The organism is Dorea sp. 210702-DFI.3.125, assembly GCF_020560945.1.
Lineage (GTDB): Bacteria > Bacillota > Clostridia > Lachnospirales > Lachnospiraceae > Dorea > Dorea formicigenerans.
Window position 1 is genome coordinate 173,015 of the sequence record NZ_JAJCNF010000002.1, and the last position, 43,147, is coordinate 216,161.

The 43,147-nt window shown below is 40.1% G+C and carries 35 protein-coding genes, 1 pseudogene and 1 riboswitch (1 of these 37 only partly in view); all 36 genes and pseudogenes read left to right on the forward strand.

The window, feature by feature from the left end:
* A protein-coding gene (locus tag LI164_RS01905; RefSeq protein ID WP_040015683.1) for an ABC transporter ATP-binding protein crosses the window boundary here: on the forward strand, window positions 1-181 show its 3' portion. It extends 503 nt beyond the left edge of the window; 181 of the gene's 684 nt are visible here — the last part of the coding sequence; the start codon falls outside the window, past its left edge; it ends in the stop codon at window positions 179-181.
* 11 nt (window positions 182-192) lie between these two features.
* Window positions 193-3,045, forward strand: coding sequence for an ABC transporter permease (locus LI164_RS01910; protein WP_227086670.1), 2,853 nt, complete (start codon window positions 193-195; stop codon window positions 3,043-3,045).
* On the forward strand, window positions 2,975-3,742 hold the full coding sequence (locus LI164_RS01915; protein ID WP_040015583.1) for a zinc ribbon domain-containing protein: 768 nt from the start codon (window positions 2,975-2,977) through the stop codon (window positions 3,740-3,742). The genes LI164_RS01910 and LI164_RS01915 overlap by 71 nt, the downstream gene beginning before the upstream one ends.
* A 72-nt stretch (window positions 3,743-3,814) precedes the next feature.
* Complete coding sequence (locus tag LI164_RS16475) at window positions 3,815-3,946, forward strand: TetR family transcriptional regulator (RefSeq protein WP_005334325.1); 132 nt, start codon at window positions 3,815-3,817, stop codon at window positions 3,944-3,946.
* Window positions 3,943-4,293 (forward strand): GNAT family N-acetyltransferase, encoded by a 351-nt coding sequence (locus tag LI164_RS01925; protein ID WP_005334324.1) that lies wholly within the window; start codon window positions 3,943-3,945, stop codon window positions 4,291-4,293. Before LI164_RS16475 ends, LI164_RS01925 begins: the two co-directional genes overlap by 4 nt.
* Before the next feature lie 1,059 nt (window positions 4,294-5,352).
* The gene (gene mgtA, locus LI164_RS01930; protein ID WP_227086671.1) at window positions 5,353-8,016 is read left to right on the forward strand and encodes a magnesium-translocating P-type ATPase; all 2,664 of its coding nucleotides are present in this window, start codon (window positions 5,353-5,355) and stop codon (window positions 8,014-8,016) included.
* Between the two features lie 16 nt (window positions 8,017-8,032).
* Complete coding sequence (locus LI164_RS01935; protein ID WP_021651622.1) at window positions 8,033-8,536, forward strand: winged helix-turn-helix domain-containing protein; 504 nt, start codon at window positions 8,033-8,035, stop codon at window positions 8,534-8,536.
* A 228-nt stretch (window positions 8,537-8,764) separates the two neighbouring features.
* On the forward strand, window positions 8,765-9,442 hold the full coding sequence (locus LI164_RS01940; RefSeq protein WP_021651623.1) for an MgtC/SapB family protein: 678 nt from the start codon (window positions 8,765-8,767) through the stop codon (window positions 9,440-9,442).
* 242 nt (window positions 9,443-9,684) lie between these two features.
* Window positions 9,685-9,996 carry a DUF3784 domain-containing protein gene (locus LI164_RS01945; RefSeq protein WP_021651625.1) on the forward strand — a complete coding sequence of 104 codons (312 nt, stop codon included), beginning with the start codon at window positions 9,685-9,687 and terminating at the stop codon, window positions 9,994-9,996.
* A gap of 25 nt (window positions 9,997-10,021) precedes the next feature.
* On the forward strand, window positions 10,022-12,787 hold the full coding sequence (gene mgtA, locus LI164_RS01950) for a magnesium-translocating P-type ATPase (protein WP_055059342.1): 2,766 nt from the start codon (window positions 10,022-10,024) through the stop codon (window positions 12,785-12,787).
* Window positions 12,788-12,799: 12 nt separating this feature from the next.
* Entirely contained in the window at window positions 12,800-12,952 is a 153-nt protein-coding gene (locus tag LI164_RS01955) for a hypothetical protein (protein WP_021651627.1), read from the forward strand.
* A 615-nt stretch (window positions 12,953-13,567) separates the two neighbouring features.
* Window positions 13,568-14,095 (forward strand): replication initiator protein A, encoded by a 528-nt coding sequence (locus LI164_RS01960; protein ID WP_021651629.1) that lies wholly within the window; start codon window positions 13,568-13,570, stop codon window positions 14,093-14,095.
* Window positions 14,095-14,910 (forward strand): ATP-binding protein, encoded by an 816-nt coding sequence (locus tag LI164_RS01965; RefSeq protein ID WP_021651630.1) that lies wholly within the window; start codon window positions 14,095-14,097, stop codon window positions 14,908-14,910. The genes LI164_RS01960 and LI164_RS01965 overlap by 1 nt, the downstream gene beginning before the upstream one ends.
* Window positions 14,911-14,951: 41 nt before the next feature.
* Window positions 14,952-15,152: an excisionase gene (locus LI164_RS01970; protein ID WP_004844455.1), complete on the forward strand. Its 201-nt coding sequence runs from the start codon at window positions 14,952-14,954 to the stop codon at window positions 15,150-15,152.
* A gap of 103 nt (window positions 15,153-15,255) precedes the next feature.
* Window positions 15,256-16,386 carry a site-specific integrase gene (locus tag LI164_RS01975; protein ID WP_227086672.1) on the forward strand — a complete coding sequence of 377 codons (1,131 nt, stop codon included), beginning with the start codon at window positions 15,256-15,258 and terminating at the stop codon, window positions 16,384-16,386.
* 83 nt (window positions 16,387-16,469) lie between these two features.
* Complete coding sequence (ychF, locus tag LI164_RS01980) at window positions 16,470-17,570, forward strand: redox-regulated ATPase YchF (protein ID WP_005334323.1); 1,101 nt, start codon at window positions 16,470-16,472, stop codon at window positions 17,568-17,570.
* Window positions 17,571-17,596: 26 nt separating this feature from the next.
* Complete coding sequence (gene lgt, locus LI164_RS01985; RefSeq protein ID WP_005334322.1) at window positions 17,597-18,463, forward strand: prolipoprotein diacylglyceryl transferase; 867 nt, start codon at window positions 17,597-17,599, stop codon at window positions 18,461-18,463.
* Between the two features lie 171 nt (window positions 18,464-18,634).
* Entirely contained in the window at window positions 18,635-22,174 is a 3,540-nt protein-coding gene (gene nifJ, locus LI164_RS01990) for a pyruvate:ferredoxin (flavodoxin) oxidoreductase (protein WP_005334321.1), read from the forward strand.
* A gap of 399 nt (window positions 22,175-22,573) precedes the next feature.
* Complete coding sequence (locus tag LI164_RS01995; RefSeq protein ID WP_022279181.1) at window positions 22,574-23,581, forward strand: LacI family DNA-binding transcriptional regulator; 1,008 nt, start codon at window positions 22,574-22,576, stop codon at window positions 23,579-23,581.
* A 143-nt stretch (window positions 23,582-23,724) separates the two neighbouring features.
* Entirely contained in the window at window positions 23,725-24,183 is a 459-nt protein-coding gene (locus LI164_RS02000; RefSeq protein ID WP_005334319.1) for a PTS sugar transporter subunit IIB, read from the forward strand.
* 56 nt (window positions 24,184-24,239) lie between these two features.
* Window positions 24,240-25,040: a PTS sugar transporter subunit IIC gene (locus LI164_RS02005; RefSeq protein WP_005334318.1), complete on the forward strand. Its 801-nt coding sequence runs from the start codon at window positions 24,240-24,242 to the stop codon at window positions 25,038-25,040.
* Entirely contained in the window at window positions 25,024-25,899 is an 876-nt protein-coding gene (locus LI164_RS02010; protein WP_181975419.1) for a PTS system mannose/fructose/sorbose family transporter subunit IID, read from the forward strand. Before LI164_RS02005 ends, LI164_RS02010 begins: the two co-directional genes overlap by 17 nt.
* 81 nt (window positions 25,900-25,980) lie before the next feature.
* Complete coding sequence (locus LI164_RS02015; protein ID WP_005334315.1) at window positions 25,981-26,397, forward strand: PTS sugar transporter subunit IIA; 417 nt, start codon at window positions 25,981-25,983, stop codon at window positions 26,395-26,397.
* Window positions 26,390-28,069, forward strand: a complete 1,680-nt coding sequence (locus LI164_RS02020; RefSeq protein WP_040015582.1) for an alpha-glucosidase — start codon at window positions 26,390-26,392, stop codon at window positions 28,067-28,069. Before LI164_RS02015 ends, LI164_RS02020 begins: the two co-directional genes overlap by 8 nt.
* A gap of 90 nt (window positions 28,070-28,159) precedes the next feature.
* The gene (locus LI164_RS02025) at window positions 28,160-29,017 is read left to right on the forward strand and encodes a Cof-type HAD-IIB family hydrolase (RefSeq protein ID WP_005334311.1); all 858 of its coding nucleotides are present in this window, start codon (window positions 28,160-28,162) and stop codon (window positions 29,015-29,017) included.
* 311 nt (window positions 29,018-29,328) lie between these two features.
* Window positions 29,329-30,111, forward strand: coding sequence for a Uma2 family endonuclease (locus LI164_RS02030; protein WP_005334309.1), 783 nt, complete (start codon window positions 29,329-29,331; stop codon window positions 30,109-30,111).
* Window positions 30,112-30,287: 176 nt separating this feature from the next.
* A complete protein-coding gene (locus LI164_RS02035; RefSeq protein WP_227086673.1) occupies window positions 30,288-31,793 on the forward strand; it encodes a hypothetical protein in 1,506 nt (501 codons plus the stop codon).
* On the forward strand, window positions 31,790-32,053 hold the full coding sequence (locus LI164_RS02040) for a hypothetical protein (RefSeq protein WP_117649314.1): 264 nt from the start codon (window positions 31,790-31,792) through the stop codon (window positions 32,051-32,053). The genes LI164_RS02035 and LI164_RS02040 overlap by 4 nt, the downstream gene beginning before the upstream one ends.
* Window positions 32,031-32,594 carry a signal peptidase I gene (lepB, locus tag LI164_RS02045; protein ID WP_117649312.1) on the forward strand — a complete coding sequence of 188 codons (564 nt, stop codon included), beginning with the start codon at window positions 32,031-32,033 and terminating at the stop codon, window positions 32,592-32,594. The genes LI164_RS02040 and lepB overlap by 23 nt, the downstream gene beginning before the upstream one ends.
* A gap of 51 nt (window positions 32,595-32,645) precedes the next feature.
* On the forward strand, window positions 32,646-33,719 hold the full coding sequence (locus LI164_RS02050) for a DUF5979 domain-containing protein (RefSeq protein WP_227086674.1): 1,074 nt from the start codon (window positions 32,646-32,648) through the stop codon (window positions 33,717-33,719).
* Window positions 33,720-33,721: 2 nt separating this feature from the next.
* Window positions 33,722-34,522, forward strand: a complete 801-nt coding sequence (gene srtB, locus LI164_RS02055) for a class B sortase (protein WP_227086675.1) — start codon at window positions 33,722-33,724, stop codon at window positions 34,520-34,522.
* Window positions 34,515-35,219 (forward strand): FctA domain-containing protein, encoded by a 705-nt coding sequence (locus tag LI164_RS02060; protein WP_227086676.1) that lies wholly within the window; start codon window positions 34,515-34,517, stop codon window positions 35,217-35,219. Before srtB ends, LI164_RS02060 begins: the two co-directional genes overlap by 8 nt.
* Window positions 35,220-35,427: 208 nt before the next feature.
* Window positions 35,428-37,521 (forward strand): molybdopterin-dependent oxidoreductase, encoded by a 2,094-nt coding sequence (locus tag LI164_RS02065; protein ID WP_227086677.1) that lies wholly within the window; start codon window positions 35,428-35,430, stop codon window positions 37,519-37,521.
* Between the two features lie 106 nt (window positions 37,522-37,627).
* Window positions 37,628-37,795, forward strand: a riboswitch (Lysine riboswitch).
* A gap of 227 nt (window positions 37,796-38,022) precedes the next feature.
* On the forward strand, window positions 38,023-39,639 hold the full coding sequence (locus LI164_RS02070) for a Na+/H+ antiporter NhaC family protein (protein WP_117612933.1): 1,617 nt from the start codon (window positions 38,023-38,025) through the stop codon (window positions 39,637-39,639).
* Window positions 39,640-39,843: 204 nt separating this feature from the next.
* Window positions 39,844-42,765, forward strand: coding sequence for an insulinase family protein (locus LI164_RS02075; RefSeq protein ID WP_227086678.1), 2,922 nt, complete (start codon window positions 39,844-39,846; stop codon window positions 42,763-42,765).
* Window positions 42,766-42,849: 84 nt separating this feature from the next.
* Window positions 42,850-43,147, forward strand: a pseudogene (locus LI164_RS02080) (IS607 family transposase); the annotation flags it as partial.

Below are 43,147 nucleotides of genomic sequence, written 5' to 3' on the forward strand. Positions count from 1 at the left end.
GACCGGAAATCTGGATTCTGTTACAAGTATGGAAGTTGTGGGATTACTAAAATCCTGTGCCGCAAGATTCCATCAGACGACATTGATCGTAACTCATCAAGAGGAAGTAGCACAGATGGCAGACAGAGTAATACGTATGTCCGATGGGAAAATCTATACAAGAGATTGTAACGATTGTTAGGAGGGATTACTATGTTTCATAAGAACATTCCAAATAACAATAAAGACATAATCCGATTTCTGGCTAAAAATTTTTCAGGCACAAAAAAGGTGAGAAATACGATTTTATTTTGCTCGGTAGTAATCGGAATTGTTGCGATTACCATGGTATTCGGAATCTCTTTTGGAAAAATACAGGCAGAAGAAATAAAATTAATCAGAGAAAATGGAGCTGCTTCTTCGGGCAGAATAGAAGATGGAACAGAAGAACAATATGCAAAATTAAAACAACTGGATTATATAAAACAAGTTGGGAAAAGTATTTTTGTAGGTGAAGCTACAGATATTTCTAAGAATAATGAAAAAACGATATGCAACGTAGTTTGGGCTGATTCAGAAAGTTGGAACAATTTTTTGAGGCCGGCATATACCAATGTGATTGGGAATTATCCGCAGAAAAAGGAAGAAATTCTATTATCTGAGCGGGCATTGAAAAAACTTGGTATCTCTGAACCGGAACAAGGAATGGAAATAAACTTAGATGTATACAAAGGTGTGTTCGAACATTCGAAAGAAAAATTCGAATTGTGTGGCTGGTATACAGACTCTGGAAATGAATTAGCAATCGGATATATTTCACATGACAAAATTAAAGAGTTGAAACTGGAAAAGGGTCCTTATACTTTACTTTTCAGTCAGAGTGATCATTTAAACAGGAGTAAAACAGAGGAAAAATTATATCAGACATTGCCGATGAAGAGTGCAGATCAGAAGATATACGTTTCTGATACAGCACAATATACTGCTGTTTCTAAATTCGCAGGTGGATATGAGATGGTGATATTAGGAACAATAGGAATTTTGTGTGGAATATATTTCCTTGTACGCAATGTCCTTTGGATATCCATGAGCGAAGATGTTCAAAATCTCGGACTGCTCCACACGATCGGAGCCACAGAAAGACAGATTACAAAAATATACCGGAAACAAATGAGGTTACTCATGTTAAAAGGTTCTGTCTTGGGAAGTTTGATCTCAGCAGTGATTTTAGTTTTAATAATACCGGAACTATTAGGCTTCCATTTTTATCAGGAAATGGGAGGGAATACAATACTTTCCTTTTTCAGGCCGTGGATTCTTTTGATTTCTGTTCTATTTGTAAATGGAATTCTGTGGATAGCATCGGAAGGTGTTATTAGAAAAATAACGACTCTGTCTTGCGTTGAGAGTGCCACTTATGATGGAAATAAGCTTAACAGAAAAATAAAACATCCTGTGGAAATGGTGTTGAAACGTTCTGAAATAGGAGAAATGTTTTATATTGCATGGGGAAATATAACACGACATAAAGCACGATTTATCATTACAAGTATTTCCATATTTTTAGGAGTCCTGTCTTTTATTCTAATGAATGTACTTACAAATGGATGCGATTATAAGCATCTTCTTGAAAAACGTCCTGATTTTTTGCTGGCAGGAGAGTTTAGCGAATTCGGGAAAAGCCAGGGATGTGGGGAAGAATATAAAACCAGAGAAATCGATGTTGATCCTTTACTGACACAGGGAGACGGTGTGGAACTGTTGTATGATAATGATTATGATGAATTTTCACCAATCTCTCAAGAGTTGGAGAAAAAACTACACAAGATAGATGGTATTGATTGGGAAAATTCAAATCTGATTGAAGGAGCTTATGTAACTACGGTTATGTCTAAGAAAGGAATTCGTCCTTATGACGAGGGGCTTTCAGATCTTACAAATGACAATATGGTGGAAGGATTCAGTTGGGATACGGTGCAGATTTTAAATGAAAATCAAATCTTGTCGCTTAAGAAATACGTTCAGGATAATCAACTCAATATTGATTTGAAATCTTTGGAAGAAGGAAATGGTGTGCTGATCATACATGATCATATGCTGACCCCGGAACAGCAAAAACTTGCAGATGAAGCAATTGGCGAACCGGTATACTTTAAAACTTTGCTTTCAAGAGAAGATGCGATTCGTAGAAAAGAACAAAGTAATTCTGAGAATAAAGAGAAACAACAGGAAGACGAATTCCCTCAAAAAGAATCTGAAACATTTCCTCTATGTGGTTATTTAGACAGGCAAAGTGATGATTTCCCGGAAATACATCAATCCTGGCATGGTAGAGAAGGCAGCTTATATTATTTTATCAGTGAGAAAGGCTTTCAAAAGATACCAACTGAGAAAAAGATATTAGCAATGGAATTAACTGCTGATCCGGAAAAAGAACCTTATGTGAAAACACAGATCAGCGAGCTGATATCCGAGGAAAATAAGAAACGATCCGAAATGACAGAAGTATCGATGGATGAAGGAACCGGCGAAGCAGGAGTTTTTGTTATCTGTAAATCAGACCTGATGCAACAAAAAGAAACATATATGAGAGGAAATCGAATTCTCCTAGGTGCTATAAGCATCATATTATTCATTGCGGGATTGACCAATTATTGTAACGTCGTATTTACCGGGATGTACGCTCGGAGAAAAGAATTTGATATTATGAAAAGTATCGGGATGACGGATAAGCAGATGAAATTAATGCTCTTTGGCGAAGGCAGTTATTATTTTATGTGTGTGATGGGATTGTTGTTTACTGCGGGAGTGGTAGTCTTGGTTGGTGTGAAAATTTATATGGAAAATAAATTGTCATATTTTACATTTCATTGGCCGATTCAGATTGCAGTGTGTGTAATGTTATCATTTGCAGCTGTTAATATTTATGGCAACAGCAGGTTGCTTTTCAGACTGCAGATTTATCGATATGATAAAGATAACGGAGGTGATGATTATGGAAATAAAAAATATTATTTTGAAACTTCGCACAGAAAGAGGAATGTCACAAGACGAGCTGGCAGATAAAATCATGGTTACAAGGCAGGCAGTATCACGTTGGGAAAATGGAGCTACAGTTCCAAATACGGATACACTTAAGCTCTTATCGAAAGAATTTGATGTTTCCATCAATACGCTTTTGGGAGAACCCAGAAAGCTGATCTGTCAGTGCTGCGGGATGCCAATTGATGATGATTCCATATTGGGACGTGATAAGGATGGCACATTAAATGAGGAGTATTGTAAATGGTGCTATGCAGATGGAACATACACATATAATGATATGGATGAATTGATTGATGTATGTGTAAAGAATATGGTAAATGAAAATTTTACTGAAGAACAGGCACGCTTTTATCTGAAAGAAATGCTTCCAAAGTTAGATTACTGGAAAAGGTATGATGAACTTAGTGACAATGGGCAGTTTGAAGAGTTTAAAAAGCAATTGATAAATGAAATTAATGATCTGCATATAGACGGACTTCCAAGGGTAGACAAACTAAATGCACTTGTGGGGAAATATGTGAATCTGGAATATACTCTGCCGAATGGACAAAAAGTGAAATTCCTTGATGATGAGAAAACCTACTTGGGTAATCAATTGGAGTCCGAATTCGGAGGAGACAGGTGTTTCGGTATCCTGGCAAGTATGGATTTTATTCTGATATGTACATATGAGAAGGATGGTGAAAATCCGGAGCTTCTGATTTATAAAAAGAGATAATATTAATTGTGGCACTGCATTTGTTCGCCAGAGATGGTTACGAGGCTGTCTCAGTCAGCCAGATAGCAGGATATGACAAAAGGGGCATTGTACCGTCATTACAAAAGCAAAAGAGATATTTTTGATTGTATTGTGGGGCGTATGGAGCAGCAGGATGGTGAACAGGCAACAGAATATGATATGCCACAAGTATTTCCATTATGACGATGGGACCAATCTGTATCAAGAACGAATATAAACGGAAAGGATATGGTAAAAGTCTGCTTGATTATTCGTTGGAGAAAGCTGCAGAGCTAGGCTGCGGTGCATTATGCTTGGAAGGAAATATTGATTTTTATGGGAAGAGTGGATTCAAACCGGCAAGCGAGTATGGTATCCGATATCATGGATTGCCGGAGGGAGAGGATGCATCATTTTTCCTATGTAAGGAACTGATTCCGGGTTATCTTGATGGGATTACTGGAGAGTATGCCACACCAGAAGGCTATCTTGTAGATGAGCAGGAAGCAGAAGAGTTTGATAAGCAGTTCCCATATAAAGAGAAAAAGTGAGGATGACGATTTAGTAATTGTTAAACCGGATTACGATGAAGATTGTTATGGGTTGATTCAGAAAGTAAGTATGCTTGAACATAACAGAGAAGCGGTATGGCACGAGTTCTCTGATGTATAAGTTTATTTGGAAGGCTGAGAGCCTTCCTTTTTTCTTATGTCCGCAAATTTTATATCCTTATAATGCCTAAAATGAATATTCACAAAGATAAGATGCTATGGTATAATACAAGATACTGTATTAGGGTTTCTATGAGAGAAGCTGAAATATAGGAAAAGATTTAAAAGGCAAAGAACTTGGCAAGGGAATATCCTAGGAAAGTACGGGATTATACTCGGCCAGATTTGCAGATTGATTTGGAAAGAAAAAACAATGGCCCACTAAATGGCACACTTGCAAAAATAAGTATGCTGAAATCAAAGGATTTATAGGAGGAAATACAAAAATGAAATTAGGAATCGTTATTACGAGACAGGTTTCATAAATGTCCATATAAGTTGTTAAATGCCTTTAAATGCTGATAGCTAGAGCATTTAGCGGATTTTCGACTTGGATAAAACTCTATATAAATTCATGTAATTTTTTGAAAAATGGCCCACTTTGTGGCCCACTAACTTTTGGTCGAAGTCCTAATATGGTAAGAAGAAGCGCTTGTATGAGTGCTTCTTTTTTTTCAAGTATTATAATAAAAATAACAGATGATTAGGTTCCAATATGAATATGTAACTGGAATTTTAAAGGCATAGTATGTTGTACCATCTAATAAATTTTGCTTTCATTTTCGCTCATGACCATGAGACTTTTTCCGCTCAAACTGTATGCTGATGATATATTTCTAGTATCGAACAGAACGTTGTTGTATTATGCTTTGCTTTTAATTGTCACGGCAGTGTTTAAGGGACGGAACAAAGGCCTTGAGTTTATTGGTTTTAAAGAGGTGCGGTGTAGAAGTAAATTATCAATGTAATCGCAAGAAAAAAGCAAGAATCTAAGCATGGAGTTTTTTTAAGATAATGTTAAAATAAATATATCGGTATTGAGAAAGGAGGCAAGTCTATATGCCTAAAACTACACTGATCGATTGTTGTATTAAGAAATATGCTTATCGAGAAGTATCACAAATATATCAGGAATTAGAGATATCAGGGGAAGGCCTGTCACAATCACAGGTTGAATTGATGAGAGAGAAGTATGGTGTAAATAGTTTCTCGCAAAGAAGAAATGATACCATGTTACGACTACTGCGGCGTGCCTTCATCAATCCATTTAATATCATTCTTTTAGTTCTTGGAATCATTTCACTGGCTACAGATGTGGTTCTTGTATCGAATTTTGCCAGAAATGCAACGACTGCGGTTATCATTTTTTCAATGATTTTGATTAGCGGAACAATCCGTTTGGTTCAGGAACTTCGTGCAAAGAATGCATCAAAACAGCTAAACCGGCTGATACATGAAAGCATTACCGTACGGCGTGCGGGAGAAGTGAAAGAGATTCCAGCTGAGGAACTGGTGGTTGGAGATATTGTTCTGCTTGTGGCAGGTGATCGTGTTCCGGCTGATCTGAGACTCACCAAAGTAAGTGATCTCTTTCTCTCCCAGGCAGCGATCACAGGCGAAAGTGCGATCCTGGAAAAAAATGCACAGGCATTGAGTTACAGTAATTCGGAATCCTTGACGCAACTTGAAAATCTTGCATTTATGGCAACAACTGTCATCAGTGGAAAAGGTGAGGGTATTGTGCTTGCAGTCGGAAAAGACACACTATATGGTAGTTTTACGAAAGAAGATCCAGATGAAAAACAGTCTTTTCAAAAAGGAGCCAACTCTATTGCCTGGGTCATGCTTCGTTTTATTGCAGTATTGATTCCTATTGTATTCATACTATTGCAGATCACAGGTGGAAGGTGGCTGGAATCTTTTGCCTTTGCACTGTCTGTTGCCGTTGGCTTGATGCCGGAAATGCTGCCGATGGTGATCACAGCCTGCCTTGCAAGGGGCAGCCTGAGTATGAGTAAAAAGCAGACAATCATTAAAGACATTAATGCAATGCAAGGATTTGGTAGCATGGATGTGCTCTGCATGGATAAAACAGGAACACTGACCAATGAAAGTATCCTATTGGAATACTATATGGATGTGCTGGGAAACGAAAGTGGGCAGGTATTGGATTTTGCTTTTTTAAATAGTGCTTTCCATTCCGGTGTATGTAATCCAATTGATAATGCAATTCTTGCCTGCCAGACGATGCCTGGGCATGAACAGCATTTTTCTGATCTTCTTATGCGGTATCAGAAAGAGGATGAAATTCCATTTGATTATTCCCGCAAATTTGTTAGTACACTGGTGACAGATAAAAATGGAGATTGCCAGCTTATTATGAAGGGTAATATTTCCCAGATTGTGTCTCGGTGCAGTCATGTGGAATTTCGTGGCGAAATCCTACCGATGGAAAAAAACGGGATGCAGAGTGTTGCTTCTGTAGTGGATGAGATGCTGCAGGATGGAATGAAAGTGATTGCTGTTGCACGGAAAAAGATTGAGAAACAGGATCAGATCATACCGACAGACGAAAACAATATGATCCTGATGGGATATCTTGCATTCTTTGATGCACCGAAAAAGACAGCAAAGACATCTGTGGAGGCTCTGAAAAGACTGCAGGTAACACCGAAAATACTGACAGGTGATCAGGCTGATGTGGCAGCATCTATTTGCCGAAGGGTCAAAATCCCGTCAGAAATCATATTGACTGGTGCAGATTTGGATCAGATGACGGACGATGAACTCGGCAAAACAGTAGAAAATATTCATGTATTTGCAGAATTAACACCAGGGCAGAAAGTCCGTATTGTTTCTGCTTTAAGGCAAAATGGACATACAGTAGGTTTCTTGGGAGATGGAATCAATGATATCCCGGCTTTTTGTGAATCGAATGTTGGTATTTCAGTAGATACAGCGGTAGATGCAGCGAAAGATGCAGCGGATGTCGTATTGCTTCAAAAGGATTTAGGTGTATTAGAGCAGGGGATTCTGGAAGGGCGTAAAACATTTACAAACATGCTCAAATACATTAAGATTACGGCAAGTTCTAATTTTGGCAATATTTTTTCTGTTGTATGTGCCAGTGCATTCTTACCATTTTTGCCAATGACATCTCTGCAGATTTTATTATTGAATCTGCTGTATGATGTTTTATGTATCATCCTTCCATGGGATAATGTGGATGAGGAAGAAACACTCTCGCCAAGAGACTGGTCCGGAAAGACGCTGGGACGATTTATGTTATTTTTTGGTCCTATTAGTTCGATATTTGATATCGTGACATTTCTGTTTTTGTATTATATTCTCTGTCCATTATTGTGTGGCGATACAACGTATCTGAACATGGTAGATCCAGTGATGCAGTCGCAGTATGTTGCTTTGTTTCAGACAGGATGGTTTTTAGAATCGATGTGGACGCAGGTTTTGATCCTTCATTTTCTTCGGACAAGGAAGATACCATTTGTGCAGAGCAGTCCTTCCATTCCGGTTGTTTGTACGACCTTTGCAGGAATTATTGTCTTTACTTCACTTACTTTTACCAAAAGCGCAGGTGTTATTGGATTGACGAAATTGCCAATCATGTATTTCCTGTTTTTATTTGTTGTAGTCTTACTCTATATGCTTCTGACTACGGTGGTCAAAACTGTTTATCAGAAGAAATATCATGGGCTGATCTGAAAGGAGGGAAACCATCATGAAAAAGAATATCAGTGTTATTTCCATGGATTCTGTCCTGCAGGAATGGCTCCTTCAAAAGCTGATCAAAGAACCACCAGAAAGTGACAGTGCGAAAGAACTGCTTTCTGGTATCTATGATATGGTGAGTGGCGAGATAAATTCATTACTGCTCAGCACTGCAAATAATTCAGAAATTGCATCTCTCAATCTTTCGGATGAGATGAAAATTGGGGAATTAGTAATCAATCCGAAAAGCAGGAGCGTTACTAGAATGGGCCAAGCGGTTTCCCTGACTCCTAAGGAGTTTGATATCCTGTATTTTCTGGCGGAAAACAGAGGAGAAGTATTTACAAAAGAGCAGATCTATAAGGCAGTATGGTCTGAAAATTATCTTTTAGATGACAGTAATATCATGGCATTTATTCGAAAATTGCGAAAGAAGATTGAACCGAATCCGGATGAACCAAAGTTTATACTTACGATTTGGGGGATCGGATATAAATTTAATGATAAGGTGTAAAACAGGCGGGCTGAAAGCAGTCCGCCAAATTTTTTGTAATTTACGCGAACAACGAGCCAAAGTCCGTGCTTGCACGAGGCCTTGGCGACTGTCGCGATAACTATGAGAAACTCGCGGAGTGTGTTTCTCATAGTTCTTGCTAAATCGCAAGGAAATCGCAAGATTTTGGTCATGTGATTCTCCTTGCTTTTTTTGTATTCTGTAAGAGGTCGAAGGGAGGCGGTATGTATGGTATACACAGATTTTGTTTTAAGAATTTCTTTATCCGTGTTGCTTGGATTTTTTATCGGATTGGAAAGGCAGTTGACCGGGCATCCAGCTGGAATACGGATAAATGTTCTGATCTGTATGGGAACCAGTTTTTTTACTTTATTTCCAATGCTTTATGGTTCCGATCAGGTGTTTCGTGTAGGAAGCAGCATTATCTCCGGTGTTGGATTCCTATGCAGTGGTGTGATCTTTAAAGACAGCGGTACGGTAAGAGGAATGAATACAGCAGCAACACTTTGGTGTACAGCGGCAATTGGTATTCTTGCCAGCACAGGAATGTTTATAATGGCAGTTTCTGCAGCAGGCATTTTGATTGGTTCAAATCTGATTCTGCGTCCGCTTGCAAGAAAACTTAATCCGATTGCTGTAGGAGATGAATCTGAAAAAGAATACTGCATCACAGTACTTTGTCAGGAAGATGCAGAACAGGAAATAAGACTTTTACTGATCACTAGCAATTCCAGTAAGACCTTGTATCTGAATCATCTGGAAAGTGGAGATGTTGTGGGGGATAAAGTCGAGATCATAGCGAAGTATTGTTCTGCGGGAAAACCGAAAAGCAATGTTCTGGAAGGTATTGTTGGTCAGGCATTGGAACTTCCGGAAGTAATCAGTGCAGGTTGGGAGGTGTTGTAGTTGAAAAAAATCAAAAGTGAAAGATGGATAATTTTTTTCATTCTTTATATTTTATTCACTGCAGCATGCAGTTGTGTGAGTCTTATATTTCCGGCTCACCAAATTTTGGTGATACAGGTCTGGTATCAAATATCTGTGGTTGTTTGGATTTTTTTAGCAGTTACGATGGTGAAATTGCTTATCAGGCTTCAGAAAATAAATAAGCTCATAACGAGAGGAATCAATGAAAGGAGAAGAAAACCATGAATTTAACCTGTATCTTTTTTGGTATCATTTTCACGATTGCCGGTTTTATGTTTGCATGTGGAAAAGGCCATATTCATTTCTCTTCTTGGAAAAACATGCCGCAGGAAGAGAAAGAGAAGATTAAAATTGTGCCGCTTTGTCGTAACATCGGTGAAGTCATTGCATTAAATGGATTGATTTTTCTGCTAAAAGGTCTATGGACAGGCTTTGAAAATCACTGGTTTGTGACTGCTATGGTTGCATGGTTTATTGTGGCGGGATTTGATCTTTGGTATATCGAGAAAAGTGATCGATATTATAAAAAATAATTGCAAAACAAGGAGGTAAAGACCAATGAATAAGAAAGAAAATCGTATGGCTGTTCGGCAGGCAGCACAGCAAGCTGTGATCCGTGACGAGCAGAACCACCGCATCGAACATGCGGCTACCAATCCGATTAAGGAGGTTTTGAAGAGTCTGCACACAACACTTCGTGGACTGGATGCTGAAAATATAGTGGTAAGTCGGACAAAATATGGAACGAATAAAGTAACGCATGAGAAGAAACAATCCCTTGCGAAACGTCTGGCTGGAGCATTTATCAATCCATTTACAGCAATCCTTTTCTGTCTGGCAGTTGTTTCTACTATGACAGATATGGTTTTTCCATATTTTTCTCTGTTAGGAAGTTCACCGGAAGATTTTGATCCATTAACAGTGGTGATTATTCTGACCATGGTTATGATCTCCGGTACGCTTCGTTTTGTACAGGAATCCAGAAGTGGAAATGCAGCAGAAAAACTGTTATCCATGATCACAACTACTTGCACCGTCACAAGAAGAGAACAGGAAAAAATTGAGATTCCTATGGACGATCTGGTTGTAGGAGATATCGTACATCTTTCAGCAGGAGACATGATCCCAGCAGATGTCCGTATTCTGGATGCCAAAGACTTATTTATCAGTCAGGCAAGCTTAACAGGTGAAAGCGAACCGGTGGAAAAGACACCGAAGGTATGTGCACAGAAAGAAAGCATCACCGATTACAGCAATATTGCTTTTATGGGAAGCAATGTAATTTCCGGAAGTGCAACGGCAGTGGTTGTCTGCACGGGAGACCGCACTTTGTTTGGTTCCATGGCATCTGCGATTGCAGGTGAAGCAGTGGAGACAAGCTTTACCAAAGGCGTGAATGCAGTGTCATGGGTTCTGATCCGGTTTATGCTGGTCATGGTTCCGCTGGTATTTTTTATCAATGGTATCACAAAGGGAGACTGGCTGGATGCCTTTCTGTTCGGTATTTCCGTGGCTGTCGGACTGACTCCGGAGATGCTGCCGATGATCGTAACAACCTGTCTTGCAAAAGGTGCCGTTTCCATGAGTAAAAAGCAGACGATTGTTAAGAATCTGAATTCTATCCAGAATTTCGGTGCCATTGACATTCTCTGTACAGATAAAACAGGAACACTGACACAGGATAAGGTTGTGTTGGAATATCACCTGAATGTGAATGGAGAAGATGATACAAGAGTACTGCGCCATGCATACTTAAACAGCTACTTCCAGACCGGTTATAAGAACCTGATGGATCTGGCGATCATTCACAGAACAGAGGAAGAAGAGGCGGCAGATCCAAAGCTCCTCGATTTGTCTGAAAATTATGTGAAGGTAGATGAGATTCCATTTGATTTTACACGTCGTCGTCTGACTACGGTAGTACAGGATAAAAAGGGAAAGACACAGATGGTAACAAAGGGAGCTGTAGAAGAAATGCTCTCCATCTGTTCTTTTGCTGAGTGCGATGGTACTGTGCAGCCACTTACAGAAGAGGTTCGTGGGCGTATTCTGAAAACAGTAGACGAACTGAATGACAAAGGATTCCGTGTGCTTGCCATTGCACAAAAAAGCAATCCTTCTCCGGTGGGTGCATTTGGTATAAAAGATGAGTGTGAGATGGTACTAATTGGATATCTGGCATTTCTTGATCCACCAAAGGAGTCTACTGCAGATGCAATTCGGGCATTGAAAGCACACGGCGTAATAACAAAGATTTTGACAGGTGATAATGATAAGGTAACACGTACAATCTGCAAGCAGGTAGGACTTGAAGTACGCAACATGCTTCTGGGTTCTGATCTGGATCATATGACAGATGGCCAGCTTGCAAAAGCAGTAGAGACAACAGAGGTATTTGCAAAGCTTACACCGGATCAGAAAGCACGCGTGGTTTCAGTTCTCAGAGAAAACGGTCATACCGTAGGATTCATGGGTGATGGAATCAACGATGCCGCTGCAATGAAAGCTGCCGATATTGGAATCTCTGTAGATACTGCAGTAGATGTGGCAAAAGAATCCGCAGATATCATCCTGCTGGAAAAAGATCTGATGGTTCTGGAAGAAGGAATCATAGAAGGACGTAAAACTTATGCTAATATGATCAAATATATCAAGATGACGGCCTCATCTAACTTTGGAAATATGTTCTCTGTATTAGCTGCTTCGGCACTGTTACCTTTCCTCCCGATGATGAGTGTACATCTGATTTTCCTGAATCTGATCTATGATCTGTCCTGTACAGCAATTCCATGGGATAACGTAGACGAAGAGTTTATTGCAAAACCACGTAAATGGGATGCTTCCAGTGTGGGTAGCTTTATGATCTGGATTGGACCTACAAGTTCGATTTTTGATTTTACAACTTATATATTCATGTACTTTGTATTCTGCCCGTTATTTGTATCAAAAGGCATTTTATTCAATGATCTGGCAGCCCATTACAGCGGTGTAGAGCTTGCTACTATGCAGGCACGTTATATCGGAATGTTCCAGGCTGGATGGTTTGTGGAATCTATGTGGAGCCAGACATTAGTCATTCACATGATTCGCACACCAAAGCTTCCGTTTATCCAGAGCCGTGCATCAGCACCGGTAACATTGCTTACCATGACAGGTATTGCAGTTCTGACTGTGATTCCGTTCACACCATTTGGAGCTGCACTTGGTCTTGTTGCTTTACCGGCATCATATTTTGCATATCTGATCCCATGTATTCTGCTGTACATGATGCTGGCAACAAGCTTGAAAAAAGCATATGTCCGCTATTATGGCGAACTGCTCTAGGAGGTAGAAAGAATGAATTGGAAAGAATTATGGATGACACTTTTTGGAACTTGTGAATGGCTCGGACTCAATATGGGATTCTGGGTATCAATGGCTGTTGTGCTGTTGATCGTAATACTCATGAATGTGGTATTCTGGGGAATAAAGCCAAAGAATAAAAAATAGTATGGTTGAAAATAAACTGTACCCTAGATAGTGGACAGTTTAAAAAGTGGTCTAGACAGTTACTTTTTAAGCTATTATCCCAAAGACATATAATATATAGGCTCGAATGGTGAAAGTGCCCATTTGGGCCTATTATTGTATGAATTCATGTGTTACAACCAGAGCAAGATCCACCCGTGTATTACAGTATTGTCATTTTGACAATTTTGTATTACTTACGAGTAGCGGACTTGATGGGGATTACGTCCCCATACCCACGTGAAAATATAATTGCAGGCAATTACATTTTAGCAGATACGCAAGCGTTTCTGAGCAAGCGTCACAGACAACAAAATAAGGAAATTTTGATAAGGCATTCACCTGTGAATAGGTGAGTGTTTTTTTTTAAAGTATTCGATTAACCGAAAAAAATAAAAAAATTTCCTCAGGGGGCTGTAAAAATGTCTCTCAGCATTTCGTATTAATGAAAGGGTATTTTTTGCAGGAAAAATAAAAATTTTTCATTAAGAGGCTGTATTTATGCCCTTCATCTTTTGTATATGTGTAAGAACATTTTTTAGCCGGCATAAAAATGATTTTTACAACAATTAGAAACAGAAACGAGGCGAGAAAAGAATGAAATATGAATACATGAAGGAGTCTGAGCAGATGCTTCAGTACTTCCAGTTTCCGAAGTTTTTGCTGAAACTGCGCATTTCTCAAAATGCAAAATTTCTTTATATGATTTTGTATGACCGGGCGCGGATATCGAGAAAGAATAGCTGGATAGACAAGTATGGAAATGTTTATTTGATATTTCCAATAGAAGAATTGTCTGTTCAAATCGATAAATGCAAATCTTCTGTAAAAACAGCGTTGAAGGAATTAGATGATGTGGGACTATTGGTTCGCAGATCCGGTGGATTTTCAAAACCTAATCATTTATATGTGAAAATTCCATCTGATGAGATAGGTTTACAGCCGGTTGATGATAAGGCGGTTGAAAAGATGGCTGTAATAGAGCCGGAAAAGCACCCATCATCTGGTCATAAAAATGGCTGTGCAGAAGCCGGAAATGTGGCACCTAGTAAAGTAACTGAGAAATATAAAAGTAATAAATATCATGAAGTAAATTATTGCTATGGGGAGGGAGAGAGTTTGTGATGAGAGAAGAAGATCCCGTATGTGTAGGCAGTGATGGTTTGCGATATTGCAAAGTCTGTGGGGAAGCGAAAGAAGCTTTTTTCCCTAAGGGTAGTTTTATGGGGATGAAAAAACATTCCAGGCAATGTGCCTGTGACAGAAAAGCATATGAAGAAGAACAAAAATATTTTAAAGACAAAGAGCACCGGGAATTAGTCAGCAGAAATACGAGCATCTGTTTTGACGAGAGCAGAATGGAAGAGTGGACATTTGAAAATGCAGATATGTCAGATGCGGTAATGCATAAGGCCAAAAGCTATGTTGATAACTGGGATGAAATGAAAAGAAATCATATTGGTTGTTTGTTTTGGGGACCGGTTGGTACCGGGAAAAGTTATATTGCCGGGTGTATTGCCAATGATCTTCTCAAACGAGAAGTAACGGTAAAGATGACAAATTTCAATACCATTATCGATGATATATTTCCACTGGCAGACAAAATGGAATATATCAATGCATTGGCTTCTTACCAGCTTTTGATTATTGATGATCTTGGAGTGGAACGAAATTCAGAATATGCGTTAGGAATTATTTTTAGCGTCATAGATCGCAGGATCCGTTCAGGACGACCATTGATCATCACGACCAATCTTCCGCTGAAAGAAATAAAAAGCGAGACCATGTTAGAGAAAAGACGTATCTATGACCGTATTTTAGAAATGTGTACACCAATGTATGTTGGAGGCACAAGTAAACGAGAAGCAATTGCAAGTATGAAAATGGAGAAAGCGAAAACGTTGTTGAATACAAAGAATGATCGTGTGTATTGCGGATAGAAGTGAATGCTACGCACGTTAAACAATAAGGAAAGGATTTTATGAACAAACAATATGTTGCAATATGTGAAAAAGTGGCTCTTACAATTGAAGAGGCAGCAGAATACAGTAATATCGGACAAAATAGAATAAGTAGTCTTTTGAAAGAACCGAGATGTCCGTTTGTGCTTTACGTAGGTACGAAAAAACTTGTAAAGAGAAAAGAATTTGAAAAATTCATTTCGGAAAGTGTGGAAATATAAATGAATGACAGAAGATGAGATGAAAATGAATATTCACAAAAATAAGATGCTATGGTATAATACAAGGTACTGTATTAGGGCTTCTTATGAGAGGAGCTGAAATATGGGAAAAGATTTAAAAGGCAAAGAACTTGGCAAAGGAATAACCCAAGAAAGTACGGGATTATACTCAGCCAGATTTGTAGATCGGTTTGGAAAGAGAAAACATAAACGATTCAAAAAGCTGCAAGAGTGCAGAGCATGGATTGCTGATGCGACTTATGTGGATGAACACAGTGATATTTCAATGCCATCAGATATGCTGGTCGATCAATGGTTTGATTATTGGATTGGGATAAAAAAGAAAACAGTCCGTTCAAATACTGTTCGCAATTATACGGAGAGATATATTAAAAATATTAAACCGGTAATTGGGGAGATGCCACTATCAGACGTGAAACCACTTCACTGTCAGAAAATATTTTATGATATGGCAGATCAGGAGTATCGTACATCTACAATTTATCAGGCAAGAATTGCATTATACAACATGTTTGAGTATGCAAAAGAAAATGAAGTCTTGTGTAGCAATCCCTGTAAAAAATCTGTGAAAAGTGATATGGGAAAGCCATCTGAGAAGAAGGTTGCATTAACAAGAGACATACAAAAAACATTTTTACAATACGCAGAAGGTCAAAGCTATGAAAATCAGTATCGTTTTATACTACAAACCGGATTGCGAACAGGCGAATTGGTAGGATTGAAATGGAAAGATATCGATTTAAAATCCAAAACAATTCAGATTCGCAGAAGTATGGAATATCGTTACAGTGCAAAGGAGTGGCGTATCGGAGAACCAAAGAGTAAATCAGGTTACCGCACGATACCCTTAACAGAAGAAGCGGTTGCTATACTAAAAAAACAAAAAGAAAAGAATAAGAGGATTTCAGAAATTTCAACAGAATGGGAAGAATTTGTGTTTCTGTGTCGAAAAGGAACGCCTGTCAAGAACAGTACATATGATACAGCGTTGTTTAAAATCTGTGATAAAGCAAAAATTCCAAGATTTTCGATGCATATCTTGAGACATACGTTTGCTACCAGATGTATTGAAGCAGGAATGAAACCGAAAACACTTCAGATGTTACTGGGCCATTCGAATATTGGAATTACGATGAACTTATATGTTCATACTACTGAGGAAGAAAAGAAAAAAGAAATGGACTTGGTGGCAGAAGCGCTTATGGCAATATAATGGCCCACTAAATGGCCCACTTGCAAAAATAAGTATGCTGAAATCCCTTGAAATCAAAGGATTTATAGGAGGAAATAGAGAAAATGAAATTAGGAATCGTGGGATTACCGAATGTAGGTAAGAGTACCCTTTTTAATTCACTGACAAAAGCAGGAGCGGAGTCTGCAAACTATCCGTTCTGTACTATTGACCCGAATGTCGGAGTTGTAACTGTGCCGGACGAGAGACTGAATGTCCTTGGCGAGATGTATCACACGAAGAAGATCATCCCGGCTGCAATTGAGTTCGTAGATATTGCAGGACTTGTAAAGGGAGCATCAAAAGGAGAAGGGCTTGGAAATCAGTTCCTTGCAAATATCCGTGAAGTAGATGCTATCGTGCATGTAGTACGTTGTTTTGAGAACAGTAATATTGTACATGTAGATGGAAGTATTGATCCGCTCAGAGATATTGAGACAATTAATCTGGAGCTTATCTTCTCAGACCTTGAGATCCTGGAGAGAAGAATTGCAAAGACAACTAAGGTTGCAAGAAATGACAAGGCAGCAGCAAAAGAGCTGGCTCTTCTTGAGAAGATCAAAGCACATCTGGAAGATGGAAGACTTGCCAAGACATTTGACGCAGTAGAAGATGAGGAAGAAGAGGAGTGGCTTAAGAGTTATAATCTTCTGACATATAAACCGGTCATCTACGCTGCAAATGTATCAGAAGATGATCTTGCAGATGACGGAGCTTCCAATGCAGGAGTTCAGGCAGTCAGAGAGTATGCAGCAAAAGAAGAAAGTGAAGTATTTGTAGTATGTGCAGAAATTGAAGCTGAGATTTCTGAATTAGATGATGATGAGAAAAAAATGTTCCTGGAAGATCTTGGTCTTACTGAGTCAGGACTTGAGAAACTGATCAAGGCAAGCTACAAGCTCCTCGGACTGATCAGTTATCTGACTGCAGGTGAACCGGAGGTCCGTGCATGGACAATTACAGAGGGAACAAAGGCACCGCAGGCAGCAGGAAAGATCCACTCTGATTTTGAACGTGGATTTATCCGAGCAGAGGTTGTTTCTTATGATGACTTGATTGCATGTGGAAGTCATGCAGCTGCAAAAGAAAAAGGTCTGATCCGTCTGGAAGGAAAAGAATATGTAGTAAAAGACGGCGATATTATGTTATTCCGATTTAATGTATAATCACAGTGTGGAAGGAAGTATGAAAAATGACTAGAACGATTGATTTTCCACATCTGGGAATACATCTTTCTTCAGTAGGGAATCATATTACGGTATTTGGATTTGATATTGCTTATTACGGAATGATCATAGGTGCTGGGATTCTTGCCGGAATTTTTATGGCAGTATATGAAGCAAAAAGAACTGGACAGAAAGAAGAAGATTATTATGATCTGTCTATTTGTGCAGTAATCATTTCAATTATCGGTGCCAGGGCATATTACGTGATTTTTTCATGGGATATGTACAAAGATGACCTGCTTAGTATTTTTAACCTCAGACAGGGAGGACTTGCAATTTACGGCGGTGTGATCGCAGCGGTTCTTACAGTAATTGTATTTGCAAAAGTGAAGAAATTATCAGCAGCACAGATCTTTGATACAGCAGGTCTTGGACTTGTACTTGGACAGGCAATCGGACGCTGGGGAAATTTCTTTAACAGGGAAGCATTTGGTGAGTATACAGATGGATTATTTGCTATGAAACTTCCGGTAGATGCAGTCAGATCTTCGGATATCACGGATTTAATGAGAAAACACATGGAAACAGTGGATGGGGTATCTTATATTCAAGTGAGCCCGACATATCTTTATGAGTCTATGTGGTGTCTCGCCTTGTTGATATTACTGTTGTTGTATCGCAGACATAAAAAGTTCCAGGGAGAAGTATTCTTGATGTATCTGCTTGGATATGGTGCAGGAAGAGTATGGATCGAGGGATTAAGAACAGACCAACTCTGGATTCCGGGGACAGAAATTCCGGTATCACAGGTTCTTGCCGGAACCATTGTAGTTGTATCATTTGTTTTGATTGTATATAATCGAATAAAGGTTAAGAAAAAAGCTGCTTGTTAGGCAGCTTTTTTAGTGTTATCGCATTAGAATTAGAAGCGTCGTTAATTTTGTATCAAAAAAGGAACAAAAAGAAACGGAGAATATCTAGACTTTTAAGAAGTGCCGGACTATAATATAAGATATATGTAAAGAATTAGTTTTCTTGAATAATGTCTAAGGAGGAACAACAAAATGGCAAGAAAAATGAAAACCATGGATGGTAATCAGGCCGCAGCACATGCTTCATATGCATATACTGAAGTAGCAGCTATTTACCCAATTACACCATCATCTGTTATGCCGGAGCATGTAGATGAGTGGGCTACAGAAGGCAGAAAGAATATATTTGGAGAGACTGTTCAGGTAACAGAGATGCAGTCAGAGGCTGGTGCAGCAGGAGCCGTTCATGGATCCTTGGCAGCAGGAGCACTTACAACAACATTTACAGCATCTCAGGGATTGCTGTTGATGATTCCTAACTTATATAAAGTTGCAGGGGAGCAGCTTCCTGGAGTATTCCATGTATCAGCTCGTGCACTTGCAAGTCATGCACTTTCAATTTTTGGAGATCACTCTGATGTTTACGCCTGTCGTCAGACTGGTGCAGCTATGCTGTGTGAGTCCAGTGTACAGGAAGTTATGGATCTGACACCAGTTGCACATTGTGCAGCATTAAAGGGAAAACTTCCATTTATCAACTTCTTTGATGGATTCCGTACATCACACGAGATTCAGAAGATTGAGACTTGGGATTATGAAGATCTGAAAGATCTGGTAGATATGGATGCAATCGATGAATTCAGAAAACATGCTCTGAATCCTAATCACCCATGCCAGAGAGGTTCCGCTCAGAACCCGGATATCTTTTTCCAGGCAAGAGAAGCATGTAACCCATACTACGATGCTATGCCGGCAATCGTTCAGGAGTACATGGACAAAGTTAATGCTAAGATTGGAACAGATTATAAACTGTTTAACTATTATGGAGCAGAGGATGCTGAGAAAGTCATCATCGCTATGGGATCTGTCTGTGATACTATTGAGGAGACAATCGATTACTTAAGAGCAGCCGGAGAGAAAGTCGGAGTTGTAAAGGTTCGTCTTTACAGACCGTTCTGTGCACAGGCACTTATCGACGCTATTCCGGACACTGTAAAATATATCAATGTTCTTGACAGAACAAAAGAGCCAGGAGCAGAAGGAGAGCCATTATATCTGGATGTCGTATCTGCACTGAAAGGATCTAAGTTTGATAGTATTCCGGTTAATTGTGGACGTTATGGATTAGGTTCTAAAGATACAACACCGGCTCAGATCGTTGCTGTATTTAACAATGTTGACAGAAAGAGATTTACAATTGGTATTGAGGATGATCTTACACATCTGTCACTGGAAGTTGGAGCTCCGCTGGTTACAACACCAGAGGGAACAATCAACTGTAAGTTCTGGGGACTTGGAGCAGATGGTACTGTTGGAGCTAACAAGAACTCTATCAAGATCATTGGTGACAACACAGATATGTATGCACAGGCTTATTTTGATTATGATTCTAAGAAGTCCGGTGGTGTTACAATGTCACACCTGCGTTTCGGTAAGAAGCCAATCAAATCTACTTACCTGATTCACAAAGCAAACTTTGTAGCATGTCATAATCCATCTTATGTAAATAAATATAACATGGTTCAGGAGTTAGTAGACGGAGGAACATTCCTTCTGAACTGCTCATGGGATATGGAAGGTCTTGAGAAACATTTACCGGGACAGGTAAAAGCTTACATTGCAGACCACAATATTAAATTCTACACAATCGATGGTATCAAGATTGGTAAAGAAATCGGACTTGGCGGACGTATCAATACAGTTCTTCAGTCAGCATTCTTTAAGCTTGCAGCAATCATTCCTGAGGAAGAGGCAATCGACCTTATGAAGAAAGCAGCAAAAGCTACTTACGGAAGAAAAGGTGACAAGATTGTACAGATGAACTATGATGCTATTGATGCCGGTGCAAAACAGGTTGTAGAGATTCAGGTTCCGGATTCATGGAAATCTTGTCCGGATGAGGGACTCTTTACTCCGGAAGTAAAAGACGGCCGCGCAGATGTAGTTGCATTTGTTAAAAATATTCAGTCAAAAGTTAACTCACAGGAAGGTAATAACCTGCCAGTATCTGCATTTGTTGATTATGCTGATGGTTCTACACCTTCAGGATCTGCTGAGTATGAGAAACGTGGTATTGCAGTAGATATTCCGGTATGGAAATCAGAAAATTGTGTACAGTGTAACCGTTGTGCATATGTATGTCCACATGCAGTTATCCGTCCGGTAGCACTTACAGAAGAAGAGCTCGCTAAAGCACCGGAAGGAACAGAAGCAATCGATATGATCGGTATGCCAGGACTGAAATTTACAATGACAGTATCTGCTTATGACTGTACAGGTTGCGGATCTTGTGTCAATGTATGTCCAGGTAAGAAGGGTGAAAAAGCTCTTGTTATGGAGAACATGGAAGCAAATGCAGGTTCTCAGAAAGCATTTGACTTTGGTCGTGAGATCGAGGTAAAACCAGAGGTTGTTGCGAAGTTCAAACCTGCAACAGTAAAAGGAAGTCAGTTCAAGCAGCCACTGTTAGAGTTCTCAGGAGCTTGTGCAGGATGTGGTGAGACACCATATGCAAAACTGGTAACTCAGTTATTTGGAGATAGAATGTATATCGCTAATGCTACAGGATGTTCTTCTATCTGGGGTAACTCTTCACCATCTACACCATATACAGTAAACGCTAAGGGACAGGGACCGGCATGGTCTAACTCACTGTTCGAGGATAATGCTGAATTTGGTTATGGTATGTTACTTGGCCAGAAGGCTATCAGAAAGAGATTAAAAGCAGAAGTTGAGACAATTGCTGCAAGCGATAAAGCATCTGCAGAAGTAAAAGCAGCTTGTCAGGAATATCTTGACACATTTAACTGTGGAGCATCTAATGGTGACGCTACAGATAAACTTGTTGCAGCATTAGATGGTTGTGATTGTGATACATGTAAGGACATCGTTAAGAACAAAGACTTCCTGGCTAAGAAATCCCAGTGGATCTTTGGTGGAGACGGATGGGCTTACGATATCGGATTTGGCGGTGTAGACCATGTTCTTGCAAGTGGCGAGGATATTAACATCATGGTATTCGATACAGAGGTTTATTCTAACACAGGTGGACAGGCTTCAAAGGCTACTAAGACAGGTGCTACAGCACAGTTCGCAGCTGGTGGTAAAGAGACAAAGAAGAAAGACCTTGCAGGAATCGCAATGAGTTACGGTTATGTATATGTTGCACAGATCGCTATGGGTGCTGATTATAACCAGACTGTAAAAGCAATTGCAGAGGCAGAGGCTTATCCGGGACCATCACTCATCATTGCTTACGCTCCATGTATCAACCATGGTATTAAGAAAGGTATGAGCAAAGCTCAGACTGAGGAGCAGTTAGCAGTAGAGTGTGGATACTGGAATAACTTCAGATTCAACCCTGCAGCAGAGGGCGCTAAGTTCACACTGGATAGCAAAGAGCCTAAGGAAGAAGGATATCAGGAATTCCTGGACGGAGAAGTACGTTACAACGCACTGAAGAGAGCTAATCCGGAGAAGGCAGCAAGACTGTTCAAGAAAAACGAGCAGGAAGCTATGGAGAGATACGAGTATCTGAAGAAACTTGTAACACTCTATGGAGCAGAAGAGTAGAATTGAATCTATAAAGGATACGAGAATTCAAGTGAACTTGAATTCTGATGTGTCATTCATGTAAATTAGAGGAGTGATATTGTATTTAGTACAATATCGCTCCTCTTTTGAATTGCCAAGCATACGACAAAAAGGTCCGGTGGACCTTTTTTAGTTTCGGATGTTCAAAAATGCCTCGGCATTCTTGCTGCGAGGTGCGCAGTAGAAGTATGTCATGCAATTGCATGATATACTTCTTTTACAACTGCGGACTATGCAAACTATACAAATTTAAAAATGTAAATTTGTTCACATTACTAAAATTGGTAACGATACCAAAAAAGCTTTTGACAAATTAAAAAAACAGGATTATTCTGTAGGTGAAAAGAAAAACAAGGAAGAATGAAAGGAGACAAAAAATTGGCAACGATATCAGACGTGGCCAGACTGTCAGGATTATCAGTATCAACAGTCTCCAGAGTTATTAATAATAAACCTCATGTCTCAGAAGAGAAGAAACGGAAAGTAAAAGAAGCAATGGACGCACTTGGTTATAGTCCACTGCAGGCAGCAAGGCAGATGAGAGGATCAGGATCAGGAAATATTGCAGTATCCATTCCGAGTATCACGAACAGCTTCTTTGCATATCTGGTTGATTCTATTGAGAGAACATGCCGGAAGTACAATTACAGAACACTGATTACTCAGACATTCGGAGAGAAGGAACGAGAGGAAGAAGCAATGGAGCTGGTGCGTATGCATCATGCAGATGGAATTATCCTCTGTGCGATTGAGAATGACTGGGATAAGATCAGATCCTATGAGCAATATGGAAAAGTGGTTGTATGCAATGAATACAACGAAGATACAAGCATTTCTACGGTGCGTGCAAGACAGTATGAAGGTTTCTATAAAGCAACAGAATATCTGATTGGAAAGAATTATCAGAAAATTGCCTACTGTACAGGAAGCCGCGGGGTGATGCATCAGCCGAATGGAATGAATATTGACAGTGACCGTTACAGTGGCTATATAGAAGCACTCGCAGCACATGGAATGACAGCAGATCCAAATCTCAATTTTACGAGAGCAAAGACCATGGACGATGGTAGAAGAATTCTCGAAGAGATACTAAAAAGGGAGAACCGTCCAGATGCAATCATTGCAGGAAGTGATGAGGTGGCAGCAGGAATTCTTACAGAAGCTATAAATCAGGGGATTAAAGTTCCAGAGGATTTGGCAATCGTAGGTGTGGATGATCAGCCGATTGCGTCACTGTTACCAATCCCGCTGACGACGATTCGGCAACCAGTGCAGGACGAAGGAATGCTCGCAGCAAAAGAGATTATCAGGCAGCTTTCAGAGGAACCAGATGATACAGTTAGAAAAGAATTAGAACTGGAATTGGTCATCAGACAGTCAGCATAGAAAAGTCATAACAATAAAAAACCAGCATATCGAATTAGAATATTACTAAGAAAATGATGTGCTGGTAAATTTTGAAACTAAATTGGTATCGATACCAATGAAAAACAAAAATTAAAATGTAAAGAAATCAGGAGGAGAACAAAATGGTAGTATTAGCAAGAATTGATCAGAGACTTATTCACGGACTGGTAGTAAATCAGTGGGCACCGGCACTTCAGGTAAAGAGATTTATGGTTGTAGACGATGTGCTCTGCAATAACGATGATATTAAAGCCAGCATGAGAATGGCAAAACCTGCAGGAACAGGAGTTTCCGTTATCAGTACAGAGACAGCAATCACAAACTTCAAAGCCGGAAAATATGATGGACAGAGAGTTCTGGTTCTTGTGAAAGAGCCAGAGACATTGATCAAATTGATGGAAGGTGGAGTTGAAATTCCAAAGGTTGATCTTGGAATCATGTTCAACGAAGATGGAAGAGAGGCAGTTACAAAGTTCATTGCCCTGAATGATAAAGAGAGAGCAGATCTTCAGACAATCAAAGACAAAGGGGTTCCGGTAGTTATTCAGTATGTGCCGACAGATGCAGAGGAAGCATACTAAGAAACATTATAAAAAACAGATTAAAGGTTAGAAAATAGAGTTTGAGGTGAAAAATTATGACAGTAATACAGGATATATTAATCGTGATTTTAGCAGGTTATATGACCATTGACCAGAATGGACCGGTCGTACTTTCCTGGTTCTCAGTAATTGTTGGAATGATTTCAGGACTGATTATGGGAGATATGAATACAGGACTTGTAATTGGTGGTACCTTCCAGTTAATGTCCCTTGGTGTTGCAGCGCTTGGTGGAGCATCTGCTCCGAACTACGGACTTGCGACCATTATCGGTACATTTATTGCAGTCCGTACCGGAACAGGGACAGATGCAGCGCTGGCAGTCGGACTTCCGGTAGGACTTCTTGCGATTCAGTTAGAAGTTGTTGTAAGAATTGTAAATAACTTTGTAGCGCATAAGATGCAGAATGATAATAACGCAGGAAAATGGGGCAGAATGAACCGTGAGGCATGGCTTGGACCTGCAATCTGTTCCCTCCAGACAGTGATTCCTACCATTATTGTCGTATGCTTTGGTGCGAATGTAGTAAACTTTATTTTAAAATTTATTCCAGAGTGGGTAACAAATGGACTCTCAATAGCAGCAGGAATGCTTCCGGTAGTCGGAATCGGAATGTTGATGCGTTACATGCCGGTAAAGAAATTCCTTCCATTTATATTAATCGGATTTGTACTTTCCGCTTATTTAAATGTACCGGTACTTGGAATTGCAATTGTAGGATTTGCTGCAGCTTTCTGGTATTTTACAACAGAGCTTAGAAAATCAGATGCGACAGAGGCAGTAACTGTAGCAGCAAATACAGTAACAGAAGAGATGGGAGATGATTTCGATGAGTAATGAGATGAATACAGTAAATCAGAAAAATACGCAGACTCCGGTAGAGCAGACTGCAGATGGAAGATATAAAGTAACAAAACGCGATCTTAGAAGAACAGCAGCAAGATATAACTTCATGGCATGTAACATTTTCAACTATGAATCTCAGATGGGACCGGCAGTTGCCTGGGCGATGGCACCGGTACTTCGCAAGATTTACAAAGATGATGAAGAATATAAAGCAGCGTTAAATAACCACTTTAACTACTACAATTCAACAACAGCTATGTCCAGTGTCATCTTAGGAGCAACACTTGCCATTGAAGAAAAAGACGGAATTGAAGCAAAAGAGACAGTACAATCATTAAAAACAAGTCTTATGGGACCATTTGCCGGAGTCGGCGACACATTGATCTGGGTATTGTGGCCGACAATTATGGGATCTATATCAGGATATATGGCACAGCAGGGCAACCCGCTTGGAGCAATTGTATGGTTTATCTGCAACATTCTGTTCTGGTTTGTGAAATCAAAATTATTTGAAGTTGGTTATACTTCTGGAACAAAGCTGATTACAAATCTTGGAAAGCGACTGGCAGTATTTACCGAGGCAGCCTCTATTATGGGACTGAGCGTTGTCGGTGCGCTGATCGCGACATCGGTTAAGATGACAACGGGACTAAATTTTAAAGTCGGTGAAGTTAAACTTGCTCTTCAGGCAGATGTCCTTGATAAGATTATGCCGGCACTTCTTCCGGTACTTCTGACCGTACTGGTTTACAAACTTCTTGGAAATAAGAAATGGACACCTACAAAATTAATTCTTTTGATTATCGTAATTGCATTGGTTTGTTCATTCTTTGGAATTCTGACGGTATAAATATTCTAAAATGGCTCCTGTCTATCATACAGACAGGAGCTATAAAATTAAAAGCATAGTAGAGAAAGGAATAGATGGATTATGAAACGTGTAATTGTAATTGCATCTCATCACAGAATGGCTGATGGATTAAAGGAGACATTGAATTTTATCACAGGCGGGCTTACAGAGGTTGTTTCTTTAAGTGCCTATGTAGATAACCGTCCGGTGGAGGAAGAGATTGACGAACTGATGAATGGATTCGCAGATGAAGACGAGGTGGTTGTCCTCACCGATCTGACATCTGGAAGTGTTAATCAGAAATTCTTCAAATACCGTAACCGTCCACATACTCATATTGTCAGCGGAATGAATCTTCCACTTGCAGTTACGGCTGCTATGGAGCCTCAGGACGATTATATCAGTACCGAGCGTATGGCACAGATTGTGGAAGAGGCAAGAATGGAAATTAAATATGTAAATGCAATTGCAGATGATGGAGATGATGAAGATGAATAGAGCGGATTGGTGGAAGAAAAGCGTTGTATATCAGGTGTATCCGAAGAGCTTTAAGGATTCTAATGGAGATGGAATCGGAGATCTGAACGGACTGAAGGAAAAGCTTCCATATCTGGAGAAGCTAGGAATCGATGTAATCTGGCTGAATCCGATTTTCCAATCACCACAGGTAGACAACGGATATGACATTTCAGATTACAGACAGATTGAACCGACACTTGGAACTATGGAAGACTTTGACGAACTTCTTGCAGAGGCACATAAGCACGGAATTAAAATTATTCTCGACCTCGTAGTGAACCACACTTCCGATCAGCATCAATGGTTCCAGGAAGCGAAAAAATCAAAAGACAATCCATATCATGACTATTATATCTGGAAAGATGAAGTGCCGAATAACTGGGGATCCAGTTTCGGTGGCTCTGCATGGGAGTATGTAGAAGCAGTTGATCAGTACTATCTTCACTGTTTTGCAAAAGAGCAGCCGGATTTGAACTGGGATAATCCGAAGGTCAGAGAAGATGTCTATGACATCTTAAGATTCTGGCTGGATAAAGGCATCGACGGATTCCGCATGGATGTTATTACATTGATCTCCAAGGATCCGACATTCCCGGACGGACCGATCATACAAAATAAAGCATATGGAAGCTATTATGCAGGCTGTGCAAGTGGTCCGAGAGTTCACGAATATCTGAAAGAAATGAATCGGGAAGTACTGAGTAAATATGATATTATGACGGTTGGGGAAGCACCGCATACAAGCGCTGACGAAGCAGTCCCATACACGGCAGCCGGTGAGAAAGAGCTGCAGATGGTCTTTCATTTTGACCATATGCATTTGGATTATGATGAAAATGGAAAATATGCAAAGACAAGAGTAAAGCTTACCGACTTAAAGCGTGTCATGACTGAGTGGCAGGAAAAAATGCATGCTTGTAATGGCTGGAACAGTCTCTACTGGAGTAATCACGACCAGGCAAGAGCCGTAACAAGATTTGGAAATGAAAGTCCGGCGTATCGCGTTATTTCTGCAAAAATGCTCGGAACCGTGCTTCATATGATGCAGGGAACACCATATATTTTTGAAGGCGAAGAGCTGGGAATGACCAATGCGTTTTTTGATAAGATTGAAGATTACAGAGATCTGGAAGCGATTGATATCTTTAAAGATTTCACAGGTAGAAAGGGATTTTCCGAGAAAGACACACTGGAGCTTTTGAGACTGAAATCCAGGGATAATGCAAGAACACCAATGCAATGGGATGACACAAGACATGCGGGATTTACGGAGGGTATTCCGTGGATTGATGTGAATCCAAATTATACAGAGATTAATGCAGAAAAATGTCTGGAAGATTCGGATTCTGTATTTTACTATTATCAGAAGCTTGTAAAACTACGTCATGAAGTTTCAGTAATCACAGATGGTGAGTATGAACTTCTGGATGCCGAAAACGAAAAAATATATACGTATCTGAGAAAAGGTGAGAACGAATCATTGGTTGTCGCAGCGAACTTTACGGATGAAGAAATCGACTATCAGGTAGACGAAAAAGTGAAGGCACAGGAGAGCAGCCTGCTTATTTCTAACTATGGAGACGCACCGGATACATTTAACAATCATCTTACATTAAAACCATATCAGGTTTATGTGTATATGATAAGATAACAATAAAGATAAAAACAATTCCTTGAAAATGTGTGATGTTGTCTTTAACATAATATTTTCAGGGAATTGTTTGGTTATAAGGAGTAAAATATGGGAAAGACAGAGAATAATAGAACAATTAAACTTCTGGCCCTGGATGTGGATGGAACTTTATTCGATGATAACGGAAAAATCAGCCAGGCGTCTATTGATGCAATGAATCAGGCAAAAGAGGCAGGAATAGAGGTTGTGCCGACATCAGGAAGAGATTATGATGGAATTCCCTGGGATCAGTTAAAAAATGTAGATATTAATTATGTTATCACGACAAATGGAAGTGCAGTTTATGAGGCAAAGACGAAAAAATGTCTCTATGAAAAATATCTGGATTCCGGGAAAATGATTCCGATATTTGAATATCTTCTGAAAAAAGAAATATATATCAATGTATTTGTAGATGGTGTCAGTTATACACCTGTTCAGGTGTATCCTTATATTGACAATCTGGATCTTCCGGACTATGTGATCCAGCACATGAAAGAGAATCGAAAAGGAATCAATGATTTGATAGAATACTTAAAAAACGGTGATGCAAAGATGCAAAAAGCAACTTTAAACTTTCAAAAGCAAGAAAAAGATAAACTTTTGAACCGGGAGGAAGTGCAGGAATATCTGGAAGAATGTCCAGATATCAAGGTTGTTAACGGAGGATTCAACAATCTGGAATTTACAAAAGCTGGCACAAATAAAGCCTCTGGACTTAAGCTCCTTGCAGAGTATCTTGGAATGACTATGGATGAAGTTATGGCAGTTGGAGACAGTGAAAATGATATTGAGATGTTAAGAGAAGCAGGACTTGGAATTGCCATGGGGAATGCAACTGATGACGTGAAAAGCGTAGCAGATGATATAACACTGGATAATGGGCATGAAGGTGTTGCAGCTGCGATTGAAAAATATATATTATAGTATCGAAAAAGGGAATATAAAATAATAAGGTATTAAAAAGCCTGTTGTTGCAATAATGCCGAGGCATTCTTGAATTATATACATAAATGGAAATAAAACGGAATGATATTGAAACTGTATTGAATTAATATGGAAAATATGATAATATAATGGAAAGAATAAGATGTTATATCAGCTGGGAGTCAATCTCCCAGCTGATATAGCCTCCGGCAGGATTGCAGAGGTGCGCAGTAGAAGTATGTCATGCAATTGCATGACGCGCACCTCGCAGCAAGAATGCCGAGGCATTCTTGAACAGTGGAGGAGATGCGATGACGGTAGAAGAGATGAAGCAAAGAAAAAAGGAATTTGGTTATTCGAATGAGAAACTTTCAGAGCTTTCGGGAGTACCGCTTGGAACGGTGCAGAAAGTTCTTGCGGGAGTTACCAGATCTCCAAGATATGAAACTTTAATTGCGCTTGAAAGGGTATTGAAAAAGCAGACAGACAGAATTGGTGAAGCGTTACCAGAGACGTCTGAAAAGAGACAGGGTGATTATACGGTAGAGGATTATTATTTAATTCCGAAGGAAAGACGTGTTGAACTTATTGATGGCGTGATTTATGATATGGCTTCACCGACTGCCATCCATCAGATCCTGTCTACAGAATTGTGTAATATAATCCGGTCATATATCAGTCAGCAGAAAGGAAGATGTATTGTCATGGCTGCACCTATGGACGTACAGCTTGATTGTGACGATAAAACTATGGTGCAGCCAGATGTTATGGTCGTCTGTGACCGTGACAAGATTACAAGAAAATGTATATATGGAGCCCCGGATCTGGCAGTGGAGATACTTTCTGATTCTACAAAGAAAAAAGATATGTATGTGAAACTGGGAAAATATATGGATGCAGGAGTTCGGGAATACTGGCTGGTGGATCCGAAGGGGAAGAAGGTTATTGTGTATGATTTTGAAGCAGAGGTAACACCGTCTATTTATGGATTTAGCTCCAAAGTTCCAGTGGGTATATTCAAAGGAGAATGTGAAGTAGATTTTGCAAAGATTTATGAATACATTAGCTTTCTGTATGAAGAAGACGATGTGTAAAAAGAGACGTGGGGCATAAAGCTGTATGCGTGATCCAGAAGATCAAGGGTCATGTGTACAGCTTTTCTTTGCTTATATTTTGCCATTTTAGGAATAATCTGGAAACTTTCTTCATAGGATATATATAGGCAGGCTGAAAAAACAAAGTTTTGAAAAACAGAAAGGGAGTTACAGACATGAAAAAAAGAGGAAGAAGATGTTTGATTTCATTACTCCTCGGGCTCTGCCTTCTGATGCCGTCACAGATGAAGGTATTGGCGGCAGATGCACAGGAAGACAGTAGTTCTGTACAGGCTGTAGAGGAGGCGATGCCAGATCAGGAAAATGCTACTACAATAGATGAAAATCAGATTGACAATATGATGCAGGATGACCAGGATATTGCAGTACTTGCAGATAATTATCCTGCTACAGGTAAGATCACTGCAAAAGTATATCTGAGATATAGTAATGCGATACCAGAAAAGATAAACCAAGCTTTTACTGCGGGTGAGTTTGGACCTTCGGGTAACAATACTCCATATTTTACAGTTACGGTGAATTTGGACCAGTTGAATAAAAAGCCAGTAAAGACTTATGTAAAAAACTATGGTCGGACATGGTACATCTACTATTCCATTGACAGTGATGAATCTTGGAATCCAGGAGATAAGGCAGATACTGCGAACCGGGTGCAAAATGCTACGAATCTCTGGGAACAAGCAATTTTTCAGGCCATGAGCAGTACGGATCAGAAGAAGTTTGAAAATGTATTTGGAAGCAATATGTTTGTAGGTTATGTCCTGAAACGGGAGAATGATGGCTGGCATATTGACGGAATTCTGAAGAAAGATCCACCGGTTTATGTAGTGGAGTTATATGATCAGAATGATCAGGCATTATTTGCAATTTCTTCCAATGAACAAAAACTTCCAGGTGTTACTTATGCAGATTTTAAAACGAAAGTGGAAGAAGCACTTGGTGGAACGAATTATCAATATCTGACAGAGGAAAAAGACCGGATTGTTCTGAACTACGACAAAGATGGGCGGATATGGCGGGTGACTATCACGCCAAAGATAGATGGGGCAGATAAAGATTATGCAGGAATTTATCATGTGGATCCGACAAATAACAAGTTTTCTTACCGGACTGTTTCGAGGAATACCTATTATCTGAGTCGGATGAAGATTAAAATAGAAGATGTGACACCGGTCAATCTGACCATATCCAAGACTGTAAAAGGCAGTGCGGCAAATCCAGCCGAACATTTTACATTTACACTGACTGCATCCGGATTGGCAGGAAAGACATTCGATGTAATTTATAATGGAACCCAGAATTGTTCACAGACACATGCCTCACAGATTATATTTGATCAGTCAGGAAATGCCAGCGTAGTTCTGAAAAATGGTGAGTCAGCTACGATACAACAGATCACATCTGGAGACGTTAGGATCAAAGAAGAAAGTGGAGATTACTGGGCTTCTGTTACTGTAAATGGTGCTGATGAGAGATATAACCAGGAGAATGGCATCCTGCTTAATATTGACAATACGAATGTCACAGCTGCATTTACAAATCAGATGGAGCAGCAGCCAGTGACAGGGATTGCCATGATGACATTTCCATATGTGCTGATTCTTTGTATCGCAGTGCTGGCATTGGGATATGTATATGCCAGAAGAAAGAGAAATGTATGAGACAGAACAAAAAGGAGAATAAGAACAAGAGGAAAAATGAAGAATGGCTTCGGAAAGCCAGGCATGCATCATCTGTAAAGGATATTGCACATGTTATTGAAACTATGCAATTTCACAGAATATTTGGACTGGTTGATGAACAGGAAGTGTGGGATAAGCTTCTGATTCTGGACGAAATGTATCGTAGAGTCTTTTTTATCCAGGAAGAAAAGTTCCGCATGCAATTAAAGGAGAAACATGGAGCAGAGTATACAATCTAACCGGGCAGGCAGTACGGAAGAGGTAATCCGGCAAAGAAGGCAGCGAACGATACTTCGGAAGCTTCGTGGCAGTGATCTTAGAAAAGCAGCATTTCTTGCGGTCTTTCTTGTGCTTCTGTTCAGGTGTGTGTTCGGAGTGACATTTGAGTATGGAAGCGATATGAAACCGGCAATCGGTGACAAAGATCTGTTATTATACTACCGCCTGCAGGACTCATATACGGGAGGTGATGTAGTCGTATATGAAAAGCGAGGAGTAGAGATGGTCGGAAGAATTGCGGCGATGCCTGGTGAGACAGTGGAAATTACGAAGGACGGACAGCTTGTCATAAATGGTTATACACAGGCAGATATAAACCAGGAAGATATGTATAATCCGGGAAATGAAAATGGTACAGGAAAAGTAACGCTTAAAAGTCAGCAATATTATATTTTAAGTGATGATCACAGTGTGTCCAGAGACAGCAGGACACTGGGAGCAGTATCGAAAAACGAGATCCGGGGGCTTGTTATCACTGTGATCCGAAGAAGAAATATATAATCAAAAAAGAAATAAAAAAGTTGCTTTAGAATATGGAAAGGAATGTAAGGTATGAAAAAGTTTACTAAAAAACTGGTAGCATCTATGCTGTCCACAGCAATGCTTATGGGTATGTCATTAACTGCATTTGCAGCGAATTCGCAAACACAGGGAATTAGTGTTAATGGATATTCTGGCCCTGGAAGGCAGATTACCAATACCTGGTCAGTTGCAGAAAATGGATTACTCAATGATTCAGAAACATTTGATTTTGCATTAGAGTACACAGGTTCTGATGCAATCGGAACCAATGCTTCGAGCACACCGACATTTAATGGAAGTGAAATGACACAGAATAATGCTACAAAGACGGCGCAGATTACATCAGCATGGAAGACAAAGGCAGCAGGCGGAGCAAGTTCCAGTGAAACATTGTCTTATGATGAGTTATTCGACGGAATTAGATTTACAGCTCCGGGGTTATATCACTTCATGTTAAGAGAGAATCCGGGACACAATCCCAATATTGCATATTCTGATCAGTCTTATTTGTTAGACGTTCAGGTTGTATGGGAGACAGAAGACAACGGATCCCAGACAGGAAATTTAAAGGTGTCAGGCATTGCAACAACGAGTGCAGCAACCAATCAGAAAAGTGAAGGGGCAGGATTTGAAAATACAGAAGCTGATGCAGAATCTTTAAAAATTACAAAAACTGTTTCCGGAAGTGCTGCAAATAAAAATGATGAGTTCACTTTTACTGTTGTTGTGAATGGAATTGACGGAACTTATTCTACAAACAAAGCAGATGTTACAGTGACAAATGGAGAGAAAACTACATTTACACTGAAACACGGCGAGACGTTTGAAATTAAAAATCTTCCGGCAGGGGCAGACTATACTGTAAACGAAATTGACCCAAAAGGGTATGATACAACAAATGTCAGTGTGAATGGTGAAAATGCAGTTGAAAGTAAGAGTGCAAATGGAATAATTAATCTGGATGCAACAAACACAGTTGCTTACACCAATATTGACACAGTTACTCCACCGACAGGTGTGATCCTTCATTTTGCCCCAGTCCTTCTTGCATTTGCAGCAGCGTTCGGTGGATGCCTCGTATTTTTCCGTCGTAAAAGAATCTAAGGATGGAACGAACGCCGGAGTATTATCTGACTAAAGGGCTTGATATGGTTGTAAATGGCGTGGCGGCAGTTATTTTTTTATGCTGCCTCGCCTATGCCGGTTATGCGCTGTGGGACAACTGGAGCATTTTAGATGGCTCGGAAGATGCACTGAAAACGATGGTGGAATATAAACCAGACGAGGCAGAAGGACTTTCTTATAATTTCAGTCAGCTTATGGCTATGAATCCGGATGTATGTGGATGGATTGTTATGGATCATACAGGAATCGACTATCCAATAGTTCAGGGAGAGGACAATTTTGAATATCTGGATAAGGATGCACTTGGAAATCCGGAGATATCCGGAAGTATCTTTTTGGACTGGCAGAATAATCGGAAGTTTACAGATCCATATATGGTACTTATGGGGCATCATATGCAGGCAGGAAAAATGTTCGGTGATCTGGATAAATATAGTGATGAGACATTTTTTCGGAAAAATACAACTGGGAAAATTTATCTGCCGGATCGGGTGCTGTACCTGGAAACAGCTGCGTTTCTTACAGTAGATGCATATGACAAATATATTTATCGAACCCAGTGGGATAATGTATCGGAAAGGCAGGAGCTTTTGAAACGCATTTATGAACAGGCGCAGTATACAAGAGGAGAAGAACTTACGACGGAAGATCAGATGGTAGCACTGTCGACCTGTTCTACAAGCGGAACAAATGCAAGACATGTTCTCATATGCAGGATTGTGCACAGCAGTGCTTCGGAGGAAGGAAGTGGAAAAGTATATGTGGAGACGGAAAATGAATGAGAAAATGCGGGGGATAAATATACAAGAGAAGGCAAGTATGTGTGGAAAAAGTAAAATGTGGCTGGTAATGGTAGTTTTTGCATTGATATCTACAGCGATGCTATCTTCAGTGAAAATTCATGCAGCAAGTGCAGAAGAAAACCAGATGGCAGATGTAGAAACAAATTATGTGACAGCGGTAGAGAATACACAGGAGCAGATAACGGTCAATATTCCTGTGAAATTAAAAATTACTGGAAACTCGCAACAAAACGAAACATTTTCATTTCTATTAAAACAAAATGATGAACAAAACCCGATGCCGAAGATTTCAAAAGTTCAGATAACAGGAACAAAGAAAGATGCATTTCAAATTCAGTACGAAAAGCCGGGGGTGTACAGATATACGATCAGCCAGGTGGCTGGTGATGGAAAAAACTGGATATATGACCAGTCCGAGTATTCCCTGGAAGTCTATATTATGAGAAATGAACAGACAGATACGTTACAGTCACTTATTATCGCATACAATGCAAAAGGCGAGAAAGTTGATCCTGTTTTTATGAACAGATATCAGGCACCGGAAGCTAAACAAAAAAGCATGACGGTCAAGACCGGAGACAGCGCAGATATAAAAACTCTGGCATGTCTGATGTTAATCTGTGGAGGAATTATGATCGGGACTTACGAATATAAAAAGAAAATAGAAAAAAAGTAATTGTTCATTAGTTGTTATATGCAAAAAGAAAATAACAGACAGAAAATTTCACAGGAAAGCAGAGCGCATCACCTTATTATATGATTGTAAGGTGAGCGCTCTTTTAATCTATAACTGAAGTTTATATATAGAGATTAACAATTTGAGGACTATTGTAGGGAGTGTTAAACTATAAATAGTACGTATTTTACAGATGGGAGGAAGCATTATGGTAAAAAAAGGAACCTGTGGTTTATGTCAGGGTGGCTGTGCAGTTATTTATACCATTGAAGATGGAAAAATTGTGAAAGCAGAACCGGATAAAGAATCTCCGAAAGGAAGATTATGTCCAAGAGGAGCATTGGTACCAGATATTCTTTATGGGGAGGAGCGTATCAAACGTCCATTGATCAGAGTTGGTGAGCGTGGAGAAGGAAAATTCCGCGAGTGCAGTTGGGAAGAAGCTGTTGACAAAGCTGCGGAATTACTGAAAAAAACCGCAGATACATATGGCGGAAGATCTCTGGCATCTTACTATGGACGAGGTATCTTAGGGCTTCCTGTAACAAGACTTTGTGGCAAAGGTGATGGAAGCGGCAAAGGAAAATTTCTTATAAATCTGGGTTCTGTCAATGATATGAATTGTTCATCCATCTGTAATCTGGCTTCCAGTACAGTTACGCCTGGAACGCTTATGGGTCTGAATACGAGAATGATGGTGCAGGAGATTGAAGAAAGTGATTATATTATCTCATGGGGTAAAAACTCTGCCAGTGACGATGGCCCGCAGGTGATGTTGCATCGTATTAAGGAAGCTCAGAAGCGAGGAGCAAAATTGATCGTGATAGATCCAAGGCAGGAAGGACTTGGCAAGATTGCAGACTGGTGGATTCCGATTACGCCGGGTTCCGATGGAGCACTTGCCCTTGCAATGCTGAAACTGATTATAGACAGTGGACGTTATGACCATGAATTTATTGAGAAATATACAAGAGGATTTGAAGAGTTTAAAGCTTATTTGGATACACAGACAATGGAGCAGCTTTCAAAATGGTGTGGCATTTCAGTGACAGATATTGAAAAGCTGACAGATATTTTCTGTTCTACTGCAAAGATTCCGCTTGTTGCCTATACGGGTCTGGAATATCAGCTCAGTGCAATTCAAAATAACCGTGCAATCTTTGTATTGTGGGCAATTACCGGGAAGTTGGACGCGCCGGGTGCAATCTATCTGAATGCAAAAGGACTGGAGACGCCGAAGCTTTTTGAAATACCAGAAGATGACAAACCAATCGGAGTAGATGAATTTCCGTTATTTTATAAATTCAGTGGTCTGGGACAGTTTTCGCGTTTTCCGAAAGCAGTATTAGAAGACGAGCCATACCCGGTCCGTGGACTTATGATTTTAGGAGGATCGCCGGTATTGTCATTCCCGGATAGTAAAAGCTGGCGTGAAGCATATAAAAAATTAGATTGCCTGATCGTTCTGGATCGTTACTTTACAGAAGATGCCCGATATGCAGATGTAGTTTTTCCGGCCTGTTCGTTATTCGAAGTGCCAAAAGCTGTACCAGGACCAGAAGGACCACATATTGTGGAACCCCTGATTGAGCCAGTCGGAGAATCTAAAAACGATGTGTTAATTATGGGAGCAATTGCCAAAAAACTTGGATTTGGTGATAAACTTCCACAGACAGAAGAAGAACTTAGAAGCTGGCTTCTTAGTGGAACTGCGCCATATGCAGGAGATTTTGGGACAAGTGCAGACCAGAAAAAAGAAAAGCATTATAAGAAATATGAGACAGGTGAGTTAAGAGTAGATGGAAAACCGGGATTCCCGACACCGTCCGGAAAGCTAGAAATTTGTTCTACAATTCTGGAGGAAAATGGATTTGTCCCATATCCAGAGTATAAGGATGTTCGTTCAATTCCGGAACTTGCTGGTAAAGAATATCCATTTACTATGACAAGTGGAGCAAGAAGCAATAACCGTATGGGTGTGTTTGGGGCAAATCTAGATAAAATTGCTGAGATTGAACCGTATCCGTTTGTAGATATCAATGCGGAAGATGCAAAAGAAATTGGTATCGAAGATGGCGACATGGTAAAAGTAATAACGCCATTCGCAGACGGAACATTTAAAGCGAAAATCCGTGGCATTGCAAGACATGCAATACATATTCCACATGGAGGTGGAAGCGCCTATATGGCAGAACCTTGGAAAAATGGAAATGTCAATGATTTGTGTAGTCTGGACTATGCAGATCCGATGACAGGATTTGTACTTATTAAATCTGTACCATGCCGAGTAGAGAAAGTATAGTAAACAGTAATAATAAAAATGATAAAAAAATAACGATAAAAGTATAAGAAAAAGGATTGACTTTTTTTAACATAGGTGATAAAAAAGTACTATGTGAATAAAGAATTTGCTTGATAGAGGTGCGGGATTCATCAGTAATGATCGGCGACAGCTTGGGAAGCTGCCGGACATGAAAGGGGAGACCGCCGAAGAAAATGTAACATCCCAAGTACATTTTCTGGGGCGTGGCAGAATATGCTGCGAACTGTCACATCGGTGGAGCGCTATCAGAGTATAATAAAGAATAGACCGTAAGGAGAAAGAACGGGATATTTGGACTGATGAATTATACCGTGAGTGCACGACGCAGATGCATTCACGGTTTTTCTATTTAGATTTATAGTTGACATGAAAATGTTTCATGACAGGTATGAAAAACAGGTATAAGATCTGTGGTAGAAAAGATATAACCAGGCAGAGCTTTATTCCGAAAATATTAAATTACATAAAGGAGTAGAGATTATGTTGAAAAAGAGAAAACTGGCAGCCTGGGGGGCTGTAGTTTGTCTTCTGATGCTGGCTATGAGTTCTGTCACAGTTTTTGCAGCAGAAGAGACAACAGAGTATGTGCCAAAGATGTATGCATCTTTTTGGGCGCTGGTGCCACCGGTTGTAGCAATCGTGCTGGCGCTGATCACAAAAGAAGTTTACAGTTCTTTATTTGTAGGAATTGTGATCGGAGGACTTTTCTGGTCAGGATTTTCATTTGAGAATACAGTACTTCATGTATTTCAAGATGGTATTGTAGGGGTTCTGACAGACAGCTATAATATGGGAATTTTAGTATTCCTTGTGATTCTCGGAATCATGGTGTGCATGATGAATAAAGCAGGAGGTTCCGCTGCATTTGGCCGTTGGGCGAGCGTACACATTAAGACAAGAATTGGAGCCCAGCTTGCGACAATCGTGCTTGGAGTTTTGATTTTTATTGATGATTACTTTAACTGCCTGACCGTTGGAAGTGTTATGAGACCAATCACAGATAAGCATCAGGTATCAAGAGCGAAGTTAGCTTACCTGATTGATGCTACGGCAGCCCCGGTATGTATCATTGCACCGATTTCCTCATGGGCGGCAGCGGTTACCGGATTCGTAGAGGGAGAGGACGGATTTTCCATTTTTCTCCGTGCCATTCCATTTAACTATTACGCACTTCTGACAATCCTGACCATGGTTCTTCTTGTTGTGTTAAAGATTGACTATGGCTCAATGCGTGTCCATGAAGATAATGCATTAAGAGGAGATATTTATACTACACCGGACAGACCGTACGCAGATGCACAGGATGATGTAGTTGAAGAAAAAGGCGGCGTGATCGATCTTGTATTTCCAATTCTTGTACTGATTGGCTGCTGTATTATCGGAATGCTTTACAGTGGAGGATTTTTCAGTGGCGTTAGTTTTGTAGAAGCATTTTCAGCCAGTGATGCGTCAGTCGGACTGATGCTTGGAAGCTTCTTCGCATTTGTGATCACGGTTATTTTCTATGCACTTAGAAGAGTACTGAAGTTTACAGATTCTATGGCATGTATTCCAGACGGATTCAAGGCTATGGTGCCGGCAATCCTGATTCTGACATTTGCATGGACACTGAAAGCTATGACAGACAGTCTTGGTGCAGCAGAGTATGTGGCAGGAGTTATGGAGACGGCTGCGACAGGACTTGTGAATTTCCTCCCGGCAATTATTTTCCTGGTGGGTTGTTTCCTTGCATTTGCGACCGGAACTTCCTGGGGAACATTCGGAATTTTGATTCCAATCGTAGTTGCTGTATTCCAGGGAACAAATGAAACGATGATGATCATCTCTATCTCAGCCTGCATGGCAGGTGCGGTATGCGGCGACCACTGTTCGCCAATCTCTGATACGACGATCATGGCATCAGCCGGAGCGCAGTGCAATCATGTAAATCACGTATCGACGCAGCTTCCATATGCTATGACTGTGGCAGCAGTATCATTTGTGACTTATGTCATTGCAGGATTTGTACAGAACGCGTGGATCTGTCTGCCAATCGGTATTGTGCTGATGACAGGAACACTTTTTGTGATCCGTGCAATTACAGGAAAAGAAGAATAAAAGAACTAAAAGAACATTTGCCTTAAGAAATGGATTCGGTTTTTAGGATATTTCTAAAGAGCAGATGTTTTTTTATATAATAGGGAATTGCATTTCCTATTATATAAAAAATCCTCATGTATTCCAAAGGGCTTACAGTTTATTTTATGGAAAAATGTGATATAATAGCCTCAGTGTATGAGAAAGGAGAACATCGGCAAGTTTATGAGTGTAAAAGACTTAACGACGTATGAAGTATTAAAAGACGAAGATTTAAAGGGTATTAAAGCGAAAGGAAAGCTTTTAAAGCATAAGAAAAGTGGTGCGAGAGTTCTGCTTGTTGAGAATGATGACAATAACAAAGTGTTCAGCATTGCATTTCGGACACCGCCGTCAGACAGTACAGGAGTTCCGCATATTATGGAGCATTCCGTACTCTGCGGGTCAAAGAATTTCCCGGCAAAGGATCCATTTGTAGAGCTGGTGAAGGGATCTTTGAATACATTTTTAAATGCAATGACGTATCCGGATAAGACTGTTTATCCGGTGGCAAGCTGTAATGATAAAGATTTTCAGAATCTGATGCATGTATATATGGATGCGGTTTTGTATCCGAATATTTACAATCATGATAAGACATTCCGTCAGGAGGGCTGGAGCTACAAACTGGATGAAAAAGATGGCGAGCTTTCCTACAATGGAGTTGTATACAATGAGATGAAGGGAGCATTTTCCTCACCGGAGGGAGTTCTGGATCGGGTTGTTCTGAATACCTTGTTCCCGGATAACTGCTATGCAAATGAGTCCGGTGGAGATCCGGAGGTGATTCCACAGCTTACTTACGAGCAGTTTCTTGATTTCCATAGAACATATTACCATCCGTCCAACAGTTATATTTATCTGTACGGAGATATGGATATGGAGGAAAAACTTCGCTGGCTTGACGAGGAATACCTGTGTCACTATGACAAAAAGGACGTAAACTCAGAGATTCATTTGCAGAAGCCATTTGATGAGGTACAGGAGAAGACTTTTGAATATTCTATAGCAAGCGATGAATCTACAGAAGAGAATACATTTCTTTCTTATAATAAGGTCATTGGAACAACATTGGACCGAGAACTCTATCAGGCATTTGAAATCCTGGATTACGCACTGTTATCTGCACCGGGAGCACCGCTTAAGAAGGCCCTTACCGATGCCGGAATCGGAAAAGACATTATGGGTTCTTATGACAACGGTGTGTATCAGCCTATTTTCTCTGTTGTTGCGAAAAATGCAGAGGAAAGTCAGAAAGATGAGTTTGTGAAGGTGATTGAAGACGTTCTTAGAGATCAGGTGAAGAATGGCATCAACCAGAAAGCGCTGCTGGCAGGAATCAACTACAACGAATTCCGATACAGAGAAGCTGATTTTGGAAATTATCCAAAAGGACTTATGTATGGACTCCAAGTCATGGATAGCTGGCTTTATGATGAAAACCAGCCGTTTATCCATATTGAGGCGTTAGAGACATTTGAATTTTTAAAGAACAAAGTTGGAACCGGATATTATGAAGAACTGATCCAGAAGTATCTGCTTGACAATACACATGGAGCAATCGTAGTGGTCCGCCCGGAGCAGGGACGTACAGCACGTCTGGATGCACAGCTCCAGGACAAGCTTCAGAAATATAAAGAGTCATTGAGCAATGCAGAGGTTGAAAAACTGGTGGCAGACACGAAGGCGCTGGAAGAGTACCAGTCTGAGCCGGAAGCGATAGAAAATCTGGAAAAAATCCCGGTACTGCGCAGAGAAGACATTTCCAGAGAGATAGCCCCATTCTTTAATGAAGAAATGAAGCTGGCAGATGTGCCGGTTGTTTATCATGAGATTGAGACAAATGGAATCGGATATGTGAACGTTATGTTCGATCTGTCCGGTGTCAGTGCAGAAGAACTGGCGGATGTTGGAATCCTGCAGTCAGTACTTGGAATTATTGATACAGAGAATTATGAATACAGTGAGTTATTCAATGAGATAAATGTAAATACCGGAGGAATCGGTACATCACTGGAGCTGTATAATAATGTGACACGTGTGAAAGAAAAAGAATTCAAAGCGACATTTGAGATCAAAGGAAAAGCATTATACTCACAACTTGAGAAAACATTTGCCATGATGGCAGAGATTCTTACGGCATCAAAACTAGATGATACGAAACGAATCCGGGAGATTCTCGCTATGTTGAAATCAAGGCTGCTTATGAAGTTCCAGTCTTCTGGACATACGACCGCAGCACTTCGTGCACTGTCTTATGCATCACCGTCTGCTAAATTCAAAGATATGACAAGCGGAATTGACTTCTACAAACGAGTTGCCTATATAGAGGAACATTTTGACGAGGAAAAAGAGGCGTTATCGCAGAGATTGTACGCACTGACAAAGAAAATCTTCCGTCCGGACAATATGATGATCAGCTATACAGCGGCAAGAGAAGGTCTTGAGGGCATGGAGCCGAGAATCGCAGAACTAGCCGGAAAGCTCAATCATGAGAAAGTAACAGAGACACCGTGTATCATTCATTGCGAGAAAAAGAATGAAGGATTTAAGACTGCATCAAAAGTTCAGTATGTAGCACGCACTGGTAACTTCATAGATCGTGGCGTAGAATATACAGGAGCACTGCAGATTCTCAAAGTGATCTTAAGCTATGATTATCTGTGGCAGAATATCCGTGTCAAAGGCGGAGCTTACGGTTGCATGAGCAGTTTCAACCGCATCGGAGAAGGTTACTTTGTGTCTTACCGTGACCCGAATTTAAAACGTACCATTGATGTATATGAGGGCGTGGTAGATTACCTGGAGAACTTTACTGTCAGTGACCGTGATATGACAAAATACATCATTGGAACAATCAGCAACATTGATCAGCCAATGACACCGGCGACCAAGGGCGAACGTTCTATGAATCTCTACATGAACAAAGTAAGTGCCGAGATGATTAAGAAAGAACGCGCACAGATCCTGGATGCGTCACAGGAAGATATCCGGGCACTTGCCAAGGTGGCAAAAGCAGTACTGGCAGCAGACCAGTTGTGCGTCATTGGTGGAGAAGAGAAAATAGAAGAAGATAAAGAATTATTTGGCGATGTGACAAGCTTTTAACCAGGGACGTAGCATTTCGTTAAAATACTACGCCCCATCAGTGATTAGGGGTGTCCCTAATTGAGAGGTTGTTAACAGTTAAATATAAATTATAAGAAAAAAGGGCTTCAGGAATTGATCAGACGAATCTCTCAAAATCAGGTTGAAAAGGTTGTTGTTTTATATAAAGATAGGCTATTGCGATTTGGTTTTGAGTTGATAGAATATATCGCTTCACTTTATAATTGTGAGATTGAGATTATTGATAATACTGAAAAATCTGAACAGCAGGAACTTGTTGAAGATCTGGTTCAAATAATCACAGTATTCAGTTGCAAATTACAGGGGAAACGAGCGAACAAAGCTAAGAAACTTATCCGGGAATTGATACAGGAGGAAACAG

What these genes read in the sequence shown, in the direction of transcription:
- LI164_RS01940 (WP_021651623.1), top strand. Translation starts at nt 8,765, where the DNA reads ATGGTATACACAGATTTTGTTTTAAGAATTTCTTTATCCGTGTTGCTT.
- LI164_RS01915 (WP_040015583.1), top strand. Translation starts at nt 2,975, where the DNA reads ATGGAAATAAAAAATATTATTTTGAAACTTCGCACAGAAAGAGGAATG.
- LI164_RS01960 (WP_021651629.1), top strand. Translation starts at nt 13,568, where the DNA reads ATGAAATATGAATACATGAAGGAGTCTGAGCAGATGCTTCAGTACTTC.
- LI164_RS02010 (WP_181975419.1), top strand. Translation starts at nt 25,024, where the DNA reads ATGATTTCGATGAGTAATGAGATGAATACAGTAAATCAGAAAAATACG.
- srtB (WP_227086675.1), top strand. Translation starts at nt 33,722, where the DNA reads ATGGAACGAACGCCGGAGTATTATCTGACTAAAGGGCTTGATATGGTT.
- LI164_RS01955 (WP_021651627.1), top strand. Translation starts at nt 12,800, where the DNA reads ATGAATTGGAAAGAATTATGGATGACACTTTTTGGAACTTGTGAATGG.
- LI164_RS02035 (WP_227086673.1), top strand. Translation starts at nt 30,288, where the DNA reads ATGAAAAAAAGAGGAAGAAGATGTTTGATTTCATTACTCCTCGGGCTC.
- LI164_RS01975 (WP_227086672.1), top strand. Translation starts at nt 15,256, where the DNA reads ATGGGAAAAGATTTAAAAGGCAAAGAACTTGGCAAAGGAATAACCCAA.
- LI164_RS02020 (WP_040015582.1), top strand. Translation starts at nt 26,390, where the DNA reads ATGAATAGAGCGGATTGGTGGAAGAAAAGCGTTGTATATCAGGTGTAT.
- LI164_RS01965 (WP_021651630.1), top strand. Translation starts at nt 14,095, where the DNA reads ATGAGAGAAGAAGATCCCGTATGTGTAGGCAGTGATGGTTTGCGATAT.
- LI164_RS01925 (WP_005334324.1), top strand. Translation starts at nt 3,943, where the DNA reads ATGACGATGGGACCAATCTGTATCAAGAACGAATATAAACGGAAAGGA.
- nifJ (WP_005334321.1), top strand. Translation starts at nt 18,635, where the DNA reads ATGGCAAGAAAAATGAAAACCATGGATGGTAATCAGGCCGCAGCACAT.
- mgtA (WP_227086671.1), top strand. Translation starts at nt 5,353, where the DNA reads ATGCCTAAAACTACACTGATCGATTGTTGTATTAAGAAATATGCTTAT.
- LI164_RS02025 (WP_005334311.1), top strand. Translation starts at nt 28,160, where the DNA reads ATGGGAAAGACAGAGAATAATAGAACAATTAAACTTCTGGCCCTGGAT.
- LI164_RS02070 (WP_117612933.1), top strand. Translation starts at nt 38,023, where the DNA reads ATGTTGAAAAAGAGAAAACTGGCAGCCTGGGGGGCTGTAGTTTGTCTT.
- LI164_RS02065 (WP_227086677.1), top strand. Translation starts at nt 35,428, where the DNA reads ATGGTAAAAAAAGGAACCTGTGGTTTATGTCAGGGTGGCTGTGCAGTT.
- LI164_RS16475 (WP_005334325.1), top strand. Translation starts at nt 3,815, where the DNA reads ATGACAAAAGGGGCATTGTACCGTCATTACAAAAGCAAAAGAGATATT.
- LI164_RS02015 (WP_005334315.1), top strand. Translation starts at nt 25,981, where the DNA reads ATGAAACGTGTAATTGTAATTGCATCTCATCACAGAATGGCTGATGGA.
- ychF (WP_005334323.1), top strand. Translation starts at nt 16,470, where the DNA reads ATGAAATTAGGAATCGTGGGATTACCGAATGTAGGTAAGAGTACCCTT.
- LI164_RS02005 (WP_005334318.1), top strand. Translation starts at nt 24,240, where the DNA reads ATGACAGTAATACAGGATATATTAATCGTGATTTTAGCAGGTTATATG.
- LI164_RS01945 (WP_021651625.1), top strand. Translation starts at nt 9,685, where the DNA reads ATGAATTTAACCTGTATCTTTTTTGGTATCATTTTCACGATTGCCGGT.
- LI164_RS02040 (WP_117649314.1), top strand. Translation starts at nt 31,790, where the DNA reads ATGAGACAGAACAAAAAGGAGAATAAGAACAAGAGGAAAAATGAAGAA.
- LI164_RS02030 (WP_005334309.1), top strand. Translation starts at nt 29,329, where the DNA reads ATGACGGTAGAAGAGATGAAGCAAAGAAAAAAGGAATTTGGTTATTCG.
- LI164_RS01910 (WP_227086670.1), top strand. Translation starts at nt 193, where the DNA reads ATGTTTCATAAGAACATTCCAAATAACAATAAAGACATAATCCGATTT.
- LI164_RS01935 (WP_021651622.1), top strand. Translation starts at nt 8,033, where the DNA reads ATGAAAAAGAATATCAGTGTTATTTCCATGGATTCTGTCCTGCAGGAA.
- LI164_RS01970 (WP_004844455.1), top strand. Translation starts at nt 14,952, where the DNA reads ATGAACAAACAATATGTTGCAATATGTGAAAAAGTGGCTCTTACAATT.
- mgtA (WP_055059342.1), top strand. Translation starts at nt 10,022, where the DNA reads ATGAATAAGAAAGAAAATCGTATGGCTGTTCGGCAGGCAGCACAGCAA.
- lepB (WP_117649312.1), top strand. Translation starts at nt 32,031, where the DNA reads ATGGAGCAGAGTATACAATCTAACCGGGCAGGCAGTACGGAAGAGGTA.
- LI164_RS02000 (WP_005334319.1), top strand. Translation starts at nt 23,725, where the DNA reads ATGGTAGTATTAGCAAGAATTGATCAGAGACTTATTCACGGACTGGTA.
- LI164_RS02050 (WP_227086674.1), top strand. Translation starts at nt 32,646, where the DNA reads ATGAAAAAGTTTACTAAAAAACTGGTAGCATCTATGCTGTCCACAGCA.
- LI164_RS02060 (WP_227086676.1), top strand. Translation starts at nt 34,515, where the DNA reads ATGAATGAGAAAATGCGGGGGATAAATATACAAGAGAAGGCAAGTATG.
- lgt (WP_005334322.1), top strand. Translation starts at nt 17,597, where the DNA reads ATGACTAGAACGATTGATTTTCCACATCTGGGAATACATCTTTCTTCA.
- LI164_RS02075 (WP_227086678.1), top strand. Translation starts at nt 39,844, where the DNA reads ATGAGTGTAAAAGACTTAACGACGTATGAAGTATTAAAAGACGAAGAT.